This is a genomic window from Streptomyces sp. NPDC060366 (assembly GCF_042725135.1).
Taxonomy (GTDB): domain Bacteria; phylum Actinomycetota; class Actinomycetes; order Streptomycetales; family Streptomycetaceae; genus Streptomyces.
Window position 1 is genome coordinate 1 of record NZ_JBHXDC010000030.1, and the last position, 57662, is coordinate 57662.

Sequence of the window (57662 nt, forward strand, 5' to 3'; positions counted from 1 at the left end):
GAGGTCATCAAGACGGTCCCCGAATCCAAGATCGTCGAGACCCTCATCGAAGAAGCCCTCAAGATCGCCGCGGAAATGGAAGCCGACGGAGTCCCCTCCGGCGAACCCGAGGTCTCCATCAGCTGAGGATCGGCCCGAGGCTCCCCGGAGCCGTTCGTCGGCCGGTGAGCCGACCAGCCGCTGTCCTTTCCGCGCTCCGTCTCCGTACAGGCCCCGCATCCCACGCCTCAGGGCGTCGGGGGAGCGGGGCCTTTCGGTGTACGCGGCACCGCGCGGAAGTGGCGGGTACAGTGCGGAGAATCAGCAGACGTATGGTGAGGCCCCTCTCGTGTTGACGCAGACCACCACTCGGGTCCTCGACCCAGGCGAACTCGGCGCCGCGCTCGCCATCCTTGAGAGTGAGCCCGTCGCCAACGCCTTCGTGGCTTCCCGTGTCCAGGCGGCGGGACTCGATCCCTGGCGTCTCGGCGGCGAGATGTGGGGCTGGTACGCGGACGGGCGGCTGCGCTCACTCTGCTACTCCGGCGCCAACCTGGTGCCGATCTGCGCCTCCCCCGAGGCCGTACGGGCCTTCGCGGACCGCGCTCGCCGTACGGGGCGCCGCTGCTCGTCGATCGTCGGCCCAGCCGAGCCCACGGCCCAGCTCTGGCGGCTCCTGGAGCCCAACTGGGGCCCCGCCCGCGAGGTCCGCGCGAATCAGCCGCTCATGGTCACCGAGCAGGTGCCCGACACGGTGCGGCCCGACCCCCTCGTACGCCGCATCCGTAAGGAGGAGCTGGAGACGATCATGCCCGCGTGCGTGGCGATGTTCACCGAGGAGGTCGGCGTCTCACCGCTGGCCGGTGACGGCGGGCTGCTCTACCAGGCGCGCGTGGCCGAACTGGTCGGCGCCGGCCGGTCGTTCGCCCGTATCGACGACGGCAAGGTGATCTTCAAAGCGGAGATCGGCGCGGCCACGTCGCACGCCTGCCAGATCCAAGGCGTCTGGGTCGCCCCCGAATTCCGCGGCCAGGGCCTCTCCGAGAGCGGTATGGCGGCCGTCGTACGGTACGCGCTCGCCGACGTCGCCCCCGTCGTCAGCCTGTACGTGAACGACTACAACACCCCCGCCAGGGCCTCCTACCGACGGGTCGGCTTCCGCGAGGTGGGCGCGTTCATGAGCGTCCTCTTCTGAAAGTAGGGTTCGGCCATGCCGAGCGTGCCGAGCTTCCCTGGGAACGACTCCCCGATTCCCGACGTGCGCGTAGGGCCGATCGACCTTGCCGCGCGCGTGGACGAGGCGCTGGCCGTACAGGCGCTCGCCTTCGGGCTGAGCGAGGCCGAGATCGGCGTACGCCGCCAGATCGTGCTCCGGCATCTCCTCGCGCCCGGTGCCCGCGCGTACGGGGCGCTCACGGCCGAAGGCCGACTGGCCGGCTTCGTCTACGGCATGCCGAACGACCGTTCCCACTGGTGGTCCACGGTCGTCGAGCCTTACCTGCGCGCCGAAGGCCGCGACGGCTGGCTCGACGACTGCTTCGTCATCACCGAACTGCACGTCCACCCCGCGTTCCAGGGCCACGGCATCGGGCGCACCCTCATCACCACCATCACCGACCTCGCGCGGCAGCCCCGCTCGATACTGTCCGCGATCGACACCGAGAGCCCCGCCCGCGGCCTCTACCGCACCCTCGGCTACCAGGACCTGGCGCGCCAGGTCCTCTTCCCCAGCGCGGCCAAGCCGTACGCCGTGATGGGCGCCCAGCTCCCGCTGCGGCGGCGCTGAGGGCCGTACGGTGCGCGATTACTGATTTCCGCCTGCCGGTGTGCCCCGGATAACCTCCTGGCACCAGCCGAGTAGAAAACGCAGGAGTGCTCCCCATGTCCCAGGTCCAGCGCATGTCCCGTTTGATGGCCAAGACACTGCGCGACGACCCGGCGGACGCGGAGACCCTGAGCCACAAACTTCTCGTCCGTGCCGGGTACGTACGCCGCACCTCCGCCGGCCTCTGGAGCTGGCTGCCGCTCGGCAAGAAGGTCCTCGACAACATCGCGCGCGTCGTACGCGAGGAGATGGACGCCATCGGGGCGCAGGAAGTACTGCTGCCGGCGCTGCTTCCCAAGGAGCCCTACGAGGCGAGCGGCCGCTGGGACGAGTACGGCGACCTGCTCTTCCGTCTCAAGGACCGCAAGGGCGGTGACTATCTCCTCGGTCCGACGCACGAGGAGATCTTCACCCTGGTGGTCAAGGATCAGTGCACGTCCTACAAGGACCTGCCGGTGATGCTCTACCAGATCCAGACGAAGTACCGGGACGAGGCGCGGCCCCGCTCCGGCGTGCTGCGTGGCCGTGAGTTCCTGATGAAGGACTCGTACTCCTTCGACACCACGGACGAGGGCCTCGTCGAGTCGTACGCGCTGCACCGCGCGGCGTACCAGAAGATCTTCGCGCGCCTGGGGCTCGACTACCGCATCGTCTCCGCGATCTCCGGCGCGATGGGCGGCTCCGCGTCCGAGGAGTTCCTGGCCCCGGCCGCCGCGGGTGAGGACACCTTCGTCGACTGCCCCAACGGGGACTACGCCGCCAACACCGAGGCCGTCACGTTCACCACGGCCCCCGTCGACGGGTCGGCACACGGGGCGATGGAGGAGCTGGACACCCCCGACACCCCGACCATCGAGACGCTGGCCAAGTTCCTCGGCGTGCCGGCCTCGGCGACGCTGAAGAACCTCCTGGTGAAGGTCGACGGCGAGATCACCGCAGTCGGCGTCCCCGGCGACCGCGAGGTGGACCTCGGCAAGCTCGGCGAGCACCTGGCGCCCGCCGTCGTGGAGCTGGTGACGGCCGAGGACTTCGAGGGCCGGCCCGAGCTGGTACGCGGCTACGTCGGCCCCCAGGGGCTGAAGATCCGCTACATCGCCGACCCGCGCGTGGCGCCCGGCACCGCCTGGGTCACCGGCGCGAACAAGGCCGACACCCACGCGCGCAGTGTCGTCTGCGGACGGGACTTCGAGGTCGACGACTACCTCGACGTCGTGGTCGTCGAGGAGGGCGACCCCTGCCCCGTGTGCGGCACCGGACTGAAGCTGGGACGGGCGATCGAGATCGGTCACATCTTCCAGCTCGGCCGCAAGTACGCCGACACCTTCCAGCTCGACGTCCTCGGTCAGCAGGGCAAGCCCGTGCGGGTGACCATGGGCTCCTACGGCATCGGCGTCTCCCGCGCCGTCGCCGCGCTCGCGGAGCAGACCGCCGACGAGCAGGGCCTGTGCTGGCCCCGTGAGATCGCCCCGGCGGACGTGCACGTCGTCGCCGCGGGCAAGGCCCTCCAGACGGAGCTCGCGGTCGACGTCGCCGAGCAACTGGCCGCGGCGGGGCTGCGCGTGCTGGTCGACGAGCGCCCCGGCGTCTCGCCGGGCGTGAAGTTCACGGACGCGGAGCTGATCGGCGTTCCGAAGATCCTGGTCGCCGGGCGGCGCGCGGGCGACGGAGTGGTGGAGCTGAAGGACCGCCGCACCGGGGAGCGCGAGGAGCTGACGGTCGCCGACGCGGTCGCGCGTCTGACGGCCGAGGCCTGACACCGAGGCCTGACGGCCGGCGCCGCCCCGCGGGGCGGGTACGGGGGGCCGAGGACGAGTACGACGGGGGTACGGGGCGGGCGGGCCGGTCCAGGCGACTGGTCCGCCCCGCCCCCGTACCCCCGTAGCCGCCTGGGCCGCTCCGTAACCCGGCATCCTGAAGGGGCGGCGCCGGGTGTGCGTACGGCTGTCGGCGCCAACTCCCCGCCCCGTTATAGCCAGTCGGCGAACTCCAGCAGCAGTTCCGCGTCCTGTCGGCGTCCGGCCTCCAGTGCGCGTACGCCCGATTCCACCGCGCGGAAGAGCGTCCAGCCACGTAGCCGCTCGCGGTCCATGTCCAGCGAATCGGCCAGTTTGTTCACCCGGCGCCGCGTCGCGGACGCGCCGGACGCCGCGGCGACAAGATCCTCCACCCGGTCGCGTACCAGCCGCGCCAGGTCGTACGCGCGCTCACCCACCACCGGTACGGGGCCGACGGCGAGCCACGGCGCCCGGTCGCCCGACAGCACCTTGCCCTGACGGAACGCGCCGTGCAGCAGCATCACCTCCGCCGGCCCGGCGGCGAGCAGCTCCGCGCGTGCGTCGAGCGCCGCCGCGACGAGCGGAGCGACCTGCGGGTCCGTCGCCGCCCGCATCGCGTCCGCCTGCCGCCCCGTCCGCTCGGCGACTGTCTCGAAACCGTGGTCGGCGACCGGCTCGACCCACAACTTCCGCACCGTTCCCGCCGCTTCGAGCAGTGCCTTGGCCTCGGGCAGGGAGCGCAGCGACGTCTCGGAGTGCAGCCGCTCCAGGAGCAGCGCCCCGTCGGAGCCCGAGATGAGCTCCACCGAGCCCCAGCCCTTCCAGTGCGTCAGCGCGGCCCGCTCCGGCTCCGGGGCGGCGAACGGCGGGACCACCTTGAGCGCGGCCGGCGCACCGTCGCGGCGCCGTACGAGCACCACGAGGCTGCTTCCGCCGCCCGGCGCCACCACCCGCTCGACCGTCAACTCCCGCCGCTCCACCGCCTCCTGGGCGATCCCGGGCAGCTGCCCGAGCCACTCTCCCGCGACGGATTCCCCGTACGTCTCGCTCAGGGTGCGCACCAGCCGCCGCGGCGGTTCGAAAGCCATACGTGCCCAGAGCCCTTCCTGTGGATCGGGCTCACAGACGTTCGGCGAGCCCAGGAAAGGCTACGCCGCTGCCCCGCCAGCGCACCGCCCGCACCGCCGCCTCGCGCAGCGCCCCGGCGGCGTCCTGGCGCAGCGGCCCCTCGGCGGCCCGTACGAGGTCCGAGTAGACCCCCGCGATCCGGTCCTCCAGGTCGGCGGCGAGCTTGATGGCGGCGGCGGCGTCGGGCACCTCGAAGGGCAGGGCGTACGCCGCGGCGGCCGCGACCGGCTTCCCGCCGAGATCGCGCACCTTCCGCGCGAGACTGTCGCGCCGGGCACGGTGCGCGTCGTACCCGGTCGTCGCCTCGGCGCGGCGTTCGTCGCCGACACGGCCGCCGACGACCCCGTACCCGTATACCGCGGCGTGTTCGGCGGCGAGGGCGGCCTGGGCGGCGTCCAGCGCGCGGTCGCTGCTCACGAGGAGGGTCCTTCCGTCAGCAGGTACGCGTGGGCGGCGTCGGCCGCCGCGAGGGAGGCCAGCAGCCGGGCGAGTTCCGGCGGGGCGTGGACGAGCGCGTCGGCGTGCGCGTCGGAAGCACGGCGCTCGGCCGCTGCCAGCGCCCTGACCGCCGCGCCGGGGTCCGCGGGGACGGACGGCGCCGGACCGGAGGCCCCGTTCCCGGTGTCCCCGGCGGCCGTCCCGAGAGACGGAGCCGAGGACGGCGCGGACGACGGGGCGGAGGAAGCCGACAGGGAGGGGGACGGCTTCGCCGGCCCGTCCTTCTTCTTAGGAGGCTGCGGAGGCGACAGAGCGGTCACATGATGTGCGACGGCGCCCCGCAGCGGCGTCAGCCGCGTGGCCTGATCCGGATGCCGCTCGAGCACGGCGTCGTACAGCCGCAGGAGTTCGCGGCTCGTGCCGGCGGACTTCACCCGTAGTGCCTTCGCGGCCCGGACGGCCGCCGCGCTCGTCGGGCCCCGCGATCCGTCGTCGTCGGAACAGGCGGTCAGCAGACCTCCAGCCGCGGCGCCGACCGCCAAGAGCGCACCCCTACGTGTCGTCCCCGTGCGCCCCACGCGTGTCTCCCTCGGGCCTCGCAGTGATCACCGCAGGCGAGCGTACCTGCGCGTCAGCCCCGGGTGGACGGCAACACCCCCCGCGACCGGATACCCTTTCCCTGACACGCGAAGATCCCACAACAGCACACACGCGGCCGAGGAGTCACCCGGATGAGCACCACCCACAGCGAGAGGCTGCGCGGACTGCTGGAACCGCTCGTCAGCGCGAAGGGCCTGGATCTCGAAGAGATCGAGGTGTCCCGGGCGGGCCGGCGTCGTGTGCTGAGGATCGTGGTCGACTCCGACGACGGCGTGGACCTGGACGCGTGTGCCGAGCTGAGCCGCACCATCTCCACGACTCTCGACGAGACCGACGCGATGGGCGAGGACGAGTACCAGCTCGAAGTGACCTCCCCAGGAGCCGACCGCCCGCTGACCGAGCGCCGTCACTACGTACGCGCCGTCGGCCGTCTGGCGAAGATCCAGCTTCAAGAGGGCGACGAATTCGTGGCCCGCGTCCTCGCGGTGGACGAGGACGGACTCGACCTCGAAGTGCCGGGCGTGAAGGGGCGCAAGCCGACCGCCCGCCGGGTCGCGTTCGCGTCGATCGCCAAGGCGCGCGTGGAGCTCGAGTTCAACCGCAAGGACAAGAAGGAAGAGGAGGCGTAGCCATGGACATCGACGTAAAGCTCCTGAAGGGCTTGGCACAAGAGAAGGAGATCCCGTTCGACCTGTTGGTCGAGGCGATCGAATCCGCCCTCCTCATCGCCTACCACCGCACCGAGGGAAGCCGCCGTCTCGCCCGTGTCGTGCTCAGCCGCGACAACGGTCATGTAACGGTGTGGGCCAAGGAGGACCCGTCGGAGCTGGAGGAGGGCCAGGAGGCCAAGGAGTTCGACGACACCCCGTCGGACTTCGGCCGTATCGCCGCCACGACGGCGCGTCAGGTCATCCAACAGCGCCTGCGGGACGCCGAGAACGACGTCACGTTCGGGGAGTACGCGCGCCGTGAGGGCGACATCGTCGCCGGCCAGGTCCAGCAGGGCAAGGACCCCAGGAACGTCCTGGTGCGGCTGGACGACAAACTGGAGGCCATCCTCCCGGTGCAGGAGCAGGTGCCGGGCGAGGAGTACACGCACGGCCTGCGGCTGCGTACGTTCGTGGTCCGCGTGGCCAAGGGCGTCCGGGGCCCGTCGGTGACCCTGTCGCGTACGCACCCCAACCTCGTGAAGAAGCTCTTCGAGCTGGAGGTCCCGGAGATCGCGGACGGCTCCGTGGAGATCTGCGCGATCGCCCGTGAGGCGGGTCATCGCACCAAGATCGCCGTACGGTCCACCCGCTCCGGTCTCAACCCCAAGGGCGCCTGCATCGGCCCCATGGGGTCGCGGGTGCGCAACGTGATGGCGGAGCTGCACGGCGAGAAGATCGACATCGTCGACTGGTCGGACGACCCGGCCGAGATGGTCGCCAACGCGCTGTCGCCTGCCCGGGTCAGCAAGGTCGAGGTCGTCGACCTCGGCGCCCGCTCCGCGCGGGTGACGGTGCCGGACTACCAACTGTCCCTGGCGATCGGCAAGGAAGGGCAGAACGCCCGCCTCGCCGCCCGCCTCACCGGCTGGCGCATCGACATCCGGCCGGACACGGAGCAGACCGACGGGGCCGACGACACCGGGGCGGCCGCCGGCCGCTCGCCGCGCGGCGACGGGAGCTGACGGGGCGCCAGGGGCGCACCGGGGGGGCCGGGGGGGCGGGGCGCGAGGCGGTCACGACGGAGCCACGTACGGTGCGGGAGCCCGCACCGTACGCCGCCGTATGTCTTGAGGTCCGCCCCGTACGGCGCGGGGATCGCCCCGTACGTTCCGCACGCCCCTCGTCGTCGGCACCGTGAACCGCGGCGCCGTCCGCCGGTGCACCGCATCCGGCCATCGGGCGCCATATGCCGGCCACCGGCAGTCCCGGTCGATCCCGGTCGACCGGGGTGGATCGGTCCGCCAGGGCCCGCCCGGGGCCGCGACGTGCGGCGACGTGTGACGACCGACGGCGCGTAGATCAACCGAGTCTTTTTGGCCAGCGAGTGTTCGACCATTGCCCCAAAGGGGTGAGGTCGACGCGGGGAGGTAGACTTAAGGATGTCTGGCCGGACGCACGCCCGCGCCTGCCCTGAGCGAACCTGCGTGGGATGCCGGGAGCGAGCGGCCAAGAGCGATCTGCTGCGCATCGTGGTGGTCGAGGGTGCTTGCCTCCCTGATCCACGCGGTACGCTGCCCGGCCGGGGCGCGTATGTACACCCCGCCTCGTTCTGTCTCGATCAGGCGGTCCGCCGCCGGGCGTTTCCCCGGGCCTTCAGGGTCAAGGGACCGCTCGACAGCGCGGAACTGCTCCGATATGTCGAGCAGGCAGCAACGCACGAACACGTACGGCACGGATCCCCGTGCGATTCAGGTACCTCGCGAGTTGGAAGTAGGTCGAGATTGCGATGAGCACTCGATGAGTACGCGATGAGTACGCCCATGAAGTAGCGACGGTCCGGCGGTAACCCGGACCTAAAAGGAGCGAAGTGGCTAAGGTCCGGGTATACGAACTCGCCAAGGAGTTCGGCGTAGAGAGCAAGGTCGTCATGGCCAAGCTCCAAGAACTCGGTGAATTCGTCCGTTCGGCGTCGTCGACGATCGAGGCGCCGGTTGTACGCAAATTGACTGATGCTTTGCAGGGCCCCGGCGGCAACGCCGCGAAGCCCGCCGCGAAGCCCGGGGCGCCGCGCAAGGCGACCCCCGCAAAGCCCGCCGCGCCCTCTCCGGCGCAGGCGGCACGTCCGGCTGCTCCCAAGCCCGGTGTCCCGGCTCCCAAGCCGGCCGCCGCCGAGGCCCCGCAGAGCAGCACCCCTTCCTCTCCGGCTCCGGCCGCGACGCCCGCCTCCGGCCCGCGTCCCGGTCCGAAGCCCGCGGCGTCGAAGCCCGCGCCGGCCCCGGTGCCCGCGGCCGAGTTCTCGGCTCCGGCCCCGGCTCAGCCCGCGGCGCCCCAGGCTCCGCAGTCCCCGGCGTCTCCGCGCCCCGCCTCAGCCACCCCGGGGCCCCGCCCCACCGGTGGTCAGGCGGCCCGTCCGGCTCCGGCCGGCGGTCAGCGCGACGGCGGCCGTGACGGCGGCCGCGGTGGCGAGCGCCCCGCGCGTCCCGCGGGACAGGGCGCCCGTCCGGGTGCTCGTCCGGCGGGTCCCCGTCCGGGCAACAACCCCTTCACCTCTGGTGGCTCCACCGGCATGGCGCGCCCGCAGGCGCCCCGTCCGGGTGGTGCCCCGCGTCCCGGCGGTGCCGGTGCGCCGGGTGGTCCGCGTCCGCAGGGCGCCGGTCAGGGCGGTCCCCGTCCGCAGGCCGGTGCCGGTGGCCAGGGCGGTCGCCCCAGCCCCGGCGGTATGCCGCGTCCCGGTGGCGCCCCGCGTCCCGGCGGCGCTCCCGCCGGTAACCGTCCGAACCCGGGCATGATGCCGCAGCGTCCCGCCGCGGGTCCGCGTCCCGGCGGAGGCCCCGGCGGAGGCCGTGGTCCCGGTGGTGCCGGCAGGCCCGCCGGTGGCGGTGGCGGCGGTCGTCCCGGTGGCGGCGGCGGTTTCGCCGGTCGTCCCGGTGGCGGTGGCGGCGGTGGCTTCGCCGGTCGCCCCGGTGGCGGCGGCGGTGCTCCGGGTCGTCCCGGTGGTGGCGGTTTCGGTGGCGGCGGTGGCCGTCCCGGTTTCGGCGGACGTCCGGGTGGTCCCGGCGGCCGTGGTGGCACACAGGGCGCGTTCGGCCGTCCCGGCGGACCGGCCCGTCGTGGCCGTAAGTCGAAGCGGCAGAGGCGCCAGGAGTACGAGGCCATGCAGGCCCCGTCGGTAGGCGGCGTGATGCTGCCGCGTGGCCAGGGACAGGTCGTCCGGCTGTCGCGCGGTGCGTCTCTCACCGACTTCGCGGAGAAGATCAACGCCAACCCGGCGTCGCTCGTCGCCGTGATGATGAACCTCGGCGAGATGGTCACCGCCACGCAGTCCGTCTCCGACGAGACCCTGCACGTGCTCGCCGGCGAGATGAACTACGTCGTCGAGATCGTCAGCCCGGAGGAGGAGGACCGCGAGCTTCTCGAGTCCTTCGACATCGAGTTCGGCGAGGACGAGGGCGGCGAGGAGTTCCTCGTCGCGCGTCCGCCGGTCGTGACCGTCATGGGTCACGTCGACCACGGTAAGACCCGGCTCCTCGACGCCATCCGTAAGACGAACGTCGTCGCGGGCGAGGCCGGCGGTATCACGCAGCACATCGGCGCGTACCAGGTCGCCACCGAGGTCAACGACGAAGAGCGCAGGATCACCTTCATCGACACCCCGGGCCACGAGGCGTTCACCGCTATGCGTGCCCGTGGTGCCAAGTCCACCGACATCGCGATCCTCGTGGTGGCGGCGAACGACGGTGTGATGCCCCAGACGATCGAGGCGCTGAACCACGCCAAGGCGGCCGACGTGCCGATCGTGGTCGCGGTCAACAAGATCGACGTCGAGGGCGCGGACCCGACCAAGGTGCGCGGTCAGCTGACCGAGTACGGCCTCGTGGCCGAGGAGTACGGCGGCGACACCATGTTCGTCGACATCTCCGCCAAGCAGGGTCTGAACATCGACAGCCTGCTGGAGGCCGTGGTCCTCACGGCGGACGCCTCGCTCGACCTCCGGGCCAACCCGGAACAGGACGCGCAGGGTATCGCCATCGAGGCGCACCTCGACCGCGGTCGCGGCGCCGTCGCCACCGTGCTCGTCCAGCGCGGCACGCTGCGCGTCGGCGACACGATGGTCGCCGGTGACGCGTACGGCCGTGTCCGGGCGATGCTCGACGACAACGGCAACAACGTCGAGGAAGCGGGTCCCGCGACCCCCGTCCTGGTCCTGGGACTCACCAACGTCCCCGGCGCCGGCGACAACTTCCTGGTCGTCGACGAGGACCGCACCGCGCGGCAGATCGCCGAGAAGCGTGCCGCTCGTGAGCGGAACGCGGCGTTCGCCCGCAAGGGCGTCCGGTTCTCCCTGGAGAACCTGGACGAGGCTCTCAAGGCCGGCCTGGTGCAGGAACTCAACCTCATCATCAAGGGCGACGCGTCCGGTTCGGTGGAGGCTCTCGAGTCCTCGCTGCTCCAGCTCGACGTCGGTGAAGAGGTCGACATCCGGGTCCTGCACCGCGGCGTCGGTGCGGTCACGGAGTCCGACATCGACCTGGCGATGGGCTCCGACGCCATCGTCATCGGCTTCAACGTGCGCGCCGCCGGGCGTGCCTCGCAGATGGCCGACCGCGAGGGTGTCGACGTCCGCTACTACTCGGTGATCTACCAGGCCATCGAGGAGATCGAAGCGGCCCTCAAGGGCATGCTCAAGCCGGAGTACGAGGAGATCGAGCTCGGTACGGCGGAGATCCGCGAGGTCTTCCGCTCGTCCAAGCTCGGCAACATCGCGGGTGTTCTCATCCGGTCCGGCGAGGTCAAGCGCAACACGAAGGCCCGGCTCGTCCGCGACGGCAAGGTCATCGCGGAGGACCTCAACATCCAGGGTCTGCGCCGCTTCAAGGACGATGTCACCGAGATCCGCGAAGGCTTCGAGGGCGGTATCAACCTCGGAAACTTCAACGACATCAAGATCGACGACGTCATCGCGACGTACGAGATGCGCGAGAAGCCGCGCGGCTGACGTACAGCTGCCGTACGGCTGACGCAGCCGTACGGCAGGCGGTGCGTGCCGTCGCGTGACTGACGTCGTGTCCGACGTGAAGTGACGTGGCGCGCGGTGTGCCGATGCCGTCCGGGTCCCGCTCGGGCGGCATCGCCGGTCCGGGGCCGGTCGACGGTGCTTATTCCGTCGATCGGCCCCGGCCGTTCCGTGTACGGTTTATGTGCCCCTGCCAAGCGCTGGCGGGCCCGAACCCGTACCGGCGGGACATCCGGATACACATGTATGTGGGGACACTGTCCTTCGATCTGCTCCTCGGCGACGTACGGTCGTTGAAGGAGAAACGCTCGATCGTCCGGCCGATCGTCGCCGAACTCCACCGGAAGTTCGCGGTGAGTGTGGCGGAGACCGGCGATCAGGATCTCCATCGCAGGGCCGAGATCGGCCTGGCGGTGGTGTCCGGGGACACGGTGCATCTGAGGGACGTTCTGGACCGGTGCGAGCGCATGGTCGCCGGCCGTCCGGAGGTGGAGTTGCTGTCGGTACGACGGCGGCTGCACGGAGACGACGACTGAGCCGCCGACCGAGCCGGCCGCGCCCGACCTTTCCCGGTCGGTGACGGCCGGCGACGGTCGCGGCAGCAAGAGCAGCAGACAAGAAACCCAGAAGGAAGAGTGACGGACCGGTGACCGACAACGCGCGGGCCCGCAAGCTGGCCGACCGCATCCAGGTCGTGGTCGCGGAGACCCTGGACCGGCGTATCAAGGATCCGCGGCTGGGCTTCGTGACCATCACGGACGCCCGGGTCACCGGCGACCTGCGGGAGGCCACGGTCTTCTACACGGTCTACGGCGACGACGAGGAGCGCGCGGCGTCCGCCGCCGCCCTGGAGAGCGCGAAGGGCGTCCTGCGGTCCGAGGTGGGCCGTCAGACCGGCGTCCGTTTCACGCCGACGCTGGCGTTCGTCCCGGACGCTCTGCCGGACAACGCCCGCACCATTGAGGACCTGCTCGACAAGGCGCGCGCCAAGGACGCCGAGGTGCGTGAGGTGTCGACCGGTAAGACCTACGCGGGCGAGGCCGACCCTTACCGCAAGCCCGAGGACGAGGGCTACGAGGAGGACGCGGAGGCGGAGGCCGCGGCGGCCGGCTCCGAGGCTGGCTCCGGGTCCGAGGCAGGCTCCGGTTCGGGGTCCGGCTCCGGCTCCGGCGATGGCGGCGTTGCCCCGGCCGGCGACGACACGGACGGCGCCGCCACTAAATGACACAGCAACTCCCCACGCCCGACGGCCTTGTCATCGTGGACAAGCCGTCGGGCTTCACTTCGCACGACGTCGTGGCCAAGATGCGCGGTATCGCCAGGACCCGTCGCGTCGGTCACGCGGGCACGCTCGATCCCATGGCGACGGGCGTCCTCGTCCTCGGCGTGGAACGGGCCACCAAACTGCTGGGGCACCTCGCCCTGACCGAGAAGGAGTACCTCGGCACCATCAGGCTGGGGCAGGACACCGTCACCGACGACGCCGAGGGCGAGATCACCTCGTCCACCGACGCGTCCGGGGTCACCCGCGAGGGCATCGACGCCGGGGTTGCCGCGCTCAGCGGCGCGATCATGCAGGTGCCGTCGAAGGTCAGCGCCATCAAGATCGACGGGAAGCGGTCGTACGCGCGCGTACGGGGCGGCGAGGACTTCGAGATCCCGGCGCGGCCGGTGACGATCTCCTCGTTCCAGGTGTACGACGTCCGCCCCGAGGTCGCCGAGGACGGTACGCCCGTGGTCGACCTGGTCGTGTCGGTCGTCTGCTCCTCCGGTACCTACATCCGGGCCCTCGCACGCGACCTCGGTGCGGGACTCGGCGTCGGTGGGCATCTCACGGCGCTGCGCAGGACCCGGGTGGGTCCGTACGGCCTCGACGAGGCGAGGACGCTCGACCAGCACCAGGAGCGGCTGACCGTCATGCCGGTCGCCGACGCCGCCGCGACCGCGTTCGCGCGCTGGGACGTCGACGAGAGGCGCGCGAAGCTGCTGCTCAACGGTGTGCGGCTGGACATGCCCGTGCGCCGCGACAGCGCCCGCTCCGGGCCCGTGGCCGCGTTCGGCCCCGACGGGCGGTTCCTGGCGCTGGTGGAGGAGCAGGGCGGCAAGGCGAAGAGCCTGGCCGTCTTCGGCTGACCGGACGTTCGTCAGCGCGTAGGGGCTTCATCGTGGAGCGGGCACGACGGCCTGCCCGCTCCACGATCCCCCTCCCGGGAGGTCTGTCCACACGCTCACCGGGATTCACCCCATCGGCCGGGCGCCCGGAGTGAACGGAGGGTGCACGGGGGGCTCCTTCGGTTCTCATCCATCTGCGGATGATCAACATCCGCCTGCCGTCGGAAGCATGGGCGGCAGGGCGGGGAGCGGACCTGTCTGGCCGGGGTCGGGGCGATCGTGTCGCTGCCGGAGGTCGGACCGGCGCTCGTACGCACCGAGGCTCTCGACGTGCGACCGCTGCCGATCTCGTCCAGGGACGACTTTGGGTCGGGGCCATACGTACGGGTCGCCGCCCACGGCTGGCGCCAGGCGCGCTTTGGCGCCGTCCCGGTCAGCTACACGGCGAACGACTGCTTCCATCTCCTGGACACGGTGCGGGAGTTGGTGATGGAGACGGACGGCAGCGACGCGCTGCGGCTGGGTGGCGGGGCCCCTACTGGGCGGTCATCGGTACGGCGCTGCTGCGCCTCAACGACGCCACCGTCCCCGGCTACGGACGCGACCACAACCTCGCCGGTGTGCTGCGACTCACAGCGGCGGTGGGGAGCGGGCCGCGGGGTGGCTACGAGGGGCGAGAGCGATGGCCCGGTCGACGCGCCGGGTCTCCGTCGAACGGACGGACACGTCGCGCGAGTTGAGCGCGTTCATCAGTGCACGGGTCGACGGCGCCGCAGCCTCCGACGCACTCGTCCTGGGCCTGGTGGGTGATCCGGGCACCGGCTGTACGACCGAACTCGCCGCACTGGCCGCCCGCCGCGCCTACGGGGCGGCGCTCGCCCCTACCGTCCGGCTGTGCGGCGCCGATCCGCGCGCCGGTGACGTTTCTCTTGCTGACGCCCTGGGACGCGCGCTGTGCGAGGCGAGCCGCACCGTCGGCCGCCCCGGAGCAGGTGGCGAGGATCGCACGGGGCGCGGGGCGCCCGCTGCTCGTCCTGCTCGATGGGCCGAGCAGATGTCCGGATTCGGCGTGCTTGTGGCCGTGTGGCTGGCCGCAGAGACGAAGCAGTGGGCGACCGTGGTCGGGCCGAGCGCCCGCAAGGCCCTCGTGTCGATCGGTACCCCGATACCGATGCGGGTCAAAAGCCACGGGCATGGCAGTCTTAGACCTGCGTAAGAGGCATTCACGTACACAGGTTCGGGCGAGGAGAGCGGTCACAGTGCAGCGCTGGCGCGGCTTGGAGGACATCCCCCAGGACTGGGGACGCAGCGTCGTCACCATCGGCTCCTACGACGGTGTGCACCGCGGACACCAGTTGGTCATCGGCCGCACCGTCGAGCGGGCCCGGGAACTGGGGATTCCGTCGGTGGTCGTGACGTTCGACCCGCACCCCAGCGAGGTCGTCAGGCCCGGCACCCATCCGCCGCTGCTCGCGCCGCACCACCGGCGGGGCGAGCTGATGGCGGAGCTGGGCGTGGACGCGGTGCTCGTCCTGCCGTTCACGCTCGAGTTCTCGAAGCTGTCACCCGCCGACTTCATCGTGAAGGTGCTGGTCGACAAGTTGCACGCGAGCGCCGTCATCGAGGGGCCGAACTTCCGCTTCGGCCACCGCGCGGCCGGCAACGTCGCCTTCCTGGCCGAGCTGGGTGCGACGTACGACTACGAGGTCGAGGTCAACGACCTGTACGTGAGCGGTGCGGCGGGCGGCGGCGAGCCGTTCTCGTCGACCCTGACCCGGCGGCTGATCGCCGAGGGCGACGTCGCGGGCGCGGCCGAGATCCTGGGCAGGCCGCACCGGGTCGAGGGCATCGTGGTGCGCGGCGCGCAACGCGGACGAGAGCTCGGCTACCCGACGGCCAACGTGGAAACGCTGCCGCACACCGCGATCCCGGCGGACGGCGTGTTCGCGGGCTGGCTGACGGCCGACGGTGAGCGGATGCCGGCGGCGATCTCGGTCGGTACGAACCCGCAGTTCAATGGCACGGAGCGGACGGTGGAGGCGTACGCCATCGACCGTGTGGGGCTCGACCTGTACGGGCTCCACGTCGCGGTGGACTTCCTGTCCTACGTCCGTGCCCAGCGGACGTTCGACTCGATCGAGGCACTCCTAGAAGCCATCGCCGACGACGTGAAGCGCTCGCGCGATCTCGTCGCCGCCTACGACGCGCGCTGACGACACCGGATGACCCCAACTCGGGCACCGTATGACCGAGTTGGGGACGGGCCGGGTGTGTGGCTCAGAGCACCTTTTCGCTCTCCGCGGCGGCTGGGGCGGCCGCGGCCCAGTGACAGGCGACCTGGGTGGTGTCACCGCCCGCCAGTATCGGCAGCGCTTCCGTTCGGCACCTGTCGGCGACCCCGGCGCGTTCCGCCTCGCCGGAGGCGAGGATCTGGCACCGCGCGTGGAAACGACAGCCGCCAGGGATGCGCGACGGGTCCGGCGGCTCGCCCGCCAGCACGACTGGTTCGGCACCGGACTCCGGCAGCACCGACAACAGCGCCTGTGTGTACGGATGCTGCGGGGATGTCAGTACCTGCTCGACCGGCCCCGTCTCCACAATCCGCCCCAGATACATCACGGCCACCCGGTCGGCGATGTTCCACGCGAGCCCCAGGTCGTGTGTCACGACCAGCGCGGACAGCCCGAGTTCGTCGCGGAGCGACAGCAGCAGCGCCAGGATCTCGCCCCGTACGGAGGCGTCCAGCGACGCCACTGGCTCGTCGGCGACGATCAGTTCGGGCTTCAGGACCAGCGCGCCCGCGATCACGACGCGCTGACGCTGGCCGCCCGACAACTCGTGCGGATAGCGCAGGAAGAACCGCTCCGGCGGCCGGAGCCCGGCGCGGGACAGCGCCTCGGCGACGGCCTCGCGTTCGTCGCCCTTGTACCGGTGGATGCGCAGGCCCTCGGCCACCGCGTCGTACACCGTGTGCCGCGGGTTCAGCGAACCGCTCGGGTCCTGGAGTACGAGCTGGACGCGCTTGCGGTATGCCTTGAGGGCGGCAGACTGGTAGCCCAGGGGGGCTCCGCCGAAGGTGATGCCGCCCGTCGTCGGCGGCAGCAGACCGAGCAGCGTCCGCGCCAGCGTGGTCTTGCCGCAGCCCGATTCGCCGACCAGGGCGACGATCTCGCCCCCGCCGATGTCGAGATCGACGCCGTCGACGGCCCGTGCCGTCGGTGCGCCGCGCCGCCCGGGGAACGTGACATGCAGCCCCGTGGCCGAGAGCAGAGGCGTGGGCGTGGTGGTCATGACTGGCTCCTGAGGAGTGGCCGCCCGGCGGCCGTACGAGCGGGACGGTGCGGGCACGGCGTCGACCGCGCGGTCGACGGTGCCGTCTGCGGGCGTCGGGCCCCGCCGCCCCGTACGGTGCGGCCGACGGCCCCGTACGCCGCGTGCCGCGCCGCACGGGGCACCGGAGCGACCGCCCCGTCGGGGCGTAGGGACGTCATGGTCGGAGTTCCGTGGGCGCTGCGGACAGCTGCGCGGGTACGGCCGCACCCACGTGTACGCACGCCGCGTGCCGGCCCGGCCCCGCGTCCCGCAGCGGCTGGTCCTCCCGCGCGCACTCCTCCAGCGCGACGGGGCAGCGCGGATGGAACGTACACCCCGACGGCAGCGACGAGGGGTCGGGCGGATCGCCCGGCAGGCCGCGCGGGGCGCGCCTTGAGGCGGGGTCTCCGATCCGGGGGAACGCCGCTGAGAGCGCCCGGCTGTACGGGTGCTCGGCGGCGTCGTACACCGACTTCGCCGGACCCTCCTCGACGATCCGCCCCGCGTACATCACGGCGAGCCGGTCACAGGTGTCGGAGAGCACCGCCAGGTCGTGGCTGATCATCAGCAGGCTGATGTCCTGGTCGGCGACCAACTGCTCGATGAGCCGCAGGATTTGGGCCTGGATCATCACGTCGAGTGCCGTCGTAGGCTCGTCCGCGACGATGAGCCGGGGATCGCAGGCCAGCGCCATCGCGATCATCACGCGTTGCCGTTGCCCGCCGGACAGTTCGTGCGGATAGGCGTCGGCGCGGGAGGCGGGCAGCCCGACCTGTTCCAGCAGTTCCACGGTTCGCCTGCGCGCGGCGGCGGGCGTCGCGCCGCGGTGCAGCAGCACCGGTTCGGCGATCTGGTCGCCGATCCGGTGCACGGCGTTGAGGGAGTGCATGGCGCCCTGGAAGACGATCGAGGCCCCGGCCCAGCGCACGGCGCGCAGCCTGCCCCACTTCATGGTGAGCACGTCCTCACCGTCGAGCAGGACCTGGCCGGTCAGCTTCGCGGACGCGGGAAGCAGTCGGAGCAGGGCCAGCGCCAGGGTGGACTTGCCGCAGCCGGACTCGCCCGCGATGCCGAGTTTGCGGCCCGATTCGAGGACGAGGTCGACGCCCCGTACGGCGGGGACGGCGGAGGGCCCCGTACCGTACGTGACCCGCAGATCCTTGATCTCCAGCAGACTCGACGCCGGCCTCGTCTCTGCCCGAGGCTCAGCCCGAGGCTCTGACTGCGGTTCTGACTGCCGTTCCGACCGCGGATCCGGCTCCGGTGCCTTCGATGTCTTCGGCGTATCGGTCAACGGGACACCCCAAGCTTCGGGTTGAGCACGGCCTCGATTGCACGGCCGCAGAGTGTGAAGGCGAGCGCGACGAGCGCGATCGCGATACCGGGGGGCGCCAGATACCACCAGTGCCCTGAGGACACGGCGCCCGCCTCGCGGGCGTCCTGGAGCATGCCTCCCCAGGAGACGACGGAGGGGTCGCCGAGCCCGAGGAACGCGAGCGTGGCCTCCGTCAGGATCGCCGTGGAGATTCCGAGCGTCGTCTGGGCGAGGACCAGCGGCATCACGTTGGGCAGTACGTGGCGCGTCATGACGTGGCTGTGCCCGCCGCCGAGCGCCCGTGCCCGCTCGATGTACGGGCGTGACTCGACGGCGATGGTCTGCGCGCGCACCAGACGTGCCGTCGTCGGCCAGGAGGTCACCCCGATCGCCAGGATGACCGTCCAGATGCTGCGCGACATCACCGTCGCCAGCACGATCGCCAGCACCAGCGCCGGCATCACCAGGAACCAGTCGGTCACCCGCATGGTCACCGTCGCGAACCAGCCACCGAAGTGCCCGGAGATGATGCCGACGAAGGTGCCGATGGCCACCGACAGCGCGGCGGCGAGGAGCCCGACGATCAGGGAGATACGCGCGCCCCAGATCAGCAGGCCGAGCAGCGACCGGCCGAACTGGTCCGTGCCGAGCGGGAATTCACCGCTCGGGCTCTCCAGGGCCGTTCCCGGCGCGTCGGTGACGCTCTGCACGTCGCCGCCGATGAACAGCGGCGACGTCAGCGCGATCAGTGCGATGACCGCGAGGCCGGCGAGACCGAGGAGGCCGGCACGGTGCGCGCGGTACTGGCGCCAGAAGCGGGACACGGAGGCGCGCCGTCGCGCCCACACGAGCGACGAGGCGGACCGCGCCGCGGACCCTCCGGCTGGTGAGGTCGGCGCGGCAGGGGTCGGCGTCTGCGCCCCGGCCCCCGGCTCCGCGGGCTCCTCGGACTCCGGGGGATTCGGCGGCGTCTTGTCGATGGTCATCGGCCCACCCGGGGGTCGAGCAGCGGATACAACAGGTCGGCCAGGAGGTTCATCAGGATCATCGCTCCCGCGAAGACCACGAACAGCCCTTGCACGACGGGCAGATCAGGCACGCTCAGCGCCTGGTAGAACAGCCCGCCGAGGCCCGGCCACGAGAAGACCGTCTCGACGAGGATCGAACCGGCGGCAACGTGGCCCAAGTTGATGAAAATCATCGTGACCGTCGGCAGCATGGCGTTCGGTACGGCGTGCCGACGGCGTACGAGATCGTCCCGCAGTCCCTTGGCCCGCGCCGTCGTCAGATAGTCGCTGCCCATCTCGTCCAGCAGTGACGAGCGCATCACGAGCAGCGTCTGCGCGTAGCCGACCGCGACCAGCGTCACCACCGGCAGCACCATGTGGTGCGCCACGTCGAGCACATACGCGAAGCCGGTCTCGTTGCCCGACTCCATCCCGCCGCTGGGGAACATCCCGGGAATCGGCCCGATGCCCACCGAGAACACGATGATCATCAGCAGTCCCAGCCAGAACGACGGCACGGACCAGAGAGTCAGTGCCACGCCGGTGTTGATCCGGTCGCCGAGCCCGCCGTGGCGCCACGCGGAGCGCGTACCGAGCCACAGGCCGAGCGTCGAATAGATCAGCACGGCGACGCCCGTCAGCAGCAGCGTCGCGGGCACCTTCTCGGCGATCAGCTCGCCGACAGGGGCGTGGAACTGGTACGAGATCCCCAGATCGCCCGTCAGCGCCTTCGCGCAGTACTCCGTGAACTGCTGCCACATCGGCAGATCGAGTCCGAACTGCTTGCGCAGCGTGGCCATCTGCTCCAGCGACGTCGGCTTGCCGTGGGTCATGGCCTTGACCGGGTCGCCGGGGATGATCCGGAACAGGAAGAAGCTCGTGACGAGGACGGCGAACAGCGAGACGGCCGCGCCGCCCAGCTTGCCCGCCACGTACAGCAGATAGCCGGTCCTGTGTCCCGTGGCGCGGGTGCGGGGGCCGCCGGACGGCCCGGTCTTCACCGGGTCGTCGACGGCGTCCCGCACTACACCGGGGGTGCTTGCGGTGCTCATACGGTGTCTTTCCGGGGAAGCCTCCCGGACCCCCTGTTCGCGGTCGTGTGCACGGTCCTGATGCCGTTCCCGGCGCCGTTCCTGGTCTTGGACCCGGCCTCGTTCCCGGCCCCGGTCCCGATCGCCGTCGCGGCCGTCCTCACCGCCCTACTCACGGTCCTCGGAGGTGGAGCGGCGCCGCATCACGAAGAAGAGCCCGAGTGCCGCCACGAACACCACGGCCACGCCGATCCCGACCATCGTGCCGGTGGACGAGCCGCTTTCGGAACTCGCCTCGCCGGTCCCGCCGGCCGGTACGGCCGACCACCAGCTCCAGTAGCCGTCCTGGCCCCAGATGTTGCCGGCGGCCTCGGGCATGGTCGTGATGGACTTGATCTGGTCCGTACGGTACGCCTCGACGGCGTTCGGGTAGGCCATGACATTCATGTACCCGGTGTCGTACAGACGCGACTGGATCTGCTTGACCAGGTCGGTGCGCTTGGCGGTGTCGTACTCGACCGACTGCTTCGCGTACAGGTCGTCGTACTTCTTGTCGCAGATGAAGTTGTCCGTCGCGCCGGAGGCGTCGGCCGTGGCGGGCAGGGCGTCGCAGGTGTGGATCGACAGGACGTAGTCGGGGTCGGGGTTGACCGACCAGCCGTCGAAGGCGAGGTCGTAGTTGCCCGCGAGCCACGGGTCGGAGACGTTGTCCAGGCACTCGACCTTGAGACCGATGCCGAGGTCGCCCCACCACTCCTGGAGGTACTTGCCGACGGCCTTGTCGTTCGGGTCGGTGGCGTGGCAGAGGATACGGAAGTCGAGCGGCTTGCCGTCCTTGCCGACGCGCTTGCCGCTGCCGTTCTTCTTGTAGCCGGCCTTGTCGAGGAGCGCCGCGGCCTTCGCCGGGTCGTAGCCGATTGTCTGGGCGCCCGACGGCTGCCAGAAATACGAGTCGAAGCGCGGCGGGATGTAGCCCTGCCCCTCCACCGCGTGGCCCTGGAAGACCTTGTCGACGATCGTCTTGCGGTCGACGGCGTGGAACAGCGCCTTGCGGACGTCCGGGTCGAGCAGCGCCTTGTGGCCGTTGCCGAAGGACTTGCCGTCCTTCGCCTTCGCGCCCGGGTTGGTGGCGAGCGCGAAGAAGCGGCGTCCGGGGGCGTCGTTGACCTTGATGTTGTCGGCGCTGCCCAGCGCTGCGGCCTGGGCCGGTGTCAGGCCGGCGACGAACGAGACCTCGCCCTTCTGGAGGGCGGCGACCGCGGCGTCCTTGTCCTTGTAGTACCTGAAGACCAGCTCGTCGAACTTCGGCGCGCCGCGCCAGAAGTCCTTGTTCGGCTTCAGCCGGAGGTACTGGTCGACCTTGAAGTCCTCAATGACGTAGGGGCCGTTGCCCACGATCGGGAACTTCTTGTCGTTGTTGAACTTGGAGAAGTCGCCGACCTTCTCCCAGACGTGCTTGGGCACGATCGGCACGTCCAGCGCCGTCATCGTCGCCTGCGGCTTCTTGAGTTCGATGACGAGCTTCGTGGGCTCCGGTGCGGTGACCTTCTTGAAGTTCGACGTGAAGCTGCCGTTCGCCGTGGCGGCGTTCGGGTCCGTCATCATCTTGTTGAAGGTCCAGGCCGCGTCCTCCGCGGTGGCCTGCTTGCCGTCGGACCACTTGGAGTCACCGCGGATGGTGAAGGTCCACGTCAACTTGTCCGCCGACGGCGTCCACTTGGTGGCGAAGCCCGGGACGGTGCGGGCGTCCTTGGCGTCGTAGTTGGTCAGGTACTCGTACGTCAGCCGGTGCACGCTGGTGGCGACGAGGGTCTGCGCCAGGAACGGGCTCAACGAGTCGATGCTCTGGTCGACGGCGACCGTGAGGACCTTCTTGCCGTCGGCCGCCGCCGGGGCGTTCACGGCGTTCGGCGCCGCCTGGGCCTGCGGCGCCGCGGGCAGCAGCGGACTCAGGGGGATCACAGAACCGGCCACCATCGCAGTGGCAGCGGCACCGGAGGCCAGGAAGAGACGGAATCGGGAGCGTTGCCGGGTGGGCTGCCGCGTCGTACGCGGTGGAATCCTTGTGACCATGGGTCGTGACCTCGCGTCATCACTCGCACGGAGAAACAGAGAACAACAGAGCGGTAGAGCAACGGAGAAGTAGGTAAGCAGCAAAACGGGGCGGAAGTTGGCGGGTTGAACGGATGGTCGGGGCCGCCGCCGGTCCGAGCGGTCACTCGAAGCGGTGGCTTGAATCGGTTGCCTTCGTCGGCTGCGGGCGGTGACTGGGTTGACTACAGCTCACCAACTGGTGAAGCGAAGGTTTATCAGCGCTGGTCGGGCCACGTCAACGGGCGTCGAAACCCCGTGTGGGCTGCGGGAATGCGATGAGGGTCCGCACCGTGAAGACGGTGCGGACCCTCATTGGTCTAATCCTCTGTCGCCTTACTGCTGAGGCGCTGACGGAGCCTGCGGAGGCTCCTGCTGCGGCCATCCGGCGGGCGGAACCGGACCCTGCAACTCCGGCTGTCCCGACTGGCCCGGTTGACCGGGCTGCCCCGGTTGCGCGGGCTGCTGGTGCGGCGGCTGCGCGCCGGGGTACTGGCCCGGCGGGAGCCCGGCCGGGGCGCCGGACGACTGCGCCTGCGAGGGCAGCGACTGCTGCCAGCCCTGCTGCTGCGGATAGGGCTGCTGCGGGTAGTACTGCTGACCGGGGCCGGAAGGCTGCTGGCCCGGGGCGCCGGGCTGACCCGGGGCCTGCCCGGACGCCTGTCCGGGGACGTGGTGGCCGGGCGCCTGGCCGTGCCCGTACTGCCCCGGAGCCTGCGGCTGCTGCCCGTAAGGCGGCTGCCCCGGCGCCTGCTGGCCGGCCGCGTACTGGCCGGGCTGTCCCTGCTGCTGGCCCTGGTGTCCCGGCATCGGCGGTGCGAGGTGCGGCGGCGGGTTGCCGTCCGCCGTCCACAGCCCCTGCTGCTGCTGGGCGCGTACGAAGTCCTCGGCGATCAACGCGGACAGGTTGAAGTACGCGTCGCGGGTCTTCGGCCGCATCATGTCGAGGTCGACCTCGGCACCCGCCGACAGGTGTTCGTCGAACGGCACCACGACGACGCCGCGGCAACGCGTCTGGAAATGCTGCACGATGTCGTCGACCTTGATCATCTTGCCGGTCTCGCGCACGCCGGAGATGACGGTGATGGATCGCTGCACCAGATCCGCGTACCCGTGGGCCGAAAGCCAGTCCAGCGTCGTCGACGCGCTGCTCGCCCCGTCGACCGACGGGGTCGAGATGATGATCAACTGGTCCGCCAGGTCCAGCACTCCACGCATCGCGCTGTAGAGGAGACCGGTGCCCGAGTCGGTGAGGATGATCGGGTACTGCTTGCCGAGCACCTCGATCGCGCGCCGGTAGTCCTCGTCGTTGAACGTCGTGGAGACCGCCGGGTCCACGTCGTTGGCGATGATCTCCAGCCCGGACGGTGCCTGCGAGGTGAACCGGCGGATGTCCATGTACGAGTTGAGGTACGGGATCGCCTGCACCAGGTCCCGGATCGTCGCCCCGGTCTCACGGCGCACCCGGCGGCCGAGCGTGCCGGCGTCGGGGTTGGCGTCGATCGCCAGGATCTTGTCCTGCCGCTCCGTGGCCAGCGTGGAACCGAGGGCGGTGGTGGTGGTCGTCTTGCCGACGCCGCCCTTGAGGCTGATGACCGCGATGCGGTAGCAGGAGAGCACCGGCGTACGGATCAGTTCGAGCTTGCGCTGCCGCTCCGCCTCCTCCTTCTTCGCGCCGAGCTTGAAGCGGGAGGCGCCGGAGGGGTTGCGGCTGCTCTTGGCCTTCGGCTTGTTGTTGCGCAGGAGGCGGTCCGAGGACAGCTCGACGGCGGCGGTGTAGCCGAGCGGCGCACCAGGCACCGAACGTTCGCGCTGGTCGTGCGCCATCGCCGTCGGCCAGCCCCCGCCGGAGCGCGGGTCCATGGGCGGCGCGCCGGGCGCGGACCCCGGTGCGGCACCGGGGCCGGCCCCGTGCACGCCGCCGGGCGCGTTGCCCTGTGCGGGCTGCTGGTACGGCTGTTGCTGCTGGGCAGGCAGATTGGGCGTCGGTGAAGCCGGAGCCGGCAGGTTCGGCGGCTGTGACTGCTGCGCCTGCGCGGGCGGCATCTGAGGAGTCTGGGGTGCCTGCGGCGGCTGCTGGGCGGGCACGTACGGGGCGGACTGCGGCGGCTGGCCCGGCTGTCCGGGCTGGGGGAAACCGTAGCCCGGCTGCGGGCCCTGGTGCCTCGGCTGACCGGGCTGACCCTGTTGTCCTGGCTGCTGGGGAAAGCCGTAACCGCTCTGTGCGTACGGGGCGTGTGGACCCGAGTTGGCGGGCGCGGGCCCGCCCGGCTGGCCCGGCTGCGGGAATCCGTAGCCGCTCTGCTGCGCCGTCGCGGCGGGAGTCGTCGGTGTGGCGGGCGCGGCGGGCGTCGCCCAGGGGGACGCGGCCGGGGGCAACTGGGGCTGCTGCTGCTGCTGGTGGTGGGCGGGCGCGGGTGTGATCGCGGGCGGCTGCGACTGCCCCTGGGACACCGACTGCGACTGAGACGGCGCGGGGCGCTCGGCGGGCCACTGCGGCGCGGGGGCCGGAGCGGCCGGCTGGAAGGCGGGCGGCAGCGGGGGCAGCCCGGAGTCCGGACCGGCCGGAGCCGGGGACCACGGCAGTGCGGGGGCGGGCGGGGTCGTCGGCGTGCTCAACGGGGGAGCGGCGTCGGAGGGCTCGTCCGACGGCACTGAGTCGGCCGGCTCATCGACCGCGTCGGCCGGCTCGTCTCGGCGGTCCTGGACCTCGTCCGAGAGGTCCGCACCGACCACGGCGTCGCTGACGTCCGCCGGTTCCCCGGAGTTGACGTCGAAGTCGGCGTCGTCGCGGTCCGAGTGGGATTCGGAGTCGGTTGACGAATCCGGGCGCCCCGAAGGCGCGTCGACGGCGGAGTCGGCAGACCCGGTCGGGTAGCTCCCGCCCGTGTCTCCGTCCGCGTCGTCGTCGCTGCCCCGTACATCGTCCTTGTCGGCTTCGCCCTCGCTCTGCCTGCCGTCCTTGCTGTCTGTGTCGTCCTCGCCGTGGCTCTCGTCCTCGTCGGAACGAAGACCGAGCCCCGTACTCACACCGACACCCGCCCCGTCCTGCTCATCCTCCGCCGAGGACCCGGCAGGAGCGGCGTCGTCAGTCCTGTCGACCGCCCCGTCAGCGGCCCCGTCGGCACCCGCGTCCGTGTCGGCGTCGGCGTCCGCTTCGCTCTTGGCGGTCTCCGCAGCCTGCTTGGCGGCGTCGATCTCCGCGATCTCGCGCTTCAGCGCGGCGGGGGAGAAGCGCATGGTCGCCCCGCTCTCCAGATCCCCGGCGCCGAACGGCTGCGCGAAAGGCTCCGACGCGGCGGAATCGTCGGCCGCGGAGGGGGAGGGCGCCACGGGAGGAGGCGCCGACGGCAGCACCGGGTCGACGGACGGCGCCAGGGGCGCGCTCTGTGCGGGGATCGGCGGCGGAGGCTGTCGGTGCGGCCAGTTCGGCTCGTACCCACTGCCCGCCGGCAGTCCCGGCACGGCCACCGGAGCCCCGTTCGGAGGCGGTGGCGGAGGGGTGGAGCTCCGTGAGCCCGCCCCGTCGCCCGACGTGTCCCCGGAGGCGTTCTGCGTGTACCAGGCCGGCGGGGTGTAGTCGATGGTGAACTCACCCGTCATCTCGGCGGGCTCCGCGTCGGACTGATCATCGACGGGAGTGTTCCAGTCCCCACGGATCTCGTCCCGATCGCCGTTCACTTTGCCTCCTGGTGTGGTCGAGCACCCTTGTGCCGTGTTGGGTGGGGGCGACCGTTGTCACTCGATCAGCCCGGCTCTACCCGTTGGGACGCTCCCGGCATGCCTGCGGGTTCTCGTGCGCCCCGACCCACCCTAATCGCCCGCGAGCCCGCTCCGGCAGGCCCGCCCGCCGGTCATCCGCCGCCCCGTACGACGCCCCTTGCCCCCCGGTGGTTCGGGTGCGGCAGACGGTCAGGAAGACGGTGGGGTGAATCATGACAACAGCACAGAAATGCTTGCCCGTTCACTCCGCCTCGGGCACGAGTCAACAATCCGGTATCGGCGTCCGGATGCGGTCCGGTATGGGTGATTGCGTCTTGGAGCGCCCGGACGGAGAGGATCCGCCGTCTCTGTCCGCTCTCTTCTCAAGGAGGTGGCGTGGTGCCCTACTTAAGGAGTTCCGTCGGCGGCGGTCTGTCGCGGAGGCCTCTACTGGAGGTCGAACTCCCCGTCGCGCGCGCCCAGTACGAACGCCCGCCACTCCGCCTCGGTGTACCGCAGCACGGTGTCGGGATCCAAGGACGACCGCATCGCCACCGCCCCGCCGGGCAGATGCGCGATCTCGACCCGCTCCTCGTCCTCGCTCGTGCCCGGGGCGCTCAGCCACTCGACGTCAGAGATGTCGAGGGCGTACAACTCGTCCTTCTCCTGCGCGGTCCCCATCGGTCAGGCCTTTCCTTCGACAACTGCTGAGTTGAACGGTCACCACGCACAGGTGGAGACAGACAGGCCCACCGACGCGTGCTCCTACGGATCCTAGATCCGCACGCTACGTCCGGTCCGGCGATTCCCGTCCGGTCACTCGCCCGGGGACCCGCGCCGTACGCCCCGGCTGCCGAGGACTCCGGGCCTGGCCGCCCGCCCCGTACGACGGCTCAGTCCATCCTGCGGGCTGTGCCCAGCAGTCCCGACTCGGCGTCCGTGGGGCTCGTCATCACCCAGTGCCGCTCGCGCCCGGCGCACCACAGGGTGACGCCGTCGGCCAGCGTCGGCAGCGCATCGCTCTCCGCCTGCGACAGCCCGAGGATCCGGCCGATCTGCTCGGCCTCGCGCGGCGACACCCGTTGCACACCCACCAGCGTCGAGTTCCGCATCAACCGGGGCGCGACGGGGCTCAGATACGGCAGCAGAGTCAGCACCGACTGCCACGGAGCCGACACCACACGGCCACGGGGCGGCCGCATGCCCGCGTCCCGTACGACCACCACCGGGCTGCCCACCGTCGGGCCCTGGGGCGGCACCCGACCCACGTCGTGCAGGGTGATGCACTCCAGGCCCGCGCCTGCGGCCTGAGCCAGCAGCGTCCAGGCCTGGGCGCGCCCCGTCTCGACGACCACGCGCGCCCCGGTGCCCGCCGCGCGCAGCGCGATCACCTGCGCCGTCCAGAGGCCGCCGATCAGCAGGACGTCGTACGGCGCGGAGCGGTGGAACCCCACCATCTGGGGGTGCCCCTCGGCGTCGTCACCGATCACCACGCCGTCGTCCCCGACCGGCAGCGAGAGCGCGCCGAGTTCGTCGGCGGGCATGGTGTGACCCGCGTGCCGCGGGCCGAGCAGCGTACGCAGCCCGCTCATCGGGCGCCTCCCAGCGGAAGTGTGGCCAGGGCCCCGGGCAGTTGCTCACGGTCGAGACGTACGAGGCCGACCTTCGCCGACCGTGCGGCCTGCTCCAACAGCCGCCGCACACCCACCAGTTCGGTGTCGCTGCCGCCGGTGATCCGGACGTGGCCGTTCACCGTCATGGCTCCCAGACGGCTGCCACGCCGCAGGGTGAGGCTGAAGGTCGTCGCGTATGCCGGGGTGGCGGTTAGCAGCGACACCAGCTTGGGCAGCGGAGCGGCACCGCGCCCCAACTCGGGCCAGCGGCCCACCGCGTACGTCGTGTGCCACCTGTCGTCGCACCGCCACACGCGCGCCGTCTCGGCCGTGCGCCGCGTCGGGGCGGCGTCAGGACGTCCGGCGTGGGCGGCCTGTGCGGGGCTGGCGCAGGCCGACGTCGCGATGGTGGAGTTCAGCTCCTCCTGGTCCAGTACGACGGCCCGGAACCCAGCTCCGGTGATCCGGCTCGCCACGTGGTCCGCCACTCGTACGAGGCAACGTTGGGCGCCTTCGACGCCGCCCCCGCGCGCGTCCACCGCCTCCCGGCACAGCTCGGGATCGAGCTTCACCGCGACCCACGTCAGCCGCAGGGCCGGGGCGCCGGTCTTCTCCTGAAGAGGTACGTACGAGAGCCGGGCCACCGACTGCTGTGGCAGGTGCGGCGCCGGCGCGGAACGCACCTGCTGCACCAACTGGACCGACTCCAGCTTGATGTCGTCGACCTCCAGGGCGCCGCCCAGGAGGGAGAGCGGCAGCGCCCGCGCGCCGAAGGCGGGCCGCAGCGCGGACCCGCTCGCCTCGACCCGTACGACGGCCGTCAGGAAGCTCCCGTCGCCGAGCATCCCGACGGTACGGCGGTCGCGGTCGACGTACGTGTACGGGCGCAGCGCCGGGACGGCCTCCGCGACCGGGGCCAGCGACGGATCGACGTCCACCGCGGCGGGCCCGGCGGCCCGCTCGCGCGCACGGAGGGAGAGGACGGTCGAGAGCCAGTCCTGAACGGCATGGCCACGGCGACGCAGGACGGCGAAGAGGACCAGCACGCTGGCGGCGGCGATCGTGGGCACCATCCACAACCCGCCGAGCGCGACGCCGGCGGCGGCCAGTGCGAGCGCCACCTCGACGAGCACCAACTGCCGTAGCTGGAACGGGCCGACGTGGCTGGTGCGGGAGAGGGCTCGCAGGGTGGTCGTCGCGGGGACACGCGGCGCCGTGACGGCCGCCGGGGATGTCTGAGCAGGGCCGTTGCCTGGGGCGTTGCGACGTTGCCGGCGGGAAGACCGGGAAGGACCTGGGGGCTGTCCGGAAGTCCGCCCATTGCGCTCGCGCGTCGCCGTACCCATCCCCGCGTTGCCCCCTCTGTCCGAAATGGCCATTTCCCCATGGGCGGTTGACCGGGCGATCACCCTACCTGAGCAGTGGGGCGTGATCGCCAGCATGCATAGTAGGGGGCCGGAACGACGGCAACCCTCTGTAAGAGAAGGGGGCCTGGCCGCGCAGTGGGGGAGAGGGACAGCGGACAGATGGCATCACGACGGGACGAACTCAACGCCTACACCTTCGCGAAGCGAAGGCTGATCGCGCAGTTCGTGCGGCCGAACTCGACCGGCTCCGAGGAGGGTGCGCCCCGTCCGCTGCGCGGGGTGGTGCCGGGGATGATCGTCGCCGTGGTCATCCTCGCGGTCTTCGGCGCCTGGGGGATGTTCAAACCGGTGGCACCCAAGCAGTGGGACACGCCGGGCGAGAACGTCATCATCGCGAGCAAGTCCACCACCCGTTACGTGGTGTTGAAGACCGGCAAGAAGGTTCAGCTCCACCCGGTTCTGAACATGTCGTCGGCCAAACTCCTCCTCGACGCGGACAAGGGCAAGGTCATCAACGTCGACGAGTCCGTGCTCGACAACGGCAAGATCCCGCACGGTGCCACTCTCGGCATTCCGTACGCCCCCGACCGGCTGCCCGACGCCAAAGAGGCCGGCGCCGCGAAGCGCTGGGCGGTCTGCGAGCGCCCCGGGGAGGGCGGCCGGGCCATCGAGAAGGCCACGTTCGTCTTCGCGGAGCGTGAGCAGAAGAAGACCGAGGGCGCGAACCGGCTGACCGGCGGCGAGCTGATGTATGTGGAAGGGCCCGACGAGACCCGCTACATCGTGGACCGGGCCGGCAAGGCCTACGAGACCGCCGAGGACGAACTGCTGCTCCGCCAGCTCGTCGGAGACAACCGTGAGCCCCAGCGCGTCTCCGCGGCGTGGCTGGACACGCTGCACGAGGGAGACCCGGTCGACTTCCCCGAGATCGACGGAACTCCCGGCGCGGAGGCGGGTGTCGGGGGCGACCTGGATCCCGAGCTCGACAAGATCGGCACGATCCTCGGCGCGACGGACGGAACCAGGAACCAGAAGTACGTCGTCCTGGAGGGCCGGGTCGCCCCCATCACCGACTTCACCGCGAAGCTGCTGCTCAACAGCCGCGACCTGATCGGCCTGGACCAGGACGGCGAGGCGACCTCCGTCAGTGCCGCGACCTTCCAGCCCGGCGCCCCGTTCGGGGAGAAGAAGAACTGGCCGGCGAGCAGCCCCGACGCGGTCAACTCCGCGAGCACGTCGGAGGGAAGCCGTAACACCGTGTGCAACGTCTTGCGGGAGGTGGACGCGGACAGCGGCGACACGACGCTCAGCACTTGGGCGGGCACCGGCTTCCCGGCGGGCCTGGCCACCGGAGCCACGAGCGCGTACGTCACCCCCGGATCCGGGCAACTGTTCCGCCAGTTCACGGGTGGCACGACCAAGTCCGGTTTCCTTTTCCTGGTCACGGACACCGGCCTGCGGTACGCGATGCAGTCCAACGGCGACAGCGCGACGGACGACTCGGGGATCGGCGAATCCGGCTCCGAGAAGGAGAAGGAACAGCGCAAGACGGAGGCGCAGCAGGCGCAGAACAGGTTCGGCTACCAGAACGTGGACGCGGCGCCGATGCCCGCCTCCTGGTCCGCCTTCCTGCCGACGGGGCCGCGTCTGTCGACCGGGGCCGCGCGTCAGCCGCAGGGCTCATGAGGGCGGGGCAGCCATGACAGACACGGACAGCCGCACTCGTACGCGCCGCTACGGTCGCACGCGCCCCGGCGCGAGCACGCTCAGGCCCAACTCCTCACCCATGTACCGCGAGTTGATGGCGACGACGGTGTCACGAGCGACGGCGACGGCGACCGCCGTGGCCACCGCCGCCCTCGCGCTCGTGACGCTGTCGGCACCCACCGCGAGCGCGGACACGGGGCAGTGCTCCTTCCCCGGAGAGAAGTACGAGGGCCGCCCGTGGGCCCTGCAACGTGTCCTGCTGGACGAGCTGTGGAAGCAGTCCACCGGCGAGAACGTGAAGGTCGCGGTCATCGACACAGGCGTCGACATCAAGAACCCGCAGCTCGCCAAGGCGGTGGACGTCGGCAGCGGCCTCAACCTGATCCCCCCGAACGCCAAGGACGACAACGGGAACAAGCTGGAACGCGGCAAGGCGAACGGCACCACCGACGAGGTGGGCCACGGCACCAAGGTCGCCGGCATCATCGCCGCACGCCCCGCCGATGGAACAGGTTTCGTCGGCCTCGCGCCCGACGCCACGATCATTCCGATCCAGCAGAACGACGCGTTCGGCAACGGCACCGCCGAATCGCTCGCCAGAGCCATCGACCACGCGGTCGAGCAAGAGGCCGACGTCATCAACATCTCTCAGGACACGGCGGACGCCGTGGAGCCCGCACCGGCGTTGAAGCAGGCGGTGGACGACGCCCTCGCGGCGGAGGTCGTGGTCGTCGCCTCGGCGGGCAACGACGGCCTGGACGGCAAGGCCAAGGAGACGTACCCCGCCTCGTACGACGGCGTGCTGGCCGTGGCCGCGTCCGACCGGAACAACGAACGCGCGTCGTTCTCGCAGTCGGGCGAGTTCGTCGGCATCGCGGCGCCGGGGGTCGACATGGTCACGACCGTCCCCGGAGGCGGCCACTGCGCGGACAACGGCACCAGCTTCTCCGCCCCGTACGTCGCGGGAATCGCCGCTCTGATCAAGAGCAAGCACGACGGGTGGACGCAGAAGCAGATCGTCGCGCAGATCCAGCAGACGGCGGAGCGCTCGATCCCGGGCCGTGACCGCCTGGTCGGCTGGGGAGTGGTGGACCCGGTCCGCGCGCTGACCGAGGATGACAAGCCCGTCGAGGAACCGGTGGCACACGAAGGAGTGACCCGGGCCGAAGCACCGACCCCGGCCGAGATCCACCTCGGCGAAACGGCCGAGGAACGCAATTCCCGGCTCGCGACCTACGTCGTCGTCGGGGGCGTCGTACTGGTGGCGGCGATCACGGGCGGTTCGGTGGCTCTGCGCGATTCAAGGCGCCGGGCGCGGCGGGTTGAGGAGAGTCTGTGAACGGGGTGAGTGGGTTCGGTGGGACGGGCGAAGGCTCCGTCGCTCAATCAAGTCGCGTGACCGACAACCCACTTAGAGGTGTCCGAGCAAGTAGCTAGAGTGGTCGCGAGCGATCACCGAGTGTACGTAGAAACGACCGGTTCGCAGCGATCGCGACGCAGGACAGCGGAAGCAAACGGGGAGGAACGGGCATCGTGCCTGAGTCGGTGGGTGGCATGAGCGGGGGCTCTGATGGCGAGTGAACTTGAGCGCGGCGTAGGGGCGTTGAAGAAGTTCCAGGGTCAGGTCAATACGCTGCTCGCGACCTTTGAGAGCGGCGCGGCAGGCAAGGGCGAGATCGCGGCGCAGGGTGTGCCGCGATCGTCGTTCAGCGGCCCTGGTCAGTTCGACGAGGCCGAGGGTTTCTCGAAGCAGTACGACCGGGTGCACACGTCGCTCATCTCCTTGTCCAAGTCCCTCGCGGACCAGATAGAGCTGCTGAGCATCGGAGTTCACGCGGCCGATGTCGGCTACGACAACGTCGAGGAAGACCAGCGATACCGCTTCCACACGATCCAGACGCGCTTGGAGGAGCAGCGCGAGGAACGGGAGAAGCGGGAGAGGCAGGACAAGGGCGAGGCACCCGCCGCGCCGCGCCAGGACGCCACCAGCGGTACGAAGGACTTGGGGTGACGAGACATGAGTGACGACAAGAAACCGCCGCTCTCTCCCCAGGAGCAGCAGCAGAACGAAGACGCCGCCCGGATCCAGACGGAGTTCGGCACGACGGACGCCGTTGAGCGCGCGGCGACAGCCATGGGCGGGCTCTTCTTCGGCAACTTCGGGGGCTTCTTCGGCAGAACGAGCTTCGAAGAGCGCGGCCTCAACGACATGCTCGACCTGCTGGACGGCGCGACCCCCTCGGACCTGGTGAGTGCCGGCGAGAGCCTCGAAAAGGCCAAGAAGAGTCTGAATGAAGCCGCGCAGGAACTCAGCGACTTCGTCAAGACCACGGACTGGCACGGCGTGGCAGCCACCGAGTTCCAGAGCTACGGCCTGGCCCTGGCGGGGTACGCCTGGGACCTGGGTTCGTTCGCGAACGTCGTCGGCACCCAGATGAAGGTGGCGGGAGAAGGCCTGACTTCGGTCCGTAGCGCCAAGCCGCCGCGTGACAACCGGGCCGACCCCAGGCGTCCCAGGGACTTCCCGGTCTCGGAACAGCGGGAGGACAACCCGGAGTACAAGCGGGCCGTTCAGGCGGAGGAGAACCGCCAGGAGGCCATCAACCAGATGAACCGCCTGGCGTCGTTCTACGCGGTGTCGGAGCAGTCGCTGGCGGGGGCGAAGGAGCCGGAGCTGCCGAAGATGCTCAACGCGGCGGTGCCGCAGCCGCAGTGGGGCAACTGGATCGGTGATTCCGTTTCGGGAGACTCCGGCGGCACGGGCGCGCTGGATTCGTCGCATCAGCAGTCGAGTGCCGTACGAGCCGACGCCGGTGGTACGGGGGGCATCCCCCGTACTGGTACCGACGGTTTGGTCACACAGGACCCGATCCCGAGCACATCGATGGAGATCGACAGCGTCAACACGCTGCCGCCCACCACGACGGGTCCCGGTCCCGCGCAGCCTCCCACGGCGCCTGTCGGACCAAGCTCAGGAAACAACCACGTCCCACCACCGCTGGGGCCCAATCTCGGTCCTCCCATACGTGGTGGCGGTCCTCGTTCCGGTCCCCCGCTTGCGCCGAGGGGTGGAGGCCCAGGGCCGGTCTCCAACGCGAAAACAAGTACTGGAGGTGGCGGCCGTCAGGGCCCCGTGGGGCGCCCGACCCCGATGGGCGGCGGTACCAACTCGGGCTCCCAGTCGGGCAGGGGCCCGGTCGGCAGGCCGACGACAGCCATGGGCCCCGGCGCGGGACGCGGCGGTGGCACGGGTGCAACCCGGAGCCCCATGGTCGGTCGACCGAGCGCCGGGGGGCCGCCCATGGGCGGCCGTTCCGGTTCCGGCTCTTCCTCCGGGCCCCCCCGTACGGGCCGTGCCAACGGCATCGTAGGGGGCACGCCGCAACGCACCTCCGGCGGCGGCCCAGGCGCCTCCGGGTCGCGCATTCCCAAGGGGAATGTCATCGGAGGTCCGGGTGGCACAACACCGGGCCGCCCGTCATCGGCAGCGCGTCCCAGCCAGTCCGGTGTCGTGGGGTCGGGGCCCGCGAAGGGCGCCGTGCGGCCTACGGGACGAGGCATGCCCAGCTCCAACAATGGTGTCGTGGGCACTCCGCGGAGCGGTGGCACGCCCCCCAGGTCGGGTGCCGGCGGATTCACGACCGGCGGCTCCGGGCTGTCCGGTGACCGACACGGTCAGCAGTCCCGCGACGAGGAGCCGGAGCGCACCGGACAGTCGCGACCGGAGCCCCGGGCGGACGACGCAGAGACACGGGCGGGTCGGCGGCGTGGTGCCGTACCGCCCGTCATCGACTAGGCACAGCGGAAGGTTCGGAAGTCGGGATGACGGCAGGAATGAGCCAGGTCCGGAAGCGTTCCGGGTCGTACGGCTTTCGGCGCGGCCCGCTGTTCGCGGTGGCCGTGATCGGGGCCTCGGCGATGGTCATGGTCGGTGCTGCCCCGGCGGCGGTTGCCGAGGACACGCAGTCGAAGCAGTGGTACCTGGATGCCATGCGTGCCGAGGAGATCTGGAAGTCGACCACGGGCGAAGGGATCAAGATCGCCCTGATTGACACCGGCGTCAACGCGTCGACTCCGTCGCTCAAGGGGCAGGTGCTGAAGGGTCTCGATGTCACGGAGACAGATGGGACGACGAACGACTACGACGGGCATGGGACCAGCATGGCCGAGCTCATCGCTGGAACAGGCGCGGGCGGAGGACTGAAGGGCCTGGCCCCCGGAGCCGAGATCATCCCAATGCGGATTGCCAACAAGGAGTTCGAAGAGAAGCACAAGTCCAAGACTTTCGACAACGCACGCGCCATCCGTGCGGCGGCCGACAGCGATGCAAAGATCATCAACGTGTCGGGCGGCAGCGAGTTCCTTAGCTCTCAAGAAAAGGAGGCAGTGGAGTACGCCTATGGGAAGGGCAAGTTGTTCTTCGCTGCAGTCGGCAACACTGGCCACAAGGACAATAAGCCCGGCTATCCTGCAAACTATCCCGAGGTAGTCGGCGTCGCCGCCTCTGACAGCGACGGCGAGGTAGCCGACACCTCCCAGCACGGCGACTTCGTCGACATCGCGGCCCCCGGCATCGACACGCCGTTCTGGTGCGACGAGACGTTCTCCAAGTACTGCGTGGGTAATGGTGGAACAAGTACAGCCACCGCCCTCGCCTCCGCCTCCGCCGCCCTCATCTGGTCCGCCAACCCCGACTGGACCGCGAACCAGGTCCTGCGGGTCATGTTCGAGTCCGCGGGCCGTGGTGACGACTGGAAGCCCGGCACCGTCAGCAACTACCTCGGCCACGGCATCGTCCGGCCCAACGCGGCCATCAACCGTGGCATCGGCAAGCCCGGTGATCCGGACGTCAGCCCGCTGACCAACGAGAGGACGACGGCCGGCGGTTCCTCGGACGCCGGCGCCCCCTCGAAGGGCTCGGCGGACGGCTCCGCCTCCTCCCCGCCCAAGCCTGGCGCCGACGGCACGAAGGACACGGGGACGGGCCCGGACGCAGACACGGCCAACGCCTCGAAGGACACCGGCGACGACAGCCAGTTGGGGCTGATCCTCGGCGGAGCCGCGCTCGTCGCCGTGCTCGCCGGAGGCGCCTTCGCCGTCGTACGCAGACGCCGCAGCGCGTGATCGCGCGGCTCAGACCACTCACCGAAGCACAAGCACACACGCAGTAACGAGCAGAAACGAAAGGGAGACTGACATATGGCAGTCCAGAAGGTCGGCGATCAGAGTCTCAAGGACTTCCAGGACGAGATCACGGTCAAGTTCGAGGACGTCAAGGGACAGCTGAAGAACCTCCAGGGCGTCATCGACAGCCTGGAGGGTGCCTGGAAGGGCATCGGCGCGAGCGCCTTCGACGCGAAGCAGGCCGAGATCAACTCGGGCATGGTCCGCATCGCGAAGATGCTGCTCAACTTCCAGGAAGCGATCCAGGTCACCCGTACGACCGCGGGCAACACCGAGGACGAGGTCTACGCGGCCCTCAACGGTGTCGACGTGACCGCCGGCTTCTCCGGCGACAGCGCCGCGACGGCCAAGGCGACGTCGAACATCAACGGCTACTGACGGACCGGCGATCAGCCACTTCGTACGTACCGCGCACCGCACACACATACCGCACTGACAGGAAACAGGAGGACTCGTGGCTCAGCAGAACGACGGCACCATGGTCGTGACCTACGGCTCGCTGGAGCAGGCCGCCGGGGTCATCGAGAAGCAGGCCGCCCGGCTCGACGAGAGTCTTGAGGCCATCCAGACGAAGATCCGCGGCGTCTCCGCGACCTTCGAGGGTGAGGCCAAGACCGCGGCGGACGCTGCCCACAAGAAGTGGGACAACGAGACGCGCATGATCCACAACGCGCTCAAGGACATCGCCCGCAAGGTTCGCGAGGCCGGCCCGACCTACCAGGCGGGCGACAAGAAGTCCGCCGGCTACTTCTAGGAACTTCCTGGAAGCGACCGGCAGTTGCGGCGACAGGGGGGCACGCGCGGGAGGTGCCCCCCTTTGCCGTGTCTACGTACGGGGCAGCGCGTCAGGCACTTGCGCCGACGCCGTACGCGTACGCCCGTCAGATGTCGATCTCACACCCGTCCCCCGACGGAGCTGCTTTCGTGTACGCCTCGACCATCTTCAGTACCGCCGAGGCGTCCGCCGAGTCACCGCTGACCCGCACCGTCGCGTAGAGGTCTCCGTCGACATCCTTGTCGATCTCGGACGAGTCCTCGCACCGGATCAGACCGGCTCCGCCCTTGCCCGAGTAGCTGTACCGCTTGTCGGCGCTGACCTTGTCGTCGGGGTCCGCGCCGATCGTCTTCGAGGCGATCTCCGCGACGGGGGTGTCGGCCTCGTACCACTCGATGGACGTCGACAGTGCGACCTTGTCGTCCACCGACACGTAGCAGCGCTTGACGCCGCTCGCCGTCTTTGACCTCTCGGAGACTTTCTCTCCCTCGGGCAGCAAGGGATCCAGTATCTCCGCCGGCACTGCCACGCCGCAGACCGCCTGCGGCGTCTCGTACTCCTTCGTCGATTCCGAACATGAGGCGATCAGCAGCACGAACGAAAGCGCGCCCAGGCTCGCGACGAGCCGACGACACGTGGCGTGGGGGATGTTCTCACGGCTTTTCATGCGGTCCCTTGCTAGTCCCTTGGTCTGAGTGGCGGTCAGGAGCAACCGCGGCCACGTCAACGGTGCCAGTACGGCCGCGGCTACGACCACGGCAACACCGAGCCACGGCAACACCGGGCCACGACTACGGCCGCGGCCACGGCGGCGGCCGAGACCGCAACCGTGGCCGCAGCCCGTACCCACTACGTGGGAATCTCGGTCTCCAGGTCGTCCGCCATCCTGCGCGCCGCGGTCGACGCGTCGTCGAAGCCGTCGGTGGTGCCGATACGGGTCCACTCCTGAATCCGCTCGGCGTCAGGGTGGTTGTGCGCCTTCGCGGCCTCTTCGCCGGCGACCCTGGTCATGTCGGTCTGAGCGTCCTTGCTGGCTTCCCAGCGGAGCCCGACGTCGTGGCCGACGCCCGCCAGATTCTGCGGATCGGTGTCCTTGAAGAACTGTTCGAGTACGACCCCGGTCACCGTGCCCGCGGCCCCGCCCACCGCCGCGCCGACGACGGGGCTGGCGATGAACGACGTACCGACACCGACGCCCAGGCCGACGAGGCCCGAGATCGTGTTCTTCTTCTGGTTCGTCGCGTGCTCGAAGTCGTCGTCCTTCGCCTTCGCATCGCCCAGGACGGCTTCCTGGCGGCCGATGGCGAGGGTTCCCTCGACCTCTCCCGACCGCCGCGCGATCTCCTTGACCGTTTCCTCCGCGGAGTGCGGATAACGGCTGTCGGCGGGGAGATCCGGGTTGAGGTGGTAGTCCATCAGCCCGGCCATGTACGCCTTCTGGCCGACCTCGATCGCGGCGTAGCCCTCCGGGTTCTGGCCCACCGTCGCCAGGAAGCGGGTGACGTCCGTGTGCTGCATGTCCGCCGCCGCGCCGGCGATCGGGAAGAGCTTCGGCACGCTCTCGTTGCTCTCGCCGCCGTCCGCGGTGGCGCGGTTGATGTCCGGCAGGTACTCCGAGGCTATCTGGCCCACGCTGTCCGACATGAAGGCGTTGTCCTTCAGGCGGTTCGGGTCCTCCGAGATGGAGGTCACGAGGCTCTCCATGAGCTTCGCCTGCTCCGGGTTGTGCGGCGGGGTGTCGACCGTCGGCAGTTCGCCCGCCGGGTGCCCCGTCGTGGCCGCTTCCAGAGCCATCGCCAGGTTGTTCCGGCCGGAGATGCTGTCCTCGCCGTCCTTGTCGCGCTCCGGCGGCCAGTCGCGCTCCTCGAAGAGGTAGTCGAAGTTGGAGAGTGAGTCCTTGACTTCCTTTCCGTCTTCGTTCTTCGTCTTGAAGTCGTGATCCTCGTCCTTCGACAGGAACGGGTCGTTGAAGAAATCCGTGGCGGCGTCGGGGCTGTTCGACAGCGCCTTCAGATAACCGATCATGGGGTCCGAGCCGGAGTCCTCGCCGGTGCGATTGAGATTCGGGTCCATACCCATGTGGGTCCAGACCGTCGCCCCGTGACGGCCGTTGCTGGTGGCCGCCTTCTCGGTCTCCATGAGTTCCGTGCCGTAGCTCTTCAGGAACTGGTCGTCGAAGTTGCCCCAGCGCATCAGGTTGCTCATTACCTGGAAGCCGTGCGTGGTGCTGTTCTTGTTGATGGGCTGGCTTCCGAGATCCGTCATCTCGTACGTCCACCGGCGCATTTCCGGCGTGTCCGCCTGAGTTGCGGTGGCGAGCGTGAGGCTGAGGTTCTTCTGCAGATCGCCGAGCTGTTCATGACGGTCCATGTACAAACGGCTGTTGCTGTGCGGATCCGTGATACCCGCCCAGAACTCCAGCGTCCCCTTGGGGCCCAACTGCTCGGCGAAGCGCTCGCTGAAGAGTTCGTCGCCCGAGTACTTCTTCAGGCCCGCGTTGAGCGCGTCGAACTCCTTGACCGTGAGGTCTTCCGGGTTCTTCTTCGCGAGACGGGCCAGATTCTCGGCTTCCTTGATCGCGTTGGCCGCCGAATCACGGTCCGCGTACTTCTGTCCCGAGAAGCCGTAGTCGGTGAGATCGACGAGAGCCTTGAGCGAGGTGGCCGCCGTGTTGTCCATCTCCGTCGCCGTGTCGAGAATTCCCTGAAGCTCGTCGCGCAGCGCGTCGACGTCCTTCTGGCCGTTCGCGGGCTTCGGGTCGGGATTCGGAGTGACGGTGAAGCCGCTGCCCGCCGGCTTGACGGACATGTGATTGCCCCGGCCGCGCTCGATGGCTTCCTTGAGCAGTCGCTGCTGGGTCTTCAACTCACCCTGGGTGTCGCGCATGATGTTGCGGATCGACTCGGCCTGGGTGTACGCGTCGTTGAACTCCTCGGCGGTCTTGCCGATGAACTCACGCGACACCGTGGCGTTGTAGCCGGTCCAGTTGGCCTTGTTCGCCTTGCCGCGGAGCCCGTCCTTGGCGTCGCTCTTGAGATCGGTGAGTTTGGTGAGCATCTTCGTCCAGTCGCTGACCGTGGTGTCGAGCGACGTGAAACTGGCGGAGTGAAGGGCTTCGAAATCCATGAGTCTGTTCCTTTAGTCCTTCTCAGTCCTTCGAATCTTTCTTGCCCTCGCCGTAGACCTCGTTCTTCTCACCCGGCTGGGACCACTGCTCGTCGAAGCCCGCATCCAGAGTGGAGATGCTGCTCACATGGCGCTCGATGAAGATTTCGTCGCCCTCATGTGCTTTCTTCGTGAAGTCCATGTGGTTCGAAATGAGCGCGCACGCGTCCATGAGGGAACCGAGCTGTCGGTCCCAGCGCAGCGACACATGACTCAGAGCGCCGCCGAGCGCGAAACCCTGCCCCTTCAGATCACTGCCGGCCGTGTCGGTGCTGGTGACCCGCGCCTCTTCCCACAGCCGGTTGTACAGCTTGAACGCCTCGTCACCGATCGCCGCCAAGTCCTTCTGGTCGACGGTGAGATCACCGGTCGGACCGCCCGCGTTGGGCCGGTCCTCCTCCGGGATTCCGTTCAGCTGCATCTGCGCCGACCCGCTGTCCGCCGCTGACGCCTTCAGCTGGTCCCATTCGTCCCATGCCATCTGGGATTCCTTCCCCCGTGCTCGCTGATGGATTTCACCATTCCGGATCAACCTATTAATGCGCGCCGATCACACGCAAGTGCGGTCCGTCGCGACCGCGTTCAGCCTGGGCAAGCTCTCCCGTACGCCCATCTCCAGGCTTCTCATGCCGCGCCCGGCCCTCACTCCATCCCCGCCGGCCGGAACATCTCCACCGCCTGCCACCCCAGGAACAGCGCCAGCCCTATCAGGGCGAGCTTCCGCCCCCGGATCAGCCCGTCCGACGGTTCGTGGGCCGCCGGGTTGTCGAAGCGTCTCGCCTGGAAGCGCCACCACGCCTTCCGCTGGTCCACGAACGCCAGCCCCAGGAACAGCACCGCGAAGAACGCCGCGAAGACACCCGCCCCCGTCATCGGCCCGTCACCATGCCCAGGCCCGCTCCTACGCCCGCCCCCGCGCCCGTCACCGCTCGTCCAGCGACGGCATGAGGGCCGTCTGCACCAGCGGGTTGCCGCGCTGGCGGGAGACGAAGATGCCGCGGCCCGCCGGCATCGGACGCGCCCTTACGCCGCCGAGGATGTCGCCCTCCTGCGGATCGCCCGAGAGCAGCACGCCCTGCGCGCCGAGCTCCATCATCCGCTGCATGAACGGCTCGTACGAGGCCCTGCTCGCCCCCGCCGCGCTGCGGGCGATGATGAAGCGCACACCCACGTCACGCGCGAACGGCAGCTGCTCCGTGAGCTTGTTGAGCGGGTTGCCGCTGGACGTGGACACCAGGTCGTAGTCGTCGACGACCACGAACACCGTCGGCCCACGCCACCAGCTGCGGTCGCGCAACTGCTGCGCCGTGACGTCGGCCGCCGGCGTACGACGCCGCATCAGGTCCGACAACGCGTCCACGTGGTGGTCCATGTTGTTGGACATCGGCACGTACTCCGCCAGGTGCGACGGCGGCGTCACGTCCAGCAGCGCGCGCCGGTTGTCGATGACGAAGAACTTGGCCGAGTTCCCGTCGTACCGCTCCGACAACTGCTTGATCAGCAGCCGCAGCAGGTTCGACTTGCCGGACTCGCTCTCGCCGAACACCAGGAAGAACGGGTCGCGTTCGAAGTTGACGAAGACCGGCTCCAGCAGGTTCTCGTCGATTCCGAAGGCCACGCCGCGCTTCGGCTGCTCGACGCCCGCCGGCAGCGTCGCCGCCTCCAGTTCGCGCGGCAGCAGCCGTACGGCGGGGGCGCCCGGCCCCGTCCAGTGCCGGCCGACCTCCTGCGTCATGGCGGCCGTCGCCTCCGACAGGTCGCTGTCGGAGTTGATGGAGTCGATCCGCGGCACCGCCGCCATGAAGTGCAGCTTCTCCGGCGTCAGACCCCTGCCCGGCACCCCGGTGGGTACGTTGACGGCCGCCTTGCGGTCCAGGTCGGAGTCCATCGTGTCGCCGAGGCGCAGCTCCAGCCGGTTCATCAGGTGGTCCTTGAGGTTGGCGCGCACCTCCATCGAGCGCGACGCCGTCAGCACCACATGGATGCCGTAACCGAGTCCGCGCGCCGCGATGTCCAGCACGGCGGGCTCCAACGCCTCATAGTCGGTGCGGAAGTTGCCCCATCCGTCGATGATCAGGAAGACATCGCCCCACGGCTGGTCCGTGAGCGAGATCTCGCCCCGTTCCCGCATCCTGCGGAAGGTGTTGATCGAGTCGATCCCCGCCGTACGGAAGTACTCCTCGCGGCGCGCCAGGATCCCGTACACCTCGGCCGTCGTACGCCGCACCTTCTCCGGGTCGAGCCGCGACGCCACCCCGCCGACGTGCGGCAGCCCCGCGACCGACGACATGCCGCCGCCTCCGAAGTCCAGCCCGTAGAACTGCACTTCCTGCGGCGTGTGCGTCAGCGCGAACCCCGCGATGAGCGTGCGCAGCAGCGTCGACTTGCCGGACTGCGGCCCGCCGACGATCTGCATGTGGCCCGCCGCACCGGAGAAGTCCCGGTACAGGGTGTCGCGCCGCTGCTCGTACGGCTTGTCGACGACGCCCAGCGGTACGACGAGGCGCCCCGCTCCCTCGAAGCCGGGCTGGGTGAGCCCGCGCCCCTCCACGTTCGACAGCCCCGGCAACAGCTCGTCCAGCGACGGCGGGTTGTCCAGCGGCGGCAGCCACACCTGGTGCGCCTCGGCGCCGCGCCCTTCCAGCCGGCGCACGATCACGTCGAGCACCGTGTCGGCCAGCGCGTCGTCCTCGGGGCTGGTGCGCGCGTCCGGTACGGCGGGCCGGGTGGTCGGCTGTACGTAGTGCACCGGCACCGGCGCCGCGGTGAACGGCACGGGCCTGCGGTCGACCGGGAGCGGCCCCCCGGTGCCCGCGACCGCCTGCGCGTTCGCCCGGTACACCCCGGAGACGTACGCGGCCTTGAACCGCACCATTTCGTCGGTGCCGTACTTCAGATACCCGGAACCGGGCACGTTCGGCAGCTGGTACGCGTCCGGCACACCCAGCGCGGCACGGGACTCCGCGGCCGAGAAGGTACGCAGACCCACGCGGTACGAGAGGTACGTCTCCAGCCCGCGCAGCCGGCCCTCCTCCAACCGCTGCGACGCCAGCAGGAGATGGACACCCAGCGAACGCCCGATGCGCCCGATCTGGACGAACATCTCGATGAAGTCGGGCATCGCTGTCAGGAGTTCGCTGAACTCGTCGATGACCAGCACCAGCGACGGGATGGGCTGCAACGGTGACCCCGCCGCGCGCGCCTTCTCGTAGTCGTGGATGTTGGCGTAGTTGCCCGCGTCGCGCAGCATCTCCTGACGGCGGTTCAGCTCGCCCCGGATCGAGTCACCCATGCGGTCGACCAGTGTGAGGTCGTCCGCGAGGTTGGTGATCACCGCCGCGACGTGCGGCATCTGCGACATGCCGGCGAAGGTGGCACCACCCTTGAAGTCCGCGAGGACGAAGTTCAGCGTCTCCGAGGAGTGCGTGACGGCGAGGCCCAGCACCAGCGTGCGCAGCAGTTCGGACTTGCCGGAGCCGGTGGCGCCGACGCACAGACCGTGCGGCCCCATGCCCTCCTGCGCCGCCTCCTTCAGGTCCAGCATGACGGGCGCGCCGTCCTCACCGACACCGATGGGCACACGCAGCCGCTCCGCCTGCGAACGGGGTCGCCATGTGCGGGTGACGTCGACGGACGCCGCGTCCCCGAGGTTCAGCAGATCGGTGAAGTCGAGGTTGGCGAGCAGCGGTTCGTCGTCGTCGTCACCACCCGTCGCGGCGCGGAGCGGTGCGAGCTGACGGGCCAGCGCCTCGGCGGCCTCCAGGCTCAGCCGGTCGGGCTCCCCGTCGTACACCATGCCGTGCCCCGACTCCAGCCGCAGCGAGTCGGGATGCACCACCACGGCCAGGCTGCCGCGCGCCCCGGTGACCTCGCCCGGTACGACCTCGACGACCGTCACACCCTGCAACCCCTCGGGCGCCGCCAGCGCCGACACGGGGGGCAGCGACAGGCCGTCCAGGACGACGACGATGTGCGGCTGGTCCAGCAGCGGATGCCCGCCGGGCTGGAAGCGCGGACGGCCCTCCAGCCGCCCCGCCAGCATCTCCTCCAGCTCCCGCACGTCGGAGGTGATCAGCCGGCGGCTGCCCGCCCCGTCGCCGGGGCCCTGCGCCTGTACGTGCGGCAGCCACTTCGTCCACTCCCACCCCGACGCCGCGCCCCGTCCGGTGACGACGGCGATGACCAGGTCCTCGGGGGAGTGCAGCGAGGCGAGCGAACCGACCATCGCGCGCGCCGTGGAGCGCACCGACTCGGCCTCGCCGGTGACGGTCAGGTGGTAGAAGGCGCGCAGCGAGACGGCCATCGGCAGACCGTCCAGCACGCTGTGCGCGTTGAGGAACTGCTGCATCGCCCCGGCGGTCAACGGCTCCAGCTCGTCCACGGGGGCGGTTTCGGGGGCGATGAGCGGGGTGGCGAGCTGTTGACTGCCCAGCCCGATACGTACCTGCCCGAAGTCGTCGTCGGCGACCCGCCGTTCCCACACCCGGCTGCCCTCGGCGACCAGCGCCCACAACTGCTCCGGCGACGGGTGGAGGTAGTACTGCGCGTCCCGTTGCAGATGCGCGGTCCGCAGCACCGTACGCCGCGTCTGCGTCAGGTACTTGAGATAGTCACGCCGCATGTCGGCGAGTTCGCCCTGCGTTCCGCGCCGGTGCCGCACCAGCATCGCGATGGCCATGGCGATCGTCGAGGCGATCATCACCATGCCCATGATGCGCATGATCGGATTCGGCGTCATGAAGAAGAAGACGACCGAACCGCCCATGCCCAGCATCGGGAGCAACTGCATGAGCGCGCCCTCCTGCTGCCCTCTGGGCAGCGGCGGAGGGGGTTGCACCTGCATCTGCTCGCCGGGTACGTCGGCGGGCAGAGCCCGCGGCGGGCGCTTGACGACGATCTGACTCACTGCTCACCAATTCCCTTGCCGGACGGAAAAGTTCCCACCGGCGCCCCCGTGGCGACGGGCCTCCATCCGCGGGCAAGGATCCTACTTGCGTGGGTGCCCACCGCCCGGCGGTAGGGTGACCGGACGCGTTTGCGCAGCGATGAACTTCCGCAAAAAAACGGGTCATTCAGAGTGCAACGCGGGCATCGGGCGCATGGGAACCACGAGGGGGATGCAGCACGTGAGTATGACGGCCCAAGCGGCGGCCACCGGCACCGGTCAACCGGGCGCACCGGCCCCGTCCAGCGGTGGGACCGGCTTCTGCCGGATCACCGTTGTCGCCCCGGACGGCCGCATCGACGTGGCACTGCCCGAGGACATTCCCGTGGCCGACCTCCACCCGGAGATCCTGCGGCTGTCCGGTCAGAGCCCCGAGGCGGGCGCCCCCGTCGGGTACCACCTGGTACGCCGCGACGGCACCGTCCTCGACAGTGCCCGCTCCCTGGCCTCCCAGCGCATCCTCGACGGCGAACTGCTGTCGCTGCGGCCCTTCGCCGAATCCCTGCCCCCGGCTGTCTTCGACGACGTCTCGGACGCCGTCGCGTCCGCGGTCGCCCGCGACCGCACCCTGTGGACCGACAGCGCGATGCGCGGCGCCGGTCTCCTCGGCGGCTCCGTCCTGCTGACGCTGCTCGCCTTCGTGCTGTGGACCGCCGACCCCCGCCACGACACACACGGCCTTCCGGGCATCCTGGCCGGCGTCACCGCCGTCCTGCTGCTCGCCCTCGCCGGTGTACGGGCCCGGGTGTACGACGACCGCGGCTCGTCCGTCGCGCTCGGTATCGGCTCGATGGCCAACGCCGCCGTCGCCGGATCCGGACTGTTGCCCTTCGCGGACGGACAGGGCATCGGCAGACTCCAGTTCCTGCTCGCCTGCGCCGCCGTACTGGTCGCCTCGGTGATCCTGGTGATCGTCACCCCCGCCGGCGACAGCCCCTTCGTCGCGTTCGTCTTCGCCTCCACCGTCGGCCTCCTGGTGACGTTCATCGCCATCACGACCGACATGGCGCCCGCCGAGACCGCCGCCGTGTGCGCCGCGCTCTCCGTAGGAACACTGGCCTTCCTGCCCGGCCTCTCCACCCGCTTCGCCCGGCTCCCCATCGGGTTCGAGCCGCCCCGTACCGCCGCCGGGGACTACGGAACCGACCCCGCGCCCCCCGCGCCCGTCGACCCCGAGCGCATCGCCGCCCAGGCCCGGCGCGGCCACGAACTGCTCGTCGGCCTGGTCGGCGGCTGCGCGCTGGTGGCCGTCGGCGCCGCCGCCGTACTCGGCTTCTCCGACGGTGTGTGGGGCCAGCTCCTCGCCCTCGCCACCGGCGTCGCCATGCTGATGCGCGCCCACCTCTTCAGCTACACGGCACAGGTCGGCTGCGCCCTCGCCGCCGGTCTCGGCGCCCTCGTCCTGCTGGGACTCGGTCTGTGCCTCAACCCCCCGGAGGGGCTGATCCGCGAGGCCCTGCGCGGTGACGGCGCGGGCCTCGACATCCGTACGGTCTGGCTGACCGCCGCCATCGCCGGGATCGCCGCACTGATCATCGCCATAGGGCTGATCGTCCCGCGCAAGGGCGTCACCCCGTTCTGGGGCCGCTTCCTGGAGATCGCCGAGTCCTTCGTACTACTGACGGTCGTCCCGCTGTGCCTCGCGGTGTTCGACGTCTACCACTCCATCCGTGCGTTGACGTCCTGACTGGCTGGTACGCTGTGTGACGGCCGTTTGTGTACGCGTTCCGGTCTGTCCGGAAACAGCGACCCCGTCAACAACGGCAGCTCATCCCCGCCACCCGAGTAACCGAAGATCCCCAGCGAATTCGACCTGGGGCACTCGATGGCCACGAAGACCCACGAGGAGTACGCGTGCCGCTTGCCGCCGCTACGAAGAAGCAGATCATGTCGGAGTTCGCCACCAAGGAAGGCGACACCGGCTCCCCCGAGGTCCAGGTCGCGATGCTCTCGCGCCGCATCTCGGACCTGACCGAGCACCTGAAGACGCACAAGCACGACCACCACTCCCGCCGCGGTCTGCTCATCCTGGTCGGCCAGCGCCGCCGCCTGCTGCAGTACCTGGCGAAGAAGGACATCCAGCGCTTCCGTGCGCTGGTCGACCGCCTGGGCATCCGCCGCGGTGCGGCCGGCGGCGCCAAGTAGCACGCCGTGAAGGGAGCGGTTCCCACACACCGGGAACCGCTCCCTTCGCCGTATACGCACGAAGCTCAGTAACCTGTTCGCAGGAGCACAGCTCCCGGACACCGCTGAGAAGCAGTGACGGAACACCAGCACCACGAGCACGATCAGCACCACCCCGCATGACAGAAGGCACCACCCACTGACGAGGGGAAGCGCCCCTCCGCCGCCGCCGGTCCTCGGTAGTGGCCCCCGGAACGGCGCGGCGAACGCCGCCCGCGGCCGACGCCGCCGCCCCGGGAGCTTCGATCGAAGACCGGCCCGCACCACGGAGCGCTTCTCCGCCTGTCCCCCGCCACACGGGCGCGGGACGAAAGACGACAAACGACGAGTATGGAGAACCACTGGTGGAGAACGAGACCCACTACGCCGAGGCCGTTATCGACAACGGCACGTTCGGCACCCGCACCATCCGCTTCGAGACGGGCCGTCTGGCCAGGCAGGCCGCCGGCTCCGCCGTCGCGTATCTGGACGACGACACCATGGTGCTGTCGGCCACGACCGCTTCCAAGAAGCCCAAGGACCAGCTCGACTTCTTCCCCCTCACGGTGGACGTCGAGGAGCGGCAGTACGCGGCCGGCAAGATCCCCGGCTCGTTCTTCCGCCGCGAGGGCCGGCCCTCCGAGGACGCGATCCTCACCTGCCGCCTCATCGACCGGCCGCTGCGCCCCTCCTTCAAGAAGGGCCTGCGCAACGAGATCCAGATCGTCGAGACGATCATGGCGCTCAACCCCGACCACCTGTACGACGTGGTCGCGATCAACGCCGCCTCCTGCTCCACGCAGCTGGCCGGCCTGCCCTTCTCCGGCCCGATCGGCGGCACCCGTGTCGCCCTGATCAAGGGCCAGTGGGTCGCGTTCCCGACGCACACCGAGCTCGAGGACGCCGTCTTCGACATGGTGGTCGCCGGCCGCGTCCTGGAGGACGGCGACGTCGCGATCATGATGGTCGAGGCCGAGGCCACCACGAAGACCATCCAGCTCGTCGCCGACGGCGCCGACGCTCCCACCGAGGAGATCGTCGCCGCCGGTCTGGAAGCCGCGAAGCCCTTCATCAAGGCGCTCTGCAAGGCCCAGGCCGACCTCGCCGCCAAGGCCGCCAAGCCCACCGGCGAGTTCCCGGTCTTCCTCGACTACCAGGACGACGTCCTGGAGGCCCTCACCGCCGCCGTGAAGAGCGAGCTGTCGCAGGCGCTCACCATCGCCGGCAAGCAGGACCGCGAGACCGAGCTGGACCGCGTCAAGGAGCTCGCCGCCGAGAAGCTGCTCCCGCAGTTCGAGGGCCGCGAGAAGGAGATCTCCGGTGCGTACCGCGCGCTGACGAAGTCCCTGGTCCGCGAGCGCGTCATCAAGGACAAGGTCCGCATCGACGGCCGCGGCGTCACGGACATCCGTACGCTCGCCGCCGAGGTCGAGGCCATCCCGCGCGTGCACGGTTCCGCGCTGTTCGAGCGTGGCGAGACCCAGATCCTGGGCGTCACCACCCTCAACATGCTCCGCATGGAGCAGCAGTTGGACACCCTCTCGCCGGTGACCCGCAAGCGCTACATGCACAACTACAACTTCCCGCCGTACTCCGTCGGTGAGACCGGCCGCGTCGGTTCGCCGAAGCGCCGCGAGATCGGCCACGGAGCGCTCGCCGAGCGCGCCATCATGCCGGTGCTGCCGACGCGCGAGGAGTTCCCCTACGCGATCCGCCAGGTCTCCGAGGCGCTGGGCTCCAACGGCTCGACGTCCATGGGCTCGGTCTGCGCCTCCACCATGTCGCTGCTGAACGCCGGTGTGCCCCTCAAGGCCCCCGTCGCCGGTATCGCCATGGGCCTGATCTCCCAGGAGATCGACGGCAAGACGCACTACGTCGCCCTCACCGACATCCTCGGTGCGGAGGACGCCTTCGGCGACATGGACTTCAAGGTCGCCGGTACGAAGACGTTCGTCACCGCGCTCCAGCTCGACACCAAGCTCGACGGCATCCCCGCCTCGGTCCTGGCCGCCGCGCTGAAGCAGGCCCGCGACGCCCGCCTCCACATCCTCGATGTGATGAACGAGGCCATCGACGTCCCGGACGAGATGTCCCCGAACGCCCCGCGGATCATCACCGTCAAGATCCCCGTGGACAAGATCGGTGAGGTCATCGGCCCCAAGGGCAAGATGATCAACCAGATCCAGGAGGACACCGGCGCCGACATCACGATCGAGGACGACGGCACCATCTACATCGGTGCCGCCGACGGACCGGCCGCCGAGGCCGCCCGCGCCACGATCAACGGCATCGCCAACCCGACCATGCCGGAGGTCGGCGAGCGCTACCTGGGCACGGTCGTCAAGACCACCACCTTCGGTGCGTTCGTGTCGCTGCTCCCCGGCAAGGACGGTCTGCTGCACATCTCGCAGATCCGCAAGCTCGCCGGCGGCAAGCGCGTCGAGAACGTCGAGGACGTCCTCGGTGTCGGCCAGAAGGTCCAGGTCGAGATCGCCGAGATCGATCAGCGCGGCAAGCTCTCCCTGATCCCCGTGATCGAGGGCGAGGACGAAGAGAAGAACGACCAGCAGGACGACCAGAAGGACGAAGCCTCCCAGTGACGTTTCGTAGTTCCACGACGACGGCCCGCACCTCCTCGGAGGTACGGGCCGTCGCCCGTACCCAAACCCTCCTGGAGGGGCAGAACGGCATCGGCACCGTCCGCCGCACGACCCTCCCCGGCGGCCTGCGCGTCGTCACCGAGACCCTGCCGTCCGTACGGTCGGCGACCTTCGGCATCTGGGTACAGGTCGGCTCACGCGACGAGACGCCCACGCTCAACGGCGCCACGCACTATCTGGAACACCTCCTCTTCAAGGGCACCAAGAAGCGCAGCGCCCTCGACATCTCCTCCGCCATAGACGCGGTCGGCGGCGAGATGAACGCCTTCACGGCGAAGGAGTACACCTGCTACTACGCGCGCGTGCTCGACACCGATCTCCCCCTCGCCATCGACGTCGTGTGCGACATGCTCACGGGCTCGCTCATCGAGGCCGAGGACGTCGACGCCGAGCGCGGCGTCATCCTCGAAGAGATCGCCATGACCGAGGACGACCCGGGCGACTGCGTACACGACCTCTTCTCGCACACCATGCTCGGTGACACCCCCCTCGGCCGCCCCGTCCTGGGCACCGTCGACACCGTCAACGCCCTGGACCGCGGCCGGATCGCCCGCTTCTACAAGAAGCACTACGACCCGACGCACCTGGTCGTCGCCGCCGCGGGCAACGTCGACCACGCCACCGTCGTACGGCAGGTACGCCGCGCCTTCGAGAAGGCCGGCGCCCTCTCCCGTACGGACGCCGTCCCGGTCGCCCCGCGCGAGGGCCGCCGCGACCTGCGCACGGCCGGCCGCGTCGAGCTGCTGAACCGCAAGACGGAGCAGGCCCACATCGTCCTCGGCATGCCGGGCCTCTCCCGCACCGACGAGCGCCGGTGGGCCCTGGGGGTTCTCAGCACGGCCCTCGGCGGCGGTATGAGCTCCCGGCTCTTCCAGGAGGTACGGGAGAAGCGCGGCCTCGCCTACAGCGTGTACTCGTACACCTCCGGCTTCGCCGACTGCGGTCTCTTCGGCATCTACGCGGGCTGCCGCCCCAGCCAGGTACACGACGTGCTGAAGATCTGCCGCGACGGGCTGGACCAGGTCGCGTCCGAAGGACTCGGCGACGAGGAGATCGGCCGCGCCGTCGGGCAGCTCTCCGGCTCCACCGTCCTCGGTCTGGAGGACACCGGCGCGCTGATGAACCGCATCGGCAAGAGCGAGCTGTGCTGGGGCACCCAGATGTCCGTGGACGACATGCTCGCGCGGATAGCCGCCGTCACTCCCGACGACGTGCGCGCCGTGGCACGCGACGTACTGGGACAGCGACCCTCTCTGTCGGTCATCGGGCCCCTCAAGGACAAGCAGGCCGACCGTCTCGACGAAGCGGTCGCCTGACCCCCGTCCTCCCAGCCTCCTAAGGAAGCGATGCGATGAGCACCAAACTGCGGGTGGCCGTTCTCGGCGCCAACGGCCGGATCGGCTCCGAGGCCGTACGGGCCGTCGAGGCCGCCGACGACATGGAACTGGTCGCGGCCCTCGGACGCGGCGACAAACTGGAGACCCTCGTCGACACGGGCGCCCAGGTCGCCGTCGAACTGACCACTCCCACCGCGGTGATGGGCAACCTCGACTTCCTCGTACGCCACGGCGTCCACGCCGTCGTCGGCACCACCGGCTGGACCGACGACCGCCTGGCACAGCTGGAGACGGTGCTGGCGGGCTCCCCGGAGACGGGCGTGCTCATCGCGCCCAACTTCTCCATCGGAGCCGTCCTCACCATGAAGTTCGCCCAGGCGGCGGCCCGTTACTTCGAGTCCGCCGAAGTCGTCGAACTCCACCATCCCAACAAGGCCGACGCCCCGTCGGGCACCGCCGCCCGCACCGCCCAGCTGATCGCAGCCGCCCGCGCCGAGGCCGGCTCCGCGCCCCAGCCCGACGCCACGGTCACGGCGCTGGACGGGGCGCGCGGCGCGGACGTCGACGGGGTCCGGGTGCACTCCGTACGGCTCCGAGGACTGCTCGCCCACCAGGAGGTCCTGCTCGGCGGCGAGGGGGAGACCCTCACCATCCGCCACGACTCCCTGCACCACAGCAGCTTCATGCCGGGGATCCTCCTCGGCGTCCGCCGGGTGGTCCGTACACCGGGCCTCACCTTCGGCCTGGAACACTTCCTCGATCTGAACCTGCCGGACTGACCACCGTGCGCGCCAAGATCATGTACTTCGTCATGTCCGCCGTCCTCGTCGGCTTCTTCGTCCTGGCCGGCGGCCGTGGCGTCGCACTCATCGGCATCGGTACGCCGCTGAGCGTCGCGTTCGGGATCGCGGTGCTGGTGCTGCCGGTCATCGGGGCCTGGTTCCTCTGGCAGAACACCCGGTTCGTACAGCGGGCCAACCGGCTCGCCGCCGAGCTGGACGCCGAGGGCGGCCTGCCGGTCGACGAGCTGGTGCGCACCGCGAGCGGCCGCGTCGACCGGGCATCGGCGGACGCCGTGTTCGCCGCCCGCCGCGCCGAGACCGAGGACACTCCGGGGGACTGGCGCTGCTGGTTCCGCCTCGCGGTCGCCTACCGCGACGCCGGTGACACTCCCCGGGCCCGCGAGGCGATGCGGCGCGCCATCGCGCTCCACGGGGCGAGCCCCGTGACGGCCGCGGAGTGACGCCCGACTGAGCCGAGAATGCCCGCGACGTCGAAGGACGTCGCGACGGCGAGCCCGGTCGATCGACTCCAACACGCCGACCGACCCGGCGCGATCCGCACACTCGGGTTCCACCCGGTTCGAGACGTCAGCTCGGCGCCCGTTCGGTCAACTCGCGACCACGGTGCGCCGGTTCAGACGCGCCGGTACTCGTCGCCCCACGCCTCGACGCTGTCCGCCGCCCGGTCGAAGGCCTCGGGGCGCGACAGGAAGTCCGCGTTGTGATCCGTGAGCAGCAGCCGCTTCTCGCCGTCACGGAGTACGAGCAGGAGCGCCTGCCCCTGCACCGTCCGCGGCAGCCCCAGCCAGCGCACCGGCTGCTGCGCCGTACGGACCTCCACGGCCTCTTTCCACGGCACGGTCTTGGTCATGAGCAGCCCCACGCGCCGTACGCCGTGCCGGCTGACCCACGCGCCCACCCGCAGCAGTCGCAGCGCGGCGGCGATCATCACCAGCGCGATGCCGAGGCACACGGCGGCGCCGGACGCCGCCCCGGCGAACGCGATGATCATCGTCGCGAGAAGCACGAACGAGGCGAGCAGCAGGAGCAGCGCGGACGCGCCCACCCGCCACGGTCCCGGACGGTACGGGCGACGCCAGCTGTCGTGGTCGTCGAACGGGAGCGCGACATCGTCGCTGGTCGCGTCAAACGCACGGTCGGCCGTCAGGAAGGGCAGGGGCACGACTGATCCTCACTCACAAGCACGCTCGATCGGGCGGTGCTGGCTGAGGTTATCGAGGAGCACCGGGGCAGGACCACTCAGGGGGGCCGGACGGGTCAGCGGCCCTGGGACGCCTCGGGCTGCTGCGCCTGTCCGGAGGACCGGCCCGATTCGAGGGACGGCAGCCCGAACAGCAGCGAACCCGCGAGCCCGGCGGCGATAACGAGCCCGACGAGTGTGCGACTCATCAGCTCGGACCGGCTGACTCGCTGCCTGGGAGGCGGAGTGACGTTACTGCGGAAGCGGTCGGCCTCGGCGACGAATGCGAACGGGACGGCTTCACGCCGGCGGAACATGGGGGGAGAACTCCTTGCGGTGGTACGAGTGAAGGTCGGGGAGGCGGCGGGCGAAGTGACCCGGTGCCGCTACTGAGTCAGACGCGTGGAACGGTCATTTGGTGCCCGATTTCGCCGAATTGACGAACAACAGCACGACCCGCGGACGCGCGTCGGCGACGTCCACTCGTACGGTGCCGCGTGTGACCGGAGTCGTCGGCAGTGCCCTGAGTGCCTGGTCGTAGAGTGGGCGCCGCCCGTGAGACGTGACAGGAAGGACCCCGCCGGTGAGCGAGACCCCCGCCGAGACCAAGCCCAGCTTCCGCAGTGAGGTGACCGTCGACCTGGTGAAGCACAGCGCGGGCGACTCGGACGTCCTGTGGGCCGCTCGCGTCTCCACCGCGGGCGAGCAGTCCCTGGAGGAGCTCTCCAAGGACCCCGAGCGCTCCAAGGGGCTCATCAATTTCTTGATGCGCGACCGCCACGGCAGCCCCTTCGAGCACAACTCGATGACCTTCTTCATCAGCGCCCCGATCTTCGTCTTCCGCGAATTCATGCGGCACCGGGTCGGCTGGTCCTACAACGAGGAATCCGGGCGTTACCGGGAGCTCCAGCCCGTCTTCTACGTCCCCGACACCTCGCGCAAGCTGGTCCAGGAGGGCCGCCCCGGCAAGTACGTCTTCGTCGACGGCACCCAGGAGCAGCAGGACCTCACCGAGCGCGCGATGACGGAGTCGTACCGCCAGGCGTACGACGCGTACCAGGAGATGCTGGCGGCCGGTGTCGCCCGCGAGGTGGCCCGCGCGGTGCTGCCGGTGGGCCTCTACTCGTCGATGTACGCGACGTGCAACGCACGCTCGCTGATGCACTTCCTCGGGCTGCGCACCCAGCACGAGGCGGCGAAGGTCCCGTCCTTCCCGCAGCGGGAGATCGAGATGGTCGGCGAGAAGATGGAGGAGCAGTGGGCGCGGCTCATGCCGCTCACGCACGCCGCCTTCAACGGCAACGGCAGGGTGGCGCCGTAGCGCGCCGTCGCCCGGCGCAGCGTCCCCGCAGGGCTGTCGTTGCGCACAGATGTGCCACCGGAGAGCGAAGTGTCCGGATTGCGGCGTTTCGAGAAGTTCATCTAGGCTGATCAGACGGACCCGGCACTGCCTGAACCCCCGAGCAGTCAGTGCCGGGCTCCGTACACCGCCCCTCAGGGGGAGTCATTACCGCGAGTCACGGGCAGCTCCACGGCTCCCGTCACGCCCAGAGCCCGCGCCCGCACCGCGGGCCCACGACCTGCCCGCGTGCCCCCGAGGGGACACGCCGAGCCGAGCAACGAGTAGCGTGTTACCCATGGCTCCGATCTCCACTCCGCAGACCCCCTTCGGGCGGGTCCTCACCGCCATGGTCACGCCCTTCACGGCGGACGGCGCACTCGATCTCGACGGCGCCCAGCGACTCGCCTCCCATCTGGTGGACGCAGGCAACGACGGCCTGATCATCAACGGGACCACCGGCGAGTCCCCGACCACCAGCGACGCGGAGAAAGATCAGCTCGTACGGGCGGTCCTCGAGGCGGTCGGAGACCGGGCACATGTCGTGGCCGGCATCGGCACGAACGACACCCGGCACAGCCTCGAGCTCGCCCGCACCGCCGAACGCACCGGCGCGCACGGCCTGCTCGCGGTGACCCCGTACTACAACAAGCCCCCGCAGGAAGGCCTCTTCCAGCACTTCACGGCCATCGCCGACGCCACCGGGCTGCCGGTGATGCTGTACGACATCCCGGGCCGAAGCGGCGTTCCCATCGACACCGAGACACTCATCCGTCTCGCCCAGCACCCGCGTATCGTCGCCAACAAGGACGCCAAGGGCGACCTCGGCCGGGCCAGCTGGGTCATCGCGCAGAGCGGCCTCCCCTGGTACTCGGGCGACGACATGCTCAACCTGCCGCTCCTGGCGGTCGGCGCCATCGGCTTCGTCTCCGTCGTCGGCCACGTGGTCACACCGGAACTGCGCGCCATGCTCGACGCGCACGTCTCCGGTGACGTCCAGAAGGCCACGGAGATCCACCAGAAGCTGCTCCCCGTCTTCACCGGCATGTTCCGTACGCAGGGAGTCATCACCACCAAGGCGGCGCTCACCCTGCAACAGCTGCCGGCCGGCCCGCTGCGCCTCCCGCTCGTCGAGCTCACGGAGCACGAGACGGCACAGCTCAAGATCGATCTCGCGGCCGGCGGGGTAGAGCTCTGATTGAGGCATCGCCTTCACGAACACGATTCATGGACCAGGTTTCATGAATATCGAAAATATCGAACTTCACAACTGAATAACCGAACACCGAAAGTGCAGGGCATTCCGCCCCACTCGGACAACAAGCAAGTGCAACAGCAAGTGCACGAATGTCATGCGCGCCACGTGCCTCACCGGTACGTGGCGCGTGTGGTGAGGAGAGTCTTTTGAGTCATCCGCATCCCGAACTCGGCGCACCGCCGAAGCTGCCCAAGGGTGGCCTGCGCGTCACCCCGCTCGGTGGCCTCGGCGAAATCGGCCGCAACATGACGGTCTTCGAATACAACGGCCGGCTGCTGATCGTCGACTGCGGCGTCCTCTTCCCCGAAGAGGAACAGCCGGGTATCGATCTGATCCTGCCGGACTTCACCACCATCCGTGATCGCCTCGACGACATCGAGGGGATCGTCCTCACGCACGGCCACGAGGACCACATCGGTGGTGTCCCCTTCCTGCTCCGGCTGAAGGCGGACATCCCCCTCATCGGCTCCAAGCTGACCCTCGCCCTGATCGAGGCCAAGCTCCAGGAGCACCGGATCCGTCCGTACACCCTCGAAGTGACCGAGGGCCATCGCGAGCGCATCGGCCCGTTCGACTGTGAGTTCGTCGCGGTGAACCACTCGATCCCGGACGCGCTGGCCGTCGCCATCCGCACCCCCGCGGGAATGGTGGTCCACACCGGCGACTTCAAGATGGACCAGCTCCCGCTGGACCGTCGGCTGACCGACCTGCCGACCTTCGCCAGACTCGGCGAGGAGGGCATCGATCTGCTGCTCTCCGACTCGACCAATGCCGAGGTGCCGGGCTTCGTCCCGCCCGAGCGGGACATCTCGAACGTCCTGCGGCAGGTCTTCGGCAGCGCCCAGAAGCGGATCATCGTGGCGAGCTTCGCCAGCCACGTCCACCGCATCCAGCAGATCCTCGACGCGGCCCACGAGTACGGCCGCAGAGTCGCGTTCGTCGGCCGCTCGATGGTCAGGAACATGGGAATCGCCCGGGACCTGGGTTACCTCAAGGTCCCGGCCGGCCTCGTCGTCGACGTCAAGACGCTCGACGACCTGCCGGACAGCGAGGTCGTCCTCGTCTGCACCGGCTCCCAGGGTGAGCCGATGGCCGCGCTCTCGCGCATGGCCAACCGCGACCACCAGATCCGGATCGTCCCCGGCGACACGGTGATCCTGGCGTCGTCCCTCATCCCGGGCAACGAGAACGCGGTCTACCGCGTGATCAACGGCCTGACCCGCTGGGGCGCGAACGTCGTCCACAAGGGCAACGCCAAGGTCCACGTCTCGGGCCACGCCTCGGCCGGCGAGCTCCTGTACTTCTACAACATCTGCAAGCCGAAGAACCTCATGCCGGTGCACGGCGAATGGCGCCATCTGCGCGCCAACGCCGAACTCGGCGCGCTGACCGGGGTCCCCAAGGACCACATCGTCATCGCCGAGGACGGAGTGGTCGTCGACCTGGTCGACGGCAAGGCCAGAATCGTCGGCAAGGTCCAGGCGGGTTACGTGTACGTCGACGGGCTCTCGGTCGGCGACGTGACCGAGACCTCCCTCAAGGACCGCCGCATCCTGGGCGACGAGGGCATCATCTCCGTGTTCCTGGTGGTGGATTCGACGACCGGGAAGGTCGTGGGCGGCCCGCACATCCAGGCGCGAGGCTCCGGCATCGAGGACTCCGCGTTCGCCGCCGTCATCCCGAAGATCGAGGAGATCATCGGGAAGTCGGCATCGGACGGCGTCGCCGAGCCCCACCAACTCCAGCAGCTGGTGCGGCGATCGGTGGGCAAGTGGGTCTCCGACACCTATCGCCGGCGCCCGATGATCCTGCCTGTGGTCGTCGAGGTCTGACCTCGGGGTCGACCTCAACACTGGAGCGGGGCCCCCGATTTGCTTCGGGGGCCCCGCTCCAGTAGGTTTACGGCTCCACCTGAACGGGAGCGCCGAGGCAGACACTTGCCGGGAGTCGAGTACCGGACCGGGTGGGAATTCCGACTCAGAATCTCTGATAAAGTCGGATTCGCCGAAAGAGAAACGCGAAAGCGGATATCTGAAAGCAACTCCCGCTGACTGGGAATCAGGCGCCGAAAGGTTCTGATAGAGTCGGAAATGCAAGACAGCAAGACCGAAGGGAAAGCCCGGAGGGACCCGGAGACGGGACCGAAGGAAGCGTCCGTTCCTTGAGAACTCAACAGCGTGCCAAAAG

The 57662-nt window shown here is 69.9% G+C and carries 47 protein-coding genes and 1 pseudogene; 29 read left to right on the top strand and 19 right to left on the bottom strand.

Features of this window, described 5'->3' with window-relative positions; genetic code table 11:
* The 4 genes and pseudogenes from ACFWHU_RS36540 to ACFWHU_RS36555 form a co-directional block, all read left to right on the top strand.
* A pseudogene (locus ACFWHU_RS36540) lies at nucleotides 1–126 on the top strand (4-hydroxy-3-methylbut-2-en-1-yl diphosphate synthase); the annotation flags it as partial.
* Nucleotides 127–331: 205 nt separating this feature from the next.
* The gene (locus ACFWHU_RS36545; protein WP_387230515.1) at nucleotides 332–1174 is read left to right on the top strand and encodes a GNAT family N-acetyltransferase; all 843 of its coding nucleotides are present in this window, start codon (nucleotides 332–334) and stop codon (nucleotides 1172–1174) included.
* 15 nt (nucleotides 1175–1189) lie between these two features.
* A complete protein-coding gene (locus ACFWHU_RS36550; RefSeq protein ID WP_387230469.1) occupies nucleotides 1190–1765 on the top strand; it encodes a GNAT family N-acetyltransferase in 576 nt (191 codons plus the stop codon).
* Nucleotides 1766–1860: 95 nt separating this feature from the next.
* Nucleotides 1861–3558, top strand: coding sequence for a proline--tRNA ligase (locus tag ACFWHU_RS36555; protein WP_385802666.1), 1698 nt, complete (start codon nucleotides 1861–1863; stop codon nucleotides 3556–3558).
* 212 nt (nucleotides 3559–3770) lie between these two features.
* On the opposite strand, the gene ACFWHU_RS36560 is transcribed toward ACFWHU_RS36555, so the two are convergent.
* The 3 genes from ACFWHU_RS36560 to ACFWHU_RS36570 are packed head-to-tail and all read right to left on the bottom strand — an operon-like array spanning nucleotide 3771 to nucleotide 5687.
* Nucleotides 3771–4667 (bottom strand): aminoglycoside phosphotransferase family protein, encoded by an 897-nt coding sequence (locus ACFWHU_RS36560; RefSeq protein ID WP_387230471.1) that lies wholly within the window; start codon nucleotides 4665–4667, stop codon nucleotides 3771–3773.
* Between the two features lie 31 nt (nucleotides 4668–4698).
* Nucleotides 4699–5124, bottom strand: a complete 426-nt coding sequence (locus ACFWHU_RS36565; protein WP_387230473.1) for a ferritin-like domain-containing protein — start codon at nucleotides 5122–5124, stop codon at nucleotides 4699–4701.
* A complete protein-coding gene (locus ACFWHU_RS36570) occupies nucleotides 5121–5687 on the bottom strand; it encodes a hypothetical protein (protein ID WP_387230475.1) in 567 nt (188 codons plus the stop codon). Before ACFWHU_RS36570 ends, ACFWHU_RS36565 begins: the two co-directional genes overlap by 4 nt.
* Nucleotides 5688–5876: 189 nt before the next feature.
* Between ACFWHU_RS36570 and rimP the strand changes: the two genes are divergently transcribed.
* The 9 genes from rimP (at nucleotide 5877) to ACFWHU_RS36615 (ending at nucleotide 15734) form a co-directional block, all read left to right on the top strand.
* A complete protein-coding gene (gene rimP / locus ACFWHU_RS36575; protein WP_387230477.1) occupies nucleotides 5877–6374 on the top strand; it encodes a ribosome maturation factor RimP in 498 nt (165 codons plus the stop codon).
* 2 nt (nucleotides 6375–6376) lie between these two features.
* The gene (gene nusA, locus ACFWHU_RS36580) at nucleotides 6377–7417 is read left to right on the top strand and encodes a transcription termination factor NusA (RefSeq protein ID WP_385802657.1); all 1041 of its coding nucleotides are present in this window, start codon (nucleotides 6377–6379) and stop codon (nucleotides 7415–7417) included.
* A gap of 417 nt (nucleotides 7418–7834) precedes the next feature.
* Nucleotides 7835–8185: a YlxR family protein gene (locus ACFWHU_RS36585; protein ID WP_385802656.1), complete on the top strand. Its 351-nt coding sequence runs from the start codon at nucleotides 7835–7837 to the stop codon at nucleotides 8183–8185.
* 77 nt (nucleotides 8186–8262) lie between these two features.
* Entirely contained in the window at nucleotides 8263–11391 is a 3129-nt protein-coding gene (infB, locus tag ACFWHU_RS36590) for a translation initiation factor IF-2 (RefSeq protein WP_385802654.1), read from the top strand.
* A gap of 260 nt (nucleotides 11392–11651) precedes the next feature.
* On the top strand, nucleotides 11652–11945 hold the full coding sequence (locus ACFWHU_RS36595; protein ID WP_078074787.1) for a DUF503 domain-containing protein: 294 nt from the start codon (nucleotides 11652–11654) through the stop codon (nucleotides 11943–11945).
* A gap of 110 nt (nucleotides 11946–12055) precedes the next feature.
* A complete protein-coding gene (gene rbfA, locus ACFWHU_RS36600) occupies nucleotides 12056–12634 on the top strand; it encodes a 30S ribosome-binding factor RbfA (RefSeq protein WP_387230480.1) in 579 nt (192 codons plus the stop codon).
* Entirely contained in the window at nucleotides 12631–13542 is a 912-nt protein-coding gene (truB, locus tag ACFWHU_RS36605) for a tRNA pseudouridine(55) synthase TruB (RefSeq protein WP_387230482.1), read from the top strand. The genes rbfA and truB overlap by 4 nt, the downstream gene beginning before the upstream one ends.
* 661 nt (nucleotides 13543–14203) lie before the next feature.
* On the top strand, nucleotides 14204–14737 hold the full coding sequence (locus ACFWHU_RS36610; RefSeq protein ID WP_387230484.1) for a hypothetical protein: 534 nt from the start codon (nucleotides 14204–14206) through the stop codon (nucleotides 14735–14737).
* 43 nt (nucleotides 14738–14780) lie between these two features.
* On the top strand, nucleotides 14781–15734 hold the full coding sequence (locus ACFWHU_RS36615) for a bifunctional riboflavin kinase/FAD synthetase (protein WP_385802645.1): 954 nt from the start codon (nucleotides 14781–14783) through the stop codon (nucleotides 15732–15734).
* A gap of 64 nt (nucleotides 15735–15798) precedes the next feature.
* Here the strand turns inward: ACFWHU_RS36615 and ACFWHU_RS36620 are convergent, their stop codons facing one another.
* The 9 genes from ACFWHU_RS36620 to eccE form a co-directional block, all read right to left on the bottom strand.
* The gene (locus ACFWHU_RS36620; protein ID WP_387230486.1) at nucleotides 15799–16812 is read right to left on the bottom strand and encodes an oligopeptide/dipeptide ABC transporter ATP-binding protein; all 1014 of its coding nucleotides are present in this window, start codon (nucleotides 16810–16812) and stop codon (nucleotides 15799–15801) included.
* 196 nt (nucleotides 16813–17008) lie between these two features.
* Nucleotides 17009–18127, bottom strand: a complete 1119-nt coding sequence (locus ACFWHU_RS36625) for an ABC transporter ATP-binding protein (RefSeq protein ID WP_385802641.1) — start codon at nucleotides 18125–18127, stop codon at nucleotides 17009–17011.
* The gene (locus ACFWHU_RS36630; protein WP_387230488.1) at nucleotides 18124–19134 is read right to left on the bottom strand and encodes an ABC transporter permease; all 1011 of its coding nucleotides are present in this window, start codon (nucleotides 19132–19134) and stop codon (nucleotides 18124–18126) included. Before ACFWHU_RS36630 ends, ACFWHU_RS36625 begins: the two co-directional genes overlap by 4 nt.
* Nucleotides 19131–20207 (bottom strand): ABC transporter permease, encoded by a 1077-nt coding sequence (locus tag ACFWHU_RS36635; protein WP_385802638.1) that lies wholly within the window; start codon nucleotides 20205–20207, stop codon nucleotides 19131–19133. Before ACFWHU_RS36635 ends, ACFWHU_RS36630 begins: the two co-directional genes overlap by 4 nt.
* Nucleotides 20208–20354: 147 nt before the next feature.
* Nucleotides 20355–22259, bottom strand: a complete 1905-nt coding sequence (locus ACFWHU_RS36640; RefSeq protein ID WP_387230490.1) for an ABC transporter substrate-binding protein — start codon at nucleotides 22257–22259, stop codon at nucleotides 20355–20357.
* 354 nt (nucleotides 22260–22613) lie between these two features.
* Complete coding sequence (locus tag ACFWHU_RS36645; RefSeq protein WP_387230492.1) at nucleotides 22614–25958, bottom strand: SCO5717 family growth-regulating ATPase; 3345 nt, start codon at nucleotides 25956–25958, stop codon at nucleotides 22614–22616.
* A 468-nt stretch (nucleotides 25959–26426) separates the two neighbouring features.
* Nucleotides 26427–26660 carry a DUF397 domain-containing protein gene (locus ACFWHU_RS36650; protein ID WP_147878824.1) on the bottom strand — a complete coding sequence of 78 codons (234 nt, stop codon included), beginning with the start codon at nucleotides 26658–26660 and terminating at the stop codon, nucleotides 26427–26429.
* Nucleotides 26661–26872: 212 nt separating this feature from the next.
* Complete coding sequence (locus ACFWHU_RS36655) at nucleotides 26873–27571, bottom strand: hypothetical protein (protein WP_385802632.1); 699 nt, start codon at nucleotides 27569–27571, stop codon at nucleotides 26873–26875.
* Nucleotides 27568–28938: a type VII secretion protein EccE gene (gene eccE, locus ACFWHU_RS36660; RefSeq protein ID WP_385802630.1), complete on the bottom strand. Its 1371-nt coding sequence runs from the start codon at nucleotides 28936–28938 to the stop codon at nucleotides 27568–27570. Before eccE ends, ACFWHU_RS36655 begins: the two co-directional genes overlap by 4 nt.
* 180 nt (nucleotides 28939–29118) lie before the next feature.
* Here eccE and eccB point away from each other — a divergent pair, with 180 nt between their 5' ends.
* From eccB to ACFWHU_RS36695, 7 genes are all read left to right on the top strand, one after another.
* Entirely contained in the window at nucleotides 29119–30645 is a 1527-nt protein-coding gene (eccB, locus tag ACFWHU_RS36665; protein ID WP_387230494.1) for a type VII secretion protein EccB, read from the top strand.
* Between the two features lie 115 nt (nucleotides 30646–30760).
* Nucleotides 30761–32005: a type VII secretion-associated serine protease mycosin gene (gene mycP, locus ACFWHU_RS36670; protein WP_387230517.1), complete on the top strand. Its 1245-nt coding sequence runs from the start codon at nucleotides 30761–30763 to the stop codon at nucleotides 32003–32005.
* A gap of 231 nt (nucleotides 32006–32236) precedes the next feature.
* A complete protein-coding gene (locus tag ACFWHU_RS36675) occupies nucleotides 32237–32677 on the top strand; it encodes a hypothetical protein (protein WP_387230496.1) in 441 nt (146 codons plus the stop codon).
* Between the two features lie 6 nt (nucleotides 32678–32683).
* Nucleotides 32684–34462, top strand: a complete 1779-nt coding sequence (locus ACFWHU_RS36680; RefSeq protein WP_387230498.1) for a hypothetical protein — start codon at nucleotides 32684–32686, stop codon at nucleotides 34460–34462.
* A 26-nt stretch (nucleotides 34463–34488) separates the two neighbouring features.
* Nucleotides 34489–35790 (top strand): S8 family serine peptidase, encoded by a 1302-nt coding sequence (locus ACFWHU_RS36685; RefSeq protein WP_387230500.1) that lies wholly within the window; start codon nucleotides 34489–34491, stop codon nucleotides 35788–35790.
* Nucleotides 35791–35865: 75 nt separating this feature from the next.
* On the top strand, nucleotides 35866–36228 hold the full coding sequence (locus tag ACFWHU_RS36690; protein ID WP_385802620.1) for a WXG100 family type VII secretion target: 363 nt from the start codon (nucleotides 35866–35868) through the stop codon (nucleotides 36226–36228).
* A gap of 76 nt (nucleotides 36229–36304) precedes the next feature.
* Nucleotides 36305–36604, top strand: coding sequence for a WXG100 family type VII secretion target (locus ACFWHU_RS36695; RefSeq protein WP_381793613.1), 300 nt, complete (start codon nucleotides 36305–36307; stop codon nucleotides 36602–36604).
* A 127-nt stretch (nucleotides 36605–36731) separates the two neighbouring features.
* On the opposite strand, the gene ACFWHU_RS36700 is transcribed toward ACFWHU_RS36695, so the two are convergent.
* The 5 genes from ACFWHU_RS36700 to eccCa form a co-directional block, all read right to left on the bottom strand.
* The gene (locus tag ACFWHU_RS36700) at nucleotides 36732–37292 is read right to left on the bottom strand and encodes a hypothetical protein (RefSeq protein WP_387230502.1); all 561 of its coding nucleotides are present in this window, start codon (nucleotides 37290–37292) and stop codon (nucleotides 36732–36734) included.
* A 182-nt stretch (nucleotides 37293–37474) separates the two neighbouring features.
* Nucleotides 37475–39751 carry a hypothetical protein gene (locus ACFWHU_RS36705; RefSeq protein ID WP_385802616.1) on the bottom strand — a complete coding sequence of 759 codons (2277 nt, stop codon included), beginning with the start codon at nucleotides 39749–39751 and terminating at the stop codon, nucleotides 37475–37477.
* Nucleotides 39752–39773: 22 nt separating this feature from the next.
* Nucleotides 39774–40271, bottom strand: a complete 498-nt coding sequence (locus tag ACFWHU_RS36710; RefSeq protein WP_385802614.1) for a hypothetical protein — start codon at nucleotides 40269–40271, stop codon at nucleotides 39774–39776.
* Nucleotides 40272–40432: 161 nt separating this feature from the next.
* Complete coding sequence (locus ACFWHU_RS36715; RefSeq protein WP_387230504.1) at nucleotides 40433–40663, bottom strand: hypothetical protein; 231 nt, start codon at nucleotides 40661–40663, stop codon at nucleotides 40433–40435.
* A 49-nt stretch (nucleotides 40664–40712) separates the two neighbouring features.
* The gene (gene eccCa / locus ACFWHU_RS36720) at nucleotides 40713–44696 is read right to left on the bottom strand and encodes a type VII secretion protein EccCa (RefSeq protein WP_387230506.1); all 3984 of its coding nucleotides are present in this window, start codon (nucleotides 44694–44696) and stop codon (nucleotides 40713–40715) included.
* A 226-nt stretch (nucleotides 44697–44922) separates the two neighbouring features.
* On the opposite strand from eccCa, the gene eccD reads away from it, so the two are divergent.
* The 6 genes from eccD to ACFWHU_RS36750 all read left to right on the top strand — a co-directional run bounded on the left by eccD (nucleotide 44923) and on the right by ACFWHU_RS36750 (nucleotide 52138).
* Nucleotides 44923–46422, top strand: a complete 1500-nt coding sequence (eccD, locus tag ACFWHU_RS36725) for a type VII secretion integral membrane protein EccD (protein ID WP_385802684.1) — start codon at nucleotides 44923–44925, stop codon at nucleotides 46420–46422.
* Nucleotides 46423–46589: 167 nt separating this feature from the next.
* Nucleotides 46590–46880, top strand: coding sequence for a 30S ribosomal protein S15 (gene rpsO / locus ACFWHU_RS36730; protein ID WP_023538273.1), 291 nt, complete (start codon nucleotides 46590–46592; stop codon nucleotides 46878–46880).
* Between the two features lie 383 nt (nucleotides 46881–47263).
* Complete coding sequence (locus tag ACFWHU_RS36735) at nucleotides 47264–49498, top strand: polyribonucleotide nucleotidyltransferase (protein ID WP_078074767.1); 2235 nt, start codon at nucleotides 47264–47266, stop codon at nucleotides 49496–49498.
* On the top strand, nucleotides 49495–50874 hold the full coding sequence (locus ACFWHU_RS36740; RefSeq protein WP_387230508.1) for a M16 family metallopeptidase: 1380 nt from the start codon (nucleotides 49495–49497) through the stop codon (nucleotides 50872–50874). The genes ACFWHU_RS36735 and ACFWHU_RS36740 overlap by 4 nt, the downstream gene beginning before the upstream one ends.
* A gap of 35 nt (nucleotides 50875–50909) precedes the next feature.
* On the top strand, nucleotides 50910–51674 hold the full coding sequence (dapB, locus tag ACFWHU_RS36745) for a 4-hydroxy-tetrahydrodipicolinate reductase (protein WP_387230510.1): 765 nt from the start codon (nucleotides 50910–50912) through the stop codon (nucleotides 51672–51674).
* 5 nt (nucleotides 51675–51679) lie between these two features.
* On the top strand, nucleotides 51680–52138 hold the full coding sequence (locus ACFWHU_RS36750; RefSeq protein WP_385802605.1) for a hypothetical protein: 459 nt from the start codon (nucleotides 51680–51682) through the stop codon (nucleotides 52136–52138).
* Between the two features lie 173 nt (nucleotides 52139–52311).
* Here the strand turns inward: ACFWHU_RS36750 and ACFWHU_RS36755 are convergent, their stop codons facing one another.
* Together ACFWHU_RS36755 and ACFWHU_RS36760 are read right to left on the bottom strand one after the other, a co-directional pair.
* Entirely contained in the window at nucleotides 52312–52860 is a 549-nt protein-coding gene (locus ACFWHU_RS36755) for a hypothetical protein (RefSeq protein WP_385802603.1), read from the bottom strand.
* Between the two features lie 95 nt (nucleotides 52861–52955).
* Nucleotides 52956–53195: a hypothetical protein gene (locus tag ACFWHU_RS36760; RefSeq protein WP_387230512.1), complete on the bottom strand. Its 240-nt coding sequence runs from the start codon at nucleotides 53193–53195 to the stop codon at nucleotides 52956–52958.
* A gap of 266 nt (nucleotides 53196–53461) precedes the next feature.
* Between ACFWHU_RS36760 and thyX the strand changes: the two genes are divergently transcribed.
* The 3 genes from thyX (at nucleotide 53462) to ACFWHU_RS36775 (ending at nucleotide 57307) form a co-directional block, all read left to right on the top strand.
* Nucleotides 53462–54199: an FAD-dependent thymidylate synthase gene (gene thyX, locus ACFWHU_RS36765; protein WP_385802600.1), complete on the top strand. Its 738-nt coding sequence runs from the start codon at nucleotides 53462–53464 to the stop codon at nucleotides 54197–54199.
* A gap of 316 nt (nucleotides 54200–54515) precedes the next feature.
* On the top strand, nucleotides 54516–55415 hold the full coding sequence (gene dapA, locus ACFWHU_RS36770) for a 4-hydroxy-tetrahydrodipicolinate synthase (RefSeq protein ID WP_242573893.1): 900 nt from the start codon (nucleotides 54516–54518) through the stop codon (nucleotides 55413–55415).
* Nucleotides 55416–55621: 206 nt separating this feature from the next.
* Nucleotides 55622–57307: a ribonuclease J gene (locus ACFWHU_RS36775; RefSeq protein WP_069629446.1), complete on the top strand. Its 1686-nt coding sequence runs from the start codon at nucleotides 55622–55624 to the stop codon at nucleotides 57305–57307.
* The last annotated feature ends 355 nt before the right edge of the window (nucleotides 57308–57662 follow it).

Coding starts and splice junctions, on each gene's coding strand:
- ACFWHU_RS36760 (WP_387230512.1), bottom strand. CDS start 53,195: ATGTTCCGCCGGCGTGAAGCCGTCCCGTTCGCATTCGTCGCCGAGGCC.
- ACFWHU_RS36650 (WP_147878824.1), bottom strand. CDS start 26,660: ATGGGGACCGCGCAGGAGAAGGACGAGTTGTACGCCCTCGACATCTCT.
- ACFWHU_RS36705 (WP_385802616.1), bottom strand. CDS start 39,751: ATGGATTTCGAAGCCCTTCACTCCGCCAGTTTCACGTCGCTCGACACC.
- eccB (WP_387230494.1), top strand. CDS start 29,119: ATGGCATCACGACGGGACGAACTCAACGCCTACACCTTCGCGAAGCGA.
- ACFWHU_RS36710 (WP_385802614.1), bottom strand. CDS start 40,271: ATGGCATGGGACGAATGGGACCAGCTGAAGGCGTCAGCGGCGGACAGC.
- ACFWHU_RS36555 (WP_385802666.1), top strand. CDS start 1,861: ATGTCCCAGGTCCAGCGCATGTCCCGTTTGATGGCCAAGACACTGCGC.
- ACFWHU_RS36620 (WP_387230486.1), bottom strand. CDS start 16,812: ATGACCACCACGCCCACGCCTCTGCTCTCGGCCACGGGGCTGCATGTC.
- eccE (WP_385802630.1), bottom strand. CDS start 28,938: ATGGGTACGGCGACGCGCGAGCGCAATGGGCGGACTTCCGGACAGCCC.
- truB (WP_387230482.1), top strand. CDS start 12,631: ATGACACAGCAACTCCCCACGCCCGACGGCCTTGTCATCGTGGACAAG.
- ACFWHU_RS36635 (WP_385802638.1), bottom strand. CDS start 20,207: ATGAGCACCGCAAGCACCCCCGGTGTAGTGCGGGACGCCGTCGACGAC.
- ACFWHU_RS36630 (WP_387230488.1), bottom strand. CDS start 19,134: ATGACCATCGACAAGACGCCGCCGAATCCCCCGGAGTCCGAGGAGCCC.
- ACFWHU_RS36690 (WP_385802620.1), top strand. CDS start 35,866: ATGGCAGTCCAGAAGGTCGGCGATCAGAGTCTCAAGGACTTCCAGGAC.
- ACFWHU_RS36640 (WP_387230490.1), bottom strand. CDS start 22,259: ATGGTCACAAGGATTCCACCGCGTACGACGCGGCAGCCCACCCGGCAA.
- ACFWHU_RS36560 (WP_387230471.1), bottom strand. CDS start 4,667: ATGGCTTTCGAACCGCCGCGGCGGCTGGTGCGCACCCTGAGCGAGACG.
- rimP (WP_387230477.1), top strand. CDS start 5,877: ATGAGCACCACCCACAGCGAGAGGCTGCGCGGACTGCTGGAACCGCTC.
- ACFWHU_RS36585 (WP_385802656.1), top strand. CDS start 7,835: ATGTCTGGCCGGACGCACGCCCGCGCCTGCCCTGAGCGAACCTGCGTG.
- ACFWHU_RS36715 (WP_387230504.1), bottom strand. CDS start 40,663: ATGACGGGGGCGGGTGTCTTCGCGGCGTTCTTCGCGGTGCTGTTCCTG.
- ACFWHU_RS36610 (WP_387230484.1), top strand. CDS start 14,204: ATGGCCCGGTCGACGCGCCGGGTCTCCGTCGAACGGACGGACACGTCG.
- ACFWHU_RS36680 (WP_387230498.1), top strand. CDS start 32,684: ATGAGTGACGACAAGAAACCGCCGCTCTCTCCCCAGGAGCAGCAGCAG.
- ACFWHU_RS36675 (WP_387230496.1), top strand. CDS start 32,237: ATGGCGAGTGAACTTGAGCGCGGCGTAGGGGCGTTGAAGAAGTTCCAG.
- ACFWHU_RS36655 (WP_385802632.1), bottom strand. CDS start 27,571: ATGAGCGGGCTGCGTACGCTGCTCGGCCCGCGGCACGCGGGTCACACC.
- ACFWHU_RS36700 (WP_387230502.1), bottom strand. CDS start 37,292: ATGAAAAGCCGTGAGAACATCCCCCACGCCACGTGTCGTCGGCTCGTC.
- dapA (WP_242573893.1), top strand. CDS start 54,516: ATGGCTCCGATCTCCACTCCGCAGACCCCCTTCGGGCGGGTCCTCACC.
- ACFWHU_RS36685 (WP_387230500.1), top strand. CDS start 34,489: ATGACGGCAGGAATGAGCCAGGTCCGGAAGCGTTCCGGGTCGTACGGC.
- dapB (WP_387230510.1), top strand. CDS start 50,910: ATGAGCACCAAACTGCGGGTGGCCGTTCTCGGCGCCAACGGCCGGATC.
- eccD (WP_385802684.1), top strand. CDS start 44,923: ATGACGGCCCAAGCGGCGGCCACCGGCACCGGTCAACCGGGCGCACCG.
- ACFWHU_RS36550 (WP_387230469.1), top strand. CDS start 1,190: ATGCCGAGCGTGCCGAGCTTCCCTGGGAACGACTCCCCGATTCCCGAC.
- mycP (WP_387230517.1), top strand. CDS start 30,761: ATGGCGACGACGGTGTCACGAGCGACGGCGACGGCGACCGCCGTGGCC.
- nusA (WP_385802657.1), top strand. CDS start 6,377: ATGGACATCGACGTAAAGCTCCTGAAGGGCTTGGCACAAGAGAAGGAG.
- ACFWHU_RS36595 (WP_078074787.1), top strand. CDS start 11,652: ATGTATGTGGGGACACTGTCCTTCGATCTGCTCCTCGGCGACGTACGG.